The following is a 57,671-nucleotide window of genomic DNA, read 5'->3' as shown; positions in this document are numbered from 1 at the left end:
GGTATGGGCCGGGTCCTTTGCTGATAAGGGACAGCTTTGCGTTATCTTGCGCTACGCTGTCGACGTCCCACTCGCTCGAAAATCCATTGCCGTGAACGGGAAATGGCTCGCCTGCAACATTGGCAGGCAGTTCGTGGAATTTGGAGTCGAATGTGAATCCGCCGCCCGAGATGCGATTCGACCACGGCAAAAGCAGGTTGCAGGCAAGGTCGAATGGGTTGCTGCTCCCGCCGTTTGGCCAAGGCCTGAAGATCGGCACGCGCCCATGGTCCAGTCTCGCAAGACCTGCCCCAAGCGACGGGACGATTTCAGCGGACAGGTCTCCGCTTCCGATTTTGATCGTTCGGACCATCAGTTTCAGACGGTATCGGCCTTGGCAGCGGCGATCGGCTGTGGATGGCGGCCTTTGCGAGCCACTGCAAGGAGGTCGTTCGACGCGATCCCGATGAGCGCCTTCATCTGATCGTGAGCGTCGTCGGCCCTGCGCATCCGGATTGCCTCCAGCACGTCGCCATGCGCGCTCAGCGTCTGCTGGTAATTAGCGGTGGCCGATGTGGTCAATCGGAAGGAGAAGCTGAGGGCGGCAGCAAGCATATTGCCGAGATTGGCGAACACCGGGTTGCGGCTGGCACGAAGGATGGCGGTATGAAACCTGACGTCGGCATCGAGACACGCAGCAAGGTCGTCCTGCGGAGCAATGCGCATGGCCTCATAGGCGGCTTCGATGACTGCGAGATCGCCTGACGTCGCCATCTTGGCCGCAAGGTGGGCGGCCGCGGGTTCAATGATCAGCCGCGCCTCTATCAATCCGCGGACGAAATCGAGATCGGGCTCGATATCGCGCATCCATTCCAGAACCTGTGCATCCAGCCTGTTCCATTCGCTCGACACGCGCACACGCGTCCCGGCCCGCTTGCGTGCCTCGATCAATCCTTTCGCCGAAAGCGTCAGAAGAGCATCGCGAAGCGCCGTGCGGCTCGCCCCGTAGATAACGCAAAGTTCAGCTTCCGTCGGCAAGACGGAGTGCTGCGCGTAGGAGCCGGCGAGGATTCGCTGTCCGAGATCGCGTGCGATGCGATCCTTGAGCGATGACGTGGCGCCATCTGCGGCAGGAATGTCCTGCTTGCCTTGGCCAGTCGAAGCGATCGCCGTGTCCATCGTCATGTCCTGTTCAAGTGGTACTCGGCAATTACCACAGCAAGTATCAGCAGCGAGCCCTTGGCAAGCAACTGATAGAAGGTTGGCACGGACGTCAGTATCATTCCGTTGTTGAGGACACCAATGATGGCGACGCCCAGTAGTGCGCCGACGATCGTGCCCTTACCGCCCTGCAAGGCGCAGCCACCCAGAACGGCCGCTGTGATGGCCTCGAGTTCCAGGCCTTGGGATCCGGATACGGGCTGCCCCGAGCCGGTACGGGCAGCCAACAGAATCCCGGCCAATCCGGCCGCCACTCCACTCATGATGTAGATGCCGACACGGTAGCGGTTGATGTTGATGCCGGAGAAGCGTGCAACAACGGGATTGCCGCCCAGGGCATAGATGTTGCGGCCAACGATCGAGCGGGCAAGGAAGAGATGGAACACGATCGCGGTCAGCAAAAGAATCCAGATCAGCAGAGGCAGGCCGAGGATTCGTCCGATCCCAATGAAGCGGAAAGTGTCGCTGAAAATCGCGATCGATTGCCCATCGGATATGATGAACGCGATGCCGCGGAAGATCGCCATCGTACCGAGAGTCGCGATGACAGCGTTGACCCGCCCGTAGGTGATGATGATGCCGTTCACGAGGCCGGCAAGACCACCCAGGACCAGGCCGGCAAGAATGCCCGCTGCCGGCGATCCGGTCGCCTGAATGGCCATTGCCGTCGATACTGTGGTCAGACCGACGATTGCGCCGACGGCAATATCAAGCCCGCCGGCGACGATGACCACGGTCTGGCTCATCGCCAGGACGCCCAGGATGGTAATGCCCAGACCGATGTTCAGCAGGTTTCGGCTCGAGAAGAACACGTCGCCTCTCAGAGTGCCGAAAATGAGCACGAGAATGGCGAGAGCAACCAGGAGGCTTATGTTGTGAATGCCGATGCGCTCTGCCATGCGCAAGGAAGGGCGTCTTTTGCCGGTTTGTGTTGTTGCTGTCCTGAGCTCAAGGCTGTTCACTGAATTTGTCCTCCGAGCGATGCTACAGATTGCGGCATGGCGTGCTTCAGGATCGTGGCCTCATCGATGTCTGGGCGGGAAAGTTCGGCCGTGATCCGGCCTCCAGCCATGACAAGCACCCTGTCGGCGAGCCCGATCAGTTCGGGCATTTCCGAGGAAATCAGGATTATGCCGATACCGCTTGCGGCGAGTTCATCGATCAGGCGATAGATTTCCGCCTTGGCGCCGATGTCGATGCCGCGGGTCGGCTCGTCGAGGATGAGAAGCATCGGCTGCCGGGCAAGCCAGCGCGCGAGAACGACCTTCTGTTGATTGCCACCCGACAATTTCGAAACCTGTTCGTCGAGGTTGGGCGCCTTGATCGACATCTTTGCTGCAAGCGGTGAGACGATCTCCAGTGCCTTGCGCCGGTTGAAGAAGCCGAAGGTCGACGTCTTGTCGGGCACGCAAAGCGAGGCGTTGTCAAGAATGCTTCGGAACAGCAGCAGGGCCTCGTGCTTGCGGTCTTCGGGGGCGAAGCCGATGCCTGCCACGATCGCTGCATGCGGACTGTTGGGGCCAACGGGCACGCCGCTCATCGTTATGGTTCCGTCGAGGCGCCGATCATAGCCGACAATCGCCTTTGCCAGCTCGGATCGACCCGCACCCATAAGGCCGGCAATGCCGAGCACCTCGCCGCGGCGGACCTTGAGGCTCACATCGGTGACGTGGTCGGTGGTCAAGCCCGCCACCTCCAGCAACGGTAGCCCCGATTGCCACGTCTCGCGCGTAAACAGATCGGCGATGTCACGGCCGACCATGAGTTTGGCTATGGTCTGCTCGCTGGCACCGTCCGCGCGGGAATCGTCGACCAGCCGGCCGTCCCGCAAAACGACAATGCGATCCGCAAGGTCGATGACCTCGTTCAGCCTATGAGAGATGTAGACGATCGAAGTGCCCTCTTCGCGCAGCCGCCGAATTACTGAAAACAGACGGCGCGCTTCGTCGTCGGTCAGCGACGAGGTCGGCTCATCGAATGCGATCAGCTGGCCGCCAGCACGTATGGCGCGCATGATTTCGATCATCTGGCGCTGTGCCGGGCCGAGCGTGCTGCAGAGTTGACGCGCCCGCATATCCTGCTGCATGCCGAAGGTCGCAAGCACCTTGTCGGTCTGCTCCTCGAGCCTATGCCAGTCGAGCAGGACGCCTGCCAGCCGTGGCAGTTCGCCGACGAAAATGTTCTCGGCCACGGTCAGGTTCGGAACGATCTCCGGCTCCTGATGGATGACGCGTATTCCGGCTCTGTGGCTGTCGCGCGGTTCGCTGAAAACGATCGGCGTGGAGCCATACAGCACGGTGCCGGTGTCCGGTGCGAACACGCCCTCGAGAATTCGCATCATTGTCGATTTGCCGGCGCCATTCTCGCCAACCAGAGCGAGCACCTCTCCTGGCCGAAAGGCAATCGAGACATTGTCGAGCGCCTGCACGACGCCGAAGCGCTTCGATATCCTGTCGAGCGAGAAGAAATCCGATTGCATCAAAGCTCACTCCCGAGGATCGATCCCGTGTGCCTGCCGACGAACTGCCGGCCCAAAGAGCGTCATGCGCCCTGCGGCATGACGCATATCTGGTTCAGTGGCAGAGCTTGGCTTTGTAGTCCGACGCAAAATTTTCGGCGGTGATGTATTCCGGGTCCGTGAAGGACTGAACGGGAAGCTTCGTTCCGTCCTTGATGGAGGCCAAGAGAATCTTCACCGCCAGCGCGCCATGATTTTCCGAATTGAGCCACATCGTACCACGGAACGCCGAGGGCTTTCCGGATCCGAAAGCGTCACAAGCGCGGCTCCCGTCGATGCCGATCCCCATGCCCTGGTCTGCGGTATAGCCGGCGTTTTCCAGGGCTCGCGCACCACCCAGCACGCCATCATCGTTGCATGAATAGAATATCCAGTTCGTGACGCTGGGATTGGCCGTCAATGTGGTGGTCATCACGTCGATGGCGTTGACCATCGTATTGTCGTAGGGGACGCGAACGATATTGCCCGGCTTGAAATCGGACACCGCCTTCAGGAATGCTTCTTCCGCGCCCTTGTTGCGCTGCATGCAGGTATCCGCTTTGCGGTCCTCGATCGACGCGATGCGCACCTCTTTACCCGCCCAGCCGTCGGCCTTGTAGAGCTTGGCAAGCTCTTCGCCCACCCGCGCACCGATGTTGTAGGCATTCATGCCGACATAGGGGACCTGAGTGCCGTCCTCGTAGTAGATGTCGTCGTCGACCGCCACCAAGGGAATTTTTGCGGCCTTTGCTTTCTCGGCGATGACCGGTCCCAGCGCCTTGTCGGGGACGACAATGGCGATGCCTTTTACGCCATCGCCGACCATCGTATCGAAGGTCGTGATCGTCAAATTGGCGTCGAACTGAACGTCCTGCGACACGAACGCAGCCCCTGCCGCCTCGGCCGCTTTCTTGGCGCCGCCGACTTCGGCGACAAACCATGGATGGTCTCCCATCTTGTTGATGTAGCCGATCTTGATGTCGTCTGCGCTTGCTGCGCCACTCATCAGTCCGGCAGCCAGTACCGCAAATGTCGCCAAAGCCTTTGTTGTGGTTTTCATGAAGATCCTCCCTGAGAGCTCGATGGTCGTTGCTAGTCGTGGTAGAGAACCGAGCGCCCACCATCGATGGTGATCGTCTCGGCATTTATGAACGGCGCTTCGTCCGAAGCGAGGAAAACCGCCGTCATTGCAACCTCGTCCGGCCGGCCAATGCGCTTGGGCGGATGAAGGTCGTAGGCTCGCCGCTTCTCCTCGGCGGGGTTCGGGAATGTGTTCCAGTAGGCTTCCGCGATCGGCGTCTCGATATAGCCGGGGGCGATCGCGTTCACCCGGATACCGCGCGCGGCATATTCGATGGCCAGCGAACGGGTCAGGCCCAAAAGTGCATGCTTGGCGACCGGATACGGGAATGTACGGGGAATGATCTGGAACGCGTGACAGCTCGCTATGTTGACGATAGACCCCGAGCCCTTCGCCAGCATCGTCGGCAAGACTGCCTTGGCGCAGAACCATGCGGCCTGGAGGTCTAGCTTGAGACAGCGGTCCCATTCCTCATCCGGCATCGCCAGTGGTTCGTAGAAGACGTTGGCACCGGCATTGTTGACGAGAACGTCGACGCCGCCATAGCTCGTGATCGTGCGGGCGACCATGTCCGCGACCGCGGATGCGTCCGTGACATCCGTCTCGACGAACGATACGTCGGCGCCTCCGACACGCAGTTCGTCGGCGATCGCTTTGCCGCTTGCCGCATTCAGTTCGGCAATGACGGTCTTTGCCCCATGCATCGCAAAAGCCCGGGCGGTGGCGGCACCGATGCCTTGGCCGGCGCCTGTGACGATTGCGATCTTTCCTTGCAGCCGGCCTGCCATTGCATTCACCAGTCGACCACGGTGCCGTCCGGCATGACGGCGTTGCGGGCATGCAGCACTTCCTGCTTGAAGGGGTGGCGCGCGATAACGTCCTCCTTGACGGTGACGCCAAGGCCCGGCAGTTCGGGCAGATCCCAGCGGCCTGGCTTGCGCCGAATTGGCCAGGTAACGACATCGTCGTACCAGGCGACGGCACCGGACATCTCCTCCTGAATGACAACGTTTGGGGTCGATATGCCGAAATGAAGAGCAGCCACACCGGCGATCGGACCGAGCGGGTTGTGCGGCGCAAGGCCGATGCCTGCGGTTTCCGCCATGGCCGCGATCTTCTTTGTCTCGAGCAGACCGCCAGTGTGGCAAATATCCGGCTGGGCAATGTTGAAGGCGCGGGCTGCGATCGAGTGCGTGAATTCGCGGCGCCCGATCAGCCGTTCGCCGGACGCGATCGGCACGGCCGATCGCGCCGTGATATGCGCCAGTCCGGCAACATCTTCGGGCGGCACGGGCTCTTCCGCGAACATGATGCGGGCCGGCTCGATTGCCTTGAGGTAATCCATCGCCGCGTTAACCGATGCAGGGCGTCCGTGGAAATCAACCATGATGTCGATATCCGGGCCTACCGCCTCGCGAAGTGAGCCAACCATGTTGGCAACAGAATCGACTGCCTTCGCAGGAGACACGTAGTGGGTGTAGGGAATGCAGACGACCTTGACCGCATCGTAGCCTGCTTGCGTCACGATGCGTCCGCGTTCCACGATGGCATCCGCGGATCCGGTCTCATAGACCGCCTTCATGTCCCCGAGGCCGAGATGCGTATAGGTGCGCAGATAGTCGCGGACCCGACCGCCCAAAAGGCGCCAGACGGGGACGCCCAACGACTTGCCCAATATGTCCCAGAGCGCGATCTCGATGCCGCTGACGGCGGACATTCCCTCGACGCCAAGACGCCAAAAGCCGTGCCGCGTAAGTATCTGGTAGCACTGCTCCACATTGCGCGGATCTTGCCCGATGAGCAGGGCCTCAAGGTCCTGAAGCGCCCCAACGACGGCTCGGGTCTTCCATTCCAGCGTTGCCTCACCCCAGCCAAACAGCCCGGGCTCGTCGGTTTCGACGCGAACGAAGACCCAGTTGCGCATTTCCGCATTGCAGACGCGCGCCTTGATGGCCGTGATTTTCATTGGTCCTCCCAGACCTGCCGTCTTTTTTCGAGGCAATATGTATGATTTATTACGGATAATATGAACGAGTCAAGCGCAACATCGATGTGGACCAGCGCCTCGCCTCGACGTTCAGCGCAAATGCGCAACCATCATGTCCTCGCCACCCATCCAGCGCAGGCATCAGCAGCTCACTCAGCTTGCCTGATCAGTATTCGCTGACGTCGATGACAGCCTGGGCAAAGGCTTGCGGGGCTTCTTGAGGCAAGTTGTGGCCGATACCGCCGATGATGATCCGGTGCGTGTATCTGCCCGAGAATTTCTTGGCGTAGGAACTGCTGTCGGGATGGGGTGCACCATTGGCATCACCCTCAAGGGTAATGGTCGGCACTGTGATCACGGGAGCTTCGGCCAGCCGGTTTTCCAGAACGTCATATTCCGGCTCGCCATGTGCCAGGCCGAGCCTCCAGCGGTAATTGTGAATGACGATGCTGACGTGATCCGGGTTGTCCAGGGCTGCGGCGCTGCGCTGGAAGGTGTCATCGTCGAAATTCCACTGCGGCGAAGCGAGTTTCCAGATGAGTTTGGCGAAATCGCGCGTGTATTTCTCGTAGCCGGCGCGGCCGCGATCCGTGGCGAAGTAATACTGATACCACCATTGAAGCTCCACCTCCGGTGGCAGCGGCACCACGCCGACCTGCTGATTTCCGATTAGATAGCCGCTCACCGAGACGATCGCCTTGCAACGCTCCGGCCAGAGCGCGGCAACGACATTGGCCGTTCGGGCGCCCCAGTCGCAGCCGGCGATCGTGGCCTTTTCGATCCCCAGCGCATCCATCAGCGCGATCGCATCCGCGGCGAGCGCCGACTGCTGGCCATTGCGCATCGTCTCGTCCGACAAAAATCGCGTAGTGCCGTAGCCGCGCAGGTAGGGCACAATCACGCGGTACCCCTTTGCGGCAAGCAGGCGAGCGACGTCGGTGTAAGTGTGAATGTCATAAGGCCAGCCATGAAGCAGGATCACTGGGGCACCTTCGGCGGGCCCTAGCTCCGCATATCCGACGCTCAGCTTTCCGGCATTGACCTGGCTGAGCGAGCCGAATGATTTCTGCCTGGGTTGCATCGCGGATGCCTTCGCCTCGACCGTCCAAGTGGCTGCCGGTGCGTTCAAGCCGAGTTCGGTGGCGGCGAACGTCATTGCCGTTGCACCAACAATGCGTCGGCGGCGATGATCGACCGTCTCGGGAGCTTTATTCGCATTCATGATGAAGCCTCTATGATGACCAACAAGCGGGAGCGACCAGAACCCGCCGCCGTATCGGCCGACAGGAAATATTGCGCCTATTCCGACGGTGACTGCGACGAATCCAGGATTGTAACCGCTCGGCCAGGAGGCAGTGCGGCGAATTCTGACCGGATGCCGGTAAGGTCCAGCGTTTCCTCGATTTCCCTCCTGAGAAATTCGAGACGTAGGCCGTCCCCGCGCTTGGAAGCGGCTGGATGTAGCATCCGCAGAAACGGCAGCATGAGAATGACTCCTGATCTTTGTTGGGGTGAGAGGATATATTGCGTCTGATCTTATGCTCGGAGCCACCCTCGGCTTTTAGACGAGGCCCTCACGATCCATTGCGATGCGCACGGCCGGTCGCGCAGCCATTCGGGCGCGAAGCGCTTGCAAAGGCGCGGGAACAGGGACGTGGAAGCGGGCCGCCCAAAGCAGCATCACGAAAAGATAAAAATCCGCCACGCTGGGTTTGTCGCCGAACAGATAGTCGGTCTCGAGCCCGTCAGCGACGAACTCGAGTTGGCTCGTAATCGCCGCGCTCGCCTTGGCCTTTTCGGCATCGCTGCTTTGGTGCCACATCGGCTTGAAGCTTCGGTGTATTTCAGTTGAGACGTAGGCCAGCGCTTCGAGAACGCGGGTACGGCCCAACGGCCCCGCCACTCCCAGTGCCGGGTATTGTGACGCAATCCAGTCGAGGACTGCGATATTTTCCGTCAGCGCTTCGCCGCTATCCAGCACGAGGGCTGGAACATAGCCCTTGCGCGTGACGGTGGTGAAATCATCCCCGGAGCTCGTTCGTTTGGTTTTGAGGTTCACGCTTTCGCGCTCGAAGGAAACACCGGCCTCTTCCAATGCGATGTGATCCGCCAGGCTACAGGCGAGAGGGCTGTAGTAGAGTTTCACCGTTTTCCCTTTCTGACCCCGATTGAGTTCCGCAATTGGTCGTCGCCGGGCGAAAACCTGCCCAGCGCCACGCGAGACAACTGCTCCAAAAACTCGCACTTGGCGGGGACGACGACTACGACACCGACAGCTAGGCATGCCTGTGCCGAGGTATGATCGGGCTGAAGTTCGGGATCGCCGTGCGCAATGCCGGACGGTATCTCAGCTCAGTGGCCAACGGTTACCTGGAGGAATTCAGAACCTTCCATGACGGCGTCATCGCCAGCCCGGCCAGTCCTTCGCTCAGGAAATCATAAACGAAAGTATTGGACGCACGCGCCGTTGGCACGATGGCTCACACCCGGCCACGGCCGGCATATTCCGCGCGGCATGAGCAGACTGGAAGGCGAAAGCTGTGGCCTGCTTTTGCTCGATTGCCACCAACGCGATGACGCAGCTTCCAACATAGGAGTCGCCATCATGGCCGACCTTTCCGAAACCTCCACAGCCGAGCACACATTGCACGTCGAAGCGCCCGACGCGATCGAGGTCGACGTCTCCTCGCTGAGGCCAGGAACGTCGCTGATCGTCGACTGGCACGGCAATCCGGTGGTCGTGCGCAACCGCACTGAGCAAGAGATGAAGGACGGCCAGTCAGTCAGTCTCGCCGAGCTCAAGGATCCAATCGCCCGCAACGCCAACCTGCCGGTCGACGCGCCGGCAACCGACGCTAACCGAACTATGCCGGGCAAGGAAGCCTGGGTGGTGATGGTCCAGGTCTGCACCCATCTCGGCTGCATCCCGCATGGTCAGGAAGGCGACTTCGATGGCTGGTTCTGTCCGTGCCACGGTTCACAATACGACACCGCCGGCCGCATCCGCAAAGGTCCGGCACCCGAGAACATGGCGGTACCGGTGTTCCAGTTCGTTTCCGACACCAAGATCCGCATTGGTTGAGGCAGGGGGCATTTCGATGAGCGGCGACAAACACTCGACCTATACGCCCAAAACCAGAATCGCACGTTGGTTCGATGCCCGCCTGCCGCTGCCGCGGCTGGTGCACGACAGCTTCATCGTCTATCCGGTGCCGCGCAACCTGAACTATGCCTATACGTTCGGCGGCATTCTCACGATCATGCTGGTTTCACAGATCCTGACCGGCATCGTGCTGGCCATGCATTACGCTCCTGATACGGGACTGGCCTTCAATTCAGTCGAGGAGATCATGCGCGACGTGAATTCGGGCTGGTTGCTGCGCTATCTCCATTCCAACGGCGCGTCGTTCTTCTTCATTGCCGTCTACATCCACATCTGCCGCGGGCTCTACTATGGTTCCTACAAGGCGCCGCGTGAGCTGCTGTGGGTGCTCGGTTGCACCAATCTCCTGCTGATGATGGCGACGGCCTTCATGGGCTACGTGCTGCCTTGGGGACAGATGTCGTTCTGGGGCGCTACTGTCATCACCAACTTCTTCACGGCCGTCCCACTGATCGGCGACTGGCTCCAGCAGCTTTTGCTCGGCGGGTTCGCGGTCGACAATCCGACGCTGAACCGCTTCTTTGCGCTGCATTACCTGCTGCCATTTGTGCTTGCGGGCGTGGTGACCTTGCATATCTGGGCGCTTCACGTCGTCGGCCAGAACAATCCGACCGGCATCGAGGTCAAATCGAAAACCGATGTCGTGGACTTCACGCCCTATGCCACCGTCAAAGATGCCTTCGGCATCCTCGTGTTCCTGTTCTTCTTCGCCTATTTCGTCTTCTACCTGCCGAACTATCTCGGCCATCCCGACAACAACACGATCGCCAATCCGCTGAAGACGCCGGCCCACATCGTGCCGGAATGGTATTTCTTGCCGTTTTACGCGATCCTGCGGGCCATCACCTTCAATATCGGGCCGATCGATTCCAAGCTCGGCGGCGTGCTCGCGATGTTCGGCTCGATCGCGGTGCTGTTCCTGGTGCCGTGGCTCGACACCTCGAAGGTGCGCTCGGCGGTCTACCGCCCCTGGTATAGGGTGCTCTTCTGGCTGTTCGTTGCCAATGCCCTCTTTCTCGGCTGGCTCGGCTCCCGACCGGCGGAAGGCGCCTACGTCGTCATGTCCCAACTGGCGACGCTTTACTATTTTGCGTTCTTCGTCATCGCCATGCCGGTGCTCGGGCTGATCGAAAAGCCGCGACGGCTGCCGAATTCGATCACCGAAGCAGTTCTCGAAAAAGACAAGGCCAGCGGCCGAGGCCCGATCGCCGGGCCGGAGGCCAAACATTGAACTGTGAATGGCGGTGATCGTTCATGAACTGGTGGAACTCTCCTCTGGTCTACATCGTGTTGCTCGGCCTCGCCGGGATCGTCGTTTGGACCCTCATCCCCAGACGCTTCGCCAATGCGAAGCTGGTCGTCCAACTCAGCTTTTTCCTCGCGATGTCGGCCATGGTTCTCGACCTGCGCGTCGTGCCATACGAGGCCGCAGGGGACAACGAGACAACCGGAGGAGCGATCCTCATGGGCTCGGTCAAGCTGCTCTGGTGGGTTCACCTTGCCTGGGCGCTAATCGGATTTGTCCGTATCTATCTCGTTTTTGAGCGAAAGCCGCGCGAGGCACGTCTCCTGCAGGACGTCGTGGTCGGTATCGTCTATGCTGGAATGTTCCTGTCGATCCTGGCGTTCGTCTTTGCGGTGCCGGTCGGAACGCTCATTGCCACGTCCGGCGTGTTTGCCGTCATCCTGGGACTGGCGCTCCAGAATACGCTCGGTGACGTATTTTCGGGGATCGCGCTTAACCTCGGCCGCCCTTACGTACTTGGAAACTGGATCATTCTGAGCGACGGAACCGAAGGCCGCGTTGTCGAGACCAACTGGCGGTCGACCCAACTCCTGACCCCGACCCACAATGTCGTCGCGCTTCCGAACAGCCTTCTCGCCAAGATCGGGGTAACAAATCTAAGCGGTCCGGACGAGAGCCATGGACTTGCCGTAACCGTCAAGATGGCGCCAACGAAGACGCCGGCGATCATCGTAGACCTCATGCGCACCGTCTTGCTGAGCTGCAATTCAATCCTCCAGGACCCTTCGCCTTTGGTCACAATCAGAAGCCTGGATGCGGCAGCTATCGAGATCGAGTTGTTTTTTCGCGTCGCAAATCTTGACCAGCGAAGTGCCGCTCGGAACGAAATCTTCGATCTCATTTATCGCCATTCAAAGTCGACCGGCATGCTGCTGGCGGAGCCACTTTCGGCTTCGATTGCCATGACCAACCGGCTGAGCGACGAGAAGGCAGCCTCCCAAAGCTTCACCCCGATCGAACTCATCAGGTCCATACCGGTATTCTCGGCGCTAACGGATACCGAGCAGGAGTCGCTCGCCGCAGCGGCCTCGGTTCGCACCTACCATAAGGGCGAGATCATCGCACGACGGGGAGAGATGCTGCCGTCGCTCATGATCGTACGGACGGGAGTTATCGTCCGGCAAATTGGCGAGGACGATGCTCACCTGCAGGAGATCGGCCGGCTTGCACCCGGCGATTTCTTCGGCGAGACCGGCTTGCTCGCCGGCATTGGCGAGATGTCGAGTTTGCGGGCAATGACCCCCGTCGAGGTTTACGAGATAGACCAGGAAAGCTTTGCGCCGCTGCTGCACGAAAGGCCCGAAATGGCTGAAGATCTTGCGGCGATCCTGTCGAAGAGGGTGTCGGCTCTTAATGAAAGCGGCATCGCCGGACAGAACCACGCGAGCTCCAAATTCGCGCTCCTCAAAGCCATTCAGACAGTCTTTCGCGCCGCTCCGTTCAAGCGCGTTCGAGCACCTGGCTGACAAGGCATGCAGAAGGACAGAGATCCATGACCATCCGCCAAAGCGATATCACAGGCATCGATACAATCATCCAGCCGGCTATCCGTGATTTTGCCGACGGACTGAAGATAAGGCGCGTATTGCCCTCCTCGAATCGCCTGATGATCGGGCCCTTCATCCTGTTCGACCATTTCGGCCCCGCTATATTCGACGCAGGTCACGGTTTCGATATGGGACCGCATCCGCATATCGGCGTTGCGGCCGTGACCTACCTGATCGACGGCGAGATCGTCCACCGCGACAATTTCGGTAAAGTGCAGACCATCCGTCCTGGCGAGGTCAACTGGATGACGGCCGGGTCGGGCATCGTCCATTCCGAGCGCACGCCACCGGAAGTCCGGGCGTCGGGAAGCAATCTCTTCGGCGCTCAGGCTTGGATCGCCCTCCCCTCCCGCTATGAAGAAATTGCCGCCGACGTCGCACATTTTGGCGCTCCCGAAATACCCAGGATCTGTGCCGACGGCGTCGAGCTTACGTTGATCGCCGGCGCGTCCGACGGGTTGGTCTCGCCGGTAAGGACGTTCTCCGACATGGTCTATGCCGAAATTGTGCTCACGAGCGGTGCGCGATACCAGGTGAAACCCGAACACCGTGAGCGTGCAATCTACATCGTCGCCGGTGAGGTTGGAATTGTCGGCCAGTTCGGGACGTTTCATGAGGCCGAATTGATAGCTCTGGCGCCCGGCGCTGAGATTGTGCTCCAGGCGCCTGCCTTCCATGCGGCGAGGCTGATGCTGATAGGAGGCGAGCCCTTTTCCGAGCCACGTCATATCTATTGGAACTTCGTCTCCTCTTCAGCCGAACGGATCGAGCAGGCAAAGGCGGATTGGCGCGAACGCCGCTTCTCCGGCGTGCCGGGAGACCACGAGTTCATGCCTCTGCCAGATCGCAGCGTGTGAGGGATAAGGCAGCGGATGGTGACCTCAGCGCCGCGACAGCTTTACGCCGGTGGCGTAGGCAGACCACTACGATATCAAGTAGAGATCGTTCATCGTTTCCTCGTCGAGCAAACCGTCGAACCAGACGTCGAAGATTGTCTCGAGCAGGAACTCGTCGTTGCTTGCTTCGGAAAACAGCGTGAGGGACGCGTGCAACTTCTTCGCATCAACCTCACCGAAGACAGCGCGAGCGCTTAGGCCGGAGAGCCGCTGCAGTGTGCCAACACATTCCCGATAACGGCCTCCTAGGATCGGAAATGAGAGATAAGCGCTGGCTTCGTCGAGCGATGTGATTGAATATGGCTCAGGCGCAGTACCGCTTCGCCTGGTGGCCAACCTTGGGAAGATGAACTCCATATAGGGAGTGCACATCATTCCTTGACGGAGAATAGCCAGCGCGTCGTCGTAGACCGGATCCTGTGCGCTGACGAACCTCTGCAAATCATACTCGTCGTGCATTAGGATAGATCCCTGGGAAACCCTCAACATTCGTGCCCTGACTAGCCGTCGACGACATCTGCATAGTCCGGGTGCTTGGCGAAAAAGCGGCTCATGAAGGGACATTTCAAGATCGCTTTACGGCCGGTTTTGCGGAGCAGCTCGAAGGTGCCCTGCGCCAATCGCGACGCGATCCCTTGTCCGGAAAATTCCGACGGGACTTCGGTGTGTATCAGCGCGACCTTCCCGCCCTCGAGCCGATAGTAGGCCGCCGCAAACATATCGCCGGCGATCGGCAGCTCGAAACGGTCCTGTTCGACGTTTTCAACGACTTGTGCATCCATCTTTATCTCTCGATTGTATGTCACGTTTGTCACCGGAGGGAGATTGGCCGGCCGCTATCGCACCGCAGGCAACCGCAGAGTGACGGTCGTGCCTGCCCCAAGTGTGCTCTGAATATCGATGCTTCCGCCTGACTGCTCGGCAAAGCGCTTCACCATCGGCAAACCGACGCCGCCGAGGCCTTCGCTTTTGGTGGTGAAGAACGGATCGAAGGCGCAGACCATCGTCTCGCTGGTCATCCCGATACCGCTGTCCGCGACACGGATATCTACCTGACCGGCGGTAGAGCTTTCAGAGGCCAAGCCGGCATCGATCGAGATGAAGCCGCCGTCAGGCATTGCATCGCGCGCGTTGAACAGAAGATTCAGAACCGCATTTTGCAATCCAAGGCGATCGCATCTCACCAAAGGCAGGTCCGATCCAACCCGAAGCTCAAGACCGAAATTGGCATCCAAGGCGCTCCGCACGAGGGTTTCGATCTCAGCCAGGCAAGCACCTACGTTTGTGTATTCGATTTCCGCGGGGCTCTCTCGGGCCAGGCTGATGGTTTGCCGGACAAGGCCACCAGCCCGTTCCAAAGCCGTTTTGGCGCCGGCAACTACAGGCCCAAGCGCCGGAGCCGCTTGGATGCTCGGATCGCGGGCCAGGTGGTTCAACGCCGACGAGGCGACCTGAATGAGATTGCCCAGGTCATGGACGATGCCGGCCGTCGACATTTGCACGGACATACCACTTCCAGGACCATCGGATGGGCTGTCGAAGACATCTTCTTTTATGTCCGGACGAAACATTTCATTACCCCGTTGGCTCAGCCGACACCTATTTGCTTCAATACACTATAATTTATGGTATTTATTATCCATTATGTCTAAGAAGACTCCGATACATACTTCTGTATATCCAAACGCGAGACCATGATCTATTGATAGCCGATCCCGCTGATGTAGTTGGCAAGCAGCCGTTCCTGCAGTTCCTCTTGTTTGAAGAGCGCCTTCATCGCATCACGGATATCGAGGACGCCTAGCGGTTTCGAGTCAGCCCCGAGCACCGGCACATTCTGCAGGCCTTGCGCGGCCATGGTCTGCCAGACTGAATGAAGATCATCATCGGGACCACAAGACACGATGGACCGGCTCATCAATGCCGCAATCGGCGCTTCTGTTGGCCCTGAATTCGCTAGATGGCGGACAAGGTCGGACTTGCTCAGCACGCCTGCCGCCTCCCCACTGCCGTGGCACACCACGACCAGGCCTATTGCGGGCCTGGAAAGTGAGAGTGCTGCACTGCGGAGTGGAGCGTCGACGTCGATCACCATGAGACGGGCCGATATTACTGGATGCAGACTGTCAATGCGCATGACGCCCCCTCCTGAGAGCGCCTCGCGGCCGCGGCCGGGAGGCTGGGATCGGTTCCAGGGTTTGGTCGCCGAGGTCGGCGCCTTTGCCTGGCCGGTCAGAATGGCGCGAAAACAAGCGCCATTCTGACCCATTCCAAAGATTAGCTTAGCGCTGCTTTGCTCAGGCCAAACTTCGCATCCCCCGAGCCCGGGACCGGTTTGAAGCCGATGTTCAGACGGTTCCAAGAATTGACCGCCATGACGACGAAGGTCAGATCGGAGATTTCCTTCTCGGAAAGCTGCGACCTGACCCGATCGTAGACCTCGTCCGGGACACCCTGCTCGGGCAGCTTGGTCAAGACTTCCGTCCATGCCAAGGCTGCACGCTCGCGAGGAACGAACAGGGTCGAATCCCGCCAGGCTGCCAGGTGGTAAAGGCGCAGTTCGCGCTCGCCATGAATCTTCGCCTGTTTGACGTGCATATCAAGGCAGAAGGTGCACCCGTTCAGTTGCGCGGCTCGGACGGCAACAAGGTCGCGGATCGGTTCTTCGATCGACCCCTCTCGCGTCGCACCAAGAAATTCAATAAATTTCTTCAGAAGTTCCGGCGACTGCTCCGCATAACTCGCGCGTTGGGCGACGGCTTTTCCTTTCGGAGCGACCGGTGACGCTGCAATATTCATTACTTATCTCCTTGAGGTGTTTGCAATCCATTGCAGCGTAAGGATGACCGGTGAGCCAAACTGTTGCTATCGTGCCGATGATATGTATTGCCATTCGATCGGTTTGGGGCGCCTAAACCGAAGTATAGGAAGCGGTGGAAATTGGCACCCTGAACGCTGCCCTCGGCAATTCGCTTTGCCGCAGGCATGCGACAGGTGCGCGGCGTTTGGGTCACTTGAAGGGCGAGGCTGAACCGACCGGTGTCGATAGAACCTGGATCGAAACTGCGCTCACTCTTCGAAGGGAGCGTTCATCACAAGATCAACTGCCGAAGTCGCCTTGTAGCCGGAAACAAAGCGCTCGCCGAAGTCCCGGGCAAAGTTGTCGTAGGTGGTTTCCGGCCTGACCTCGGCGATATGGCAAAAGCATCGGGCCATCCGTCGCTTCATTTGGAGGCGTGGAAACTCACCGATGATCTTTGCAATCTCGGCTGACGAAACGAGGCTGTATTGCAAGCCGACGACATCGAGGCAGATGCCGGCTGTGCAAAGCGCCACCTCAGCCTCCTTGTAGAGGCCGATCGACGGCGTCGAGTTGAGGGCGATGCTGTCCCAGATCAATTGGGCGCGCCGCTCGTCGAAGCCGCCTTCCCGAACGAAGGTGCGGGCGAGATCGGCGCCTTCCACTTCGAAACGGCGCGGCCCGGCGAAGTCCTCATTGAGCGTGACGTCATGCAACAGAGTTGCAACGGCAACAACCTCCGCGTCGTGCTGGATATTCTGAATCTGTCCGATCCGGGCCGCGAAAAGCCAGGATCGGACCACGTGGTTGAACAAGTAAGGTTCACATCGCTCGCGAGCATGTTCGATCGCTCGGCCGACAAGCGGTGTATCGGGGACCGAAATCCCCGCAAGTGTGCGGCTGGCGATCGAATTCATGTCACTGACCGTCCCTTCGCATATGCCCCGATGGTCCGGAGGGCCACGATTTCATTTCGCGTTCGTCGTCAGTTCCGTCTCGCTGGTGTCGACGACGAAAATAGCAAGCAGACGAGCGCCTTCCGTCTTGCTGGCGTTTTCGCTGACGGCATGACGGTCGCCCGGGAATTCCGAGAAACTCTCGCCGGCGCTATAAGTCTTCACCGGCCCATCGTTGACCTGGCTTCGGATCGCTCCCTCCAGGACCGTGGCATAGATGAACGCGGATTTGGGATGGGTATGGGCCGGCGACGTACCCCCCGGCGCGTACTCGACGAGCACGGCTTTCATGCTCTTGCCGGGCACGTTTGGAAGGGCCTGGTCGTAGACAAGCTTCACACTGGCGGCGTCATTGGCCATTGCTGCGGTGACGGAAGCGGCGGTGAGCGCGGCGCAGAGAAGTGTTTTGATCATGTCTGGTCTCCTTGTTGTGCGAATGGTGGACTATCCGATGATTACTTATTTCGGTGGTGTGTATCGGCTGAGCCAATCATCGAAACGCACGGCGCCGATGCGCGCGTTCTCGCCGGGCACCAGCGTTCGATCGTCGATTGCCACCTGGCCGTAGTAGAGCGCGCCGGGATCCGGGACGACTTTGCGCGGGTCGTTGGTGGCCTTCAGGAAGCGCTCGACAAGTTCGCTCATGCGAACGCGCTCCGGGCCGGCAATTTCGATCATGCCGTTCAACGGCGCGGCAAGCGCGACGTCCGCCATCGCATCGGCAACATTATCAGCCGCCATGGGTTGGAAGTAGGCCGGTGACATATGAATGGTATCTCCGACAGCGCCCGTGTTTGCGATGGCGGCGGTGAATTCGAAGAACTGCGTGGCGTGAACGATCGTGTAGGGAATTCCGGACTCCCTGATCAGCTTTTCCTGAAGCAACTTGCCGCGGAAATAGCCCATGCCCTGCAGCCGGTCGGTACCGACGACCGACAGCGCCACGTGATGACGGACACCGGCAGCCGTTTCGGCGGCAAAAAGATTACGCCCGGATGCCTCGAAGAACTCCAGGGCAGCCTTTTCCTCGAACGACGGCGAGTTCGCGAGGTCGACGACGACCTGCGCACCGGAAAGCGCGGCGGCCAGACCCTCTCCCGTAACGGTGTTGACGCCCGAATTCGGCGACGCCGCAAGCACGTCGTGTCCTTTGTTTCGCAGTCTCTCCACGGTCTTTGAACCGATCAGCCCGGTTCCGCCTATGACGACGATCTTCATGTCTAGTCTCCTGGTGTTGCGTGTCTATTTTCGTTGCTCGATCGGATGCTGGGCGTTTCCGGCCTGCTACTGACTGACCGATGCAGCAGCATCCTCGATGAGTGACGTGACCTCGTCGGGATGCGAGACCATGAGCGCGTGGGACGCGCCCTCGATGACGACGGTCTTTACCGCGTGCGCACGCTTGGCCATGAAACTCATGACGGCTGCCGGGATGTTCCGGTCATCTGAGCCGTAGATCATGTAGGACGGCAGCGTCTTCCATGAGGCGACGCCCGAGGCTTCAGCCAGAGCTGCCTGCGCAACAGGGCGTTGAGTGGCAGCCATCAGCAAGGTCTGCTCTTCCGGAACGTCGGCGGCGAACTGGGCGCGGAACTTGGCCGGCTGGATGAAGAGGTCTTGTCCGCCGTCCGGCAACGCGACTGGAGCAAGCGCGCTACCCAAGGTGCTGCCGGGAAACATGCTGGACAATGTAAGGCTCGATTCGCCGGTATCCGGCGCGAATCCCGCCACGTAGACCAAGGCCTTCACATTGGGATTGCCATTGGCGGCCTCGGTGATGACAGGCCCGCCGTAGGAATGCCCCACCAGCACGACCGGCCCGGAAACCGACCGGACGATGGCTGAGACTGCTTTCGCATCGCTGGCAACGCTGCGGAGCGGATTGGCTGCGGCTATCGCTACATAACCGTCTTTGCTGAGTTTCGTGATGACTGCGTCCCAACTCGACGATTCCGCGAAGGCGCCGTGCACCAGTACGATCGTCGGCTTGGGCTGAGAATTCGCGGCCTGCGCCATCCCGCCGCCCGACGCGGCAAGCGCCGCAGTGAGCGCCAGGACTCGAGTTATGTTTCGCATTTGCTTTCTCCCGTGTGGCCTGTGGTGACCAATGCTCAGGAGAATGCGCCGATGCGGCCCGCCAACCTATTGTGCGGAAGGGTCTGTCATACAATGCCAAGGTGCAGGGTAGGTCACCAGGGAGATCAGGTGCCTTGCAGCATGATTGAGGTATCTATGCCGAGTGTGCACTGTCGGCAGCCGTCTGAGCAGACACTGAGGGCGCGCGCGGCCGGAGAGTGTTTGCAAGACGCCGCTGCCGCCGTGGCGAGAACCTGGCGCGGTCGATCCGTTGAGCGCTGGTGAGCCGGCCGGATCGAACACGGCGGCAAAGCCTCCTCTCGTCAACGACATAGTTCCTGGCCTTCGGCCCGCATCGCCCAATGCCTTGGTATGGGTCAAACCGCCGGACCGTCTGATCGTGTCGCTGGGTCACGACATTTATATTTGTATGGGTGAATACCATCCAAGCTATTAATGGAGTTACTGAAATGAAAATGACAGTCCTTGCTGCCGTCGCGCTTGTTATTACAGCAGGAAGCGCCATTGCCGGAAGCGACCACTATGGATCAAACGGAGCCCAGCAGCCTGCGACTGCGTCTGACAACATGTATACATCCTCGATCAGAAAAATGAACAGCGATACCGGGGTGCCGAAAACCGTACGCAAGCCGACTGTTCCCAACGATGAATATGGCCAGGGCATCTGGGGTCACTGATCCCGACCTACAGAAAATTGAAGGACCGGGGCGAGACCTCGGTCCTTCAGCCCTATCGGCGAGCCGACTTCTCTCTTGCGCGTCGATCCCTGCAATGCGACTTGCCGCTTACAATTTGCACCACGTCGGCGAAACGTCTCGCCTCCGACCTATTTGGAGGGATTCGTGCGGCAGCTTCCCGGAAAATCGTCGTGAGGAAGACCGATTGCTCAGGCATTATTCGGCCGTCTATTGGCGCGACGACTTCGCAGTCGTGGCTCAGAGCACTGCCATCCCGCCGTCGACCCGCAGATTGATGCCCGTGACGAAACTGCTCGCGTCCGAGGCAAGGAACAGGGCGGCTTTTGCCAGCTCTTCCGGCTGCCCCATCCGGCCCAAGGGTATTGCCTCAGCCATCGCCTTTTCAAACAGCCCGCGCTGCTCAAACGGTATGCCTAGCTTATCGAGAATAGCCGTATCCACCGGACCTGGGCTAAGCACGTTGACCCGGATACCGCGAGACTTCAGTTCGATCGCCCAAGCGCGCGCAAAGGCATTTATGGCCGCCTTGGAGCCCGCGTAAACAGCATGACCGTCCAGAACCTTCTCGCTGGCCAGCGAGCCTGTGAGGATGATTGCGCCGCCGTTCCGCATGATCGGAATCAGCTTCTGGACGCCGAAGAAGACGCCTCGCGTGTTGACGGCAAATTGCGCATCATATTCTGCCTCGGAGACGTCGGCCGAGTGGGTGATGGTGTTTACGCCGGCGTTCGCCATATAGATGTCGAGCGCCCCGAACCTCTGGAGGATCTGCTGCGCCACCTCATCATGGTGCGCCACGTCGGCCACATTTCCCTGAATGCCCAGCGCGCCTGCCCCGATCTGCGCGACCGCTTCCTCGACCGCCTGCCGCCGGCGGCCGGTAATGACGACTTGCGCGCCCTCGGCGGCAAAGATTTTTGCAGCCGATAGTCCGATCCCGCTGTTTCCGCCGGTGACCACCGCGATCTTGCCTGAGAGTGCGCCCATGTCGTTCCTGCCTTCGAAAAATTGTGCCGGTGCTGCTGCGATAGTCGCAACCGCTGGCCAAGAAAATTTCACGCCGAATTGAGACCGCCAAAATGAGCGGCAATCGCAAACGGCTACCGATTGATAAACTCGCGGCGCTTAGCCAGTTTGACGTCTTGGAGAGCGCAGTGGCCTTCAAGGCAGAACAAGCGCGCGGCGGCGACCCCCGACAGCGCGACGTAGTGTCGAACACCGGCGATCGCCTCCGCGCTGCACAGGCGCGGTTGCCCGAATGGCAGCCGTGTCGCAGCACATGTTTCGCGCCTTTGCCAGCGCTCCAGCTCGATGGCGCAGTGGTTCGGTTCCACAATCCGGGACATGAGCCGGCAGAACCAGCATTCAGGCCACCGCTCGGCTATGCGAGCGCACAAGGTTTGACCTGGCGCGCCACCCGAAATGCGGTTCAGGGCGCGCGAAATATTGCCAAAGGTGGTCATCGGCGGCTCCAAGGAATTGCGGAAAACATGCGGTCGTGACTGAGGCTTGCTATCCTTTGATGAAGGCGAGCAGGTCAGCATTGACCTGATCCTGGTGCGTGGCCGTAATCCCGTGGGGTGCGCCGGGGTAATAGATATCCTTTGCGCCTTTGATCAGTCGGGCCGACTTGACTGCCGAGTCCTTGACGGGGACGATCTGGTCGTCCTTGCCATGCAGGACCAAGGTTGGCACATCGAACTTCTTGAGATCCTCGGTGAAGTCGGTCTCGGAGAACGCCTTGACGCTTTCGTACGCGTTCACGAGACCCGCCTGCATGCTCCAGAGCCAGAACTGATCCAGAATCCCCTGGGAAACCTTGGCGCCTGGCCTGTTCGCGCCGTAAAACAACGGTGCGAGGTCCCGGTAGTACTGCGAACGATCCTTGACGAGGCCAGCCCTTATGCCGTCGAATACCTCGATCGGCAGGCCTTCCGGATTGGCCGGCGTCTTCACCATGATCGGCGGAACAGCGGCGATAAGAACAGCCTTGGCCACCCGCTTCGTCCCGTGCCGTCCGATATAGCGAGCAACCTCGCCTCCTCCGGTGGAATGTCCGACCAGCGTGGCGTCCCGGAGATCCAGCGCCTCGATCACGGCTGCAAGATCGTCCGCATAGCCATTCATGTCGTTGCCGGACGTGGCCTGGCTCGATCGCCCATGGCCGCGCCGGTCATGCGCAACCACGCGGAAGCCGTTATGGGCAAGAAAGAGCATCTGGCTGTCCCAGGCGTCGGAATTCAGCGGCCATCCGTGCGAAAATGTGACGACAGGACCCTTACCCCAGTCCTTGTAGTAGATTTCGGTGCCGTCCTTGGTCGTGATGGTGCTCATCGTCTTGGTTCCTTTGGTTGAGGGGGAAGAGGGAAGGTTTTGTTTTCGGCTCGCGGCCGAAGCAGCGCGGGGCAGTCCGGCGGCAACGGTGGCGATCAGGCCGGCCAACAAGACATCGCGGCGAGATCTGCCGACGGAGAAAAGTCCGTCGTTGTTCATCATGTCCATCCATGTGCTTTGAACATCCTGCTCACCATCACGACCGTCGAATCGGCCCGTGCGGTCGCGGTCGGGGAGGAACGAGCGAGGAGCGGTAGAAACGCGACGGTCGTGATGGCTTGCGAGGAACAGGATGCACCGATCCGGGCCGCGAACCTATTCTACGGAAGCATCTGTCATACGATGCCAAGGTGCAGGGCAGGCACGCCGAGGATTGGGGACGGGCCGAGGCAAGCTCTTATAGACATACGTCAATTTAGGCTTGGGTAGCGGCGCGGGACCGACGCGGCATGGCCGGCGTCAGTTGCTGTGCATGAAATGTTGCGAGTTTGTCGGTCAGACCGGCGCCGCAAAAGAGCGCCGCTCAGAGGTAGCGATGTTGGCGCGGGCCTGGCCGCAAAACACCCAATAGGACCACCGATGTACATCAGGACCACCCGCAGCAGCAGGAGCGTGCCGACGGGCAGGAAGGCCTTCGCGCGCTGAAGAAGCAAATTTCCCACAGCCTGAAATGGCCGGGCGCGCTGGGCAATCCTATTGGATGGGGCATGGATCGGCTTGTGCCAATTCTAGACCTCGCGCATCGGCGCGGGCAGCGTTTCCCACGCCCGGATCAGTTCACCGATGGAAGCGGCTTCCATCTTGCGCATGACATTGCCGCGGTGAAGCTTGACGGTCACTTCACTGATGCCGAGGTCGAAGGCGACCTGCTTGTTGAGGCGCCCGCGCGCCACTTCACGCAGGACCTCGCGCTCGCGCGGCGTCAGCGTCTCGACGCGCTCGATGTTGCGCTTGACGATCACGGCATCCGCCCGCCGTTTGGCGTCCACCGCAATGCCCGCGATCACGGCGTCAAGCAGCGTCTGATCCCGCACCGGTTTCGTCAGAAAGTCCACGGCGCCGGCCTTCATCGCCTGGACAGTCATCGGGATGTCGCCATGCCCGGTCAGGAAGATGATTGGTTTGGGGTTGCCGTTTTTCGCAAGATGGTGCTGCAGATCGAGACCGCTCGTCCCTGGCATGCGCACGTCGAGGATCAAACAGCCGGGGCTCTCCAACACGTCGGCGTCAAGCAATTCACGGGTCGAGGTAAAGCACACCGGCAGAAAACCCGCCGACAGGATCAATTCAGACAGCGCCTCCCGAACAGAGGCATCATCATCGACAATAATGACCAGCGGCTGCTCGGCTTCAGCCCTCCGCTGCTGTGATGACGGCGTCGATCTCCGTAAGGGCAATTGGTCAACTCTCATGTTTAGCCTCCGTTTCTGGGTTGCGTAAGGCGTCGCCGATCGCCGCAAGCAGTGCCTGGCCATCGAACGGCTTGCGGAAAAGCCTGCCAATGCCCTTGGCGCGGTGCTGATCCACTATCTCGTGGCGGCCGGTGATCAGGAACACGGGCAGATCCGGACGCGCCTTCTTGACCAAGTCGCGAAGTTCAAAGCCGTCCATGCCGGGCATCCCGATGTCGGTGATAAGCATGTCCAATCCAGACAGGCCGCTGACCAGCAACGACCTCGCCGACGAGAAGCTGCGGGCCACATAGCCGGCGGACTCCAAGAGGTCCTCCAGCGACTCGAGCAGTCTTGGGTCATCGTCGACGATCGCCACGACAGGCCTCCGCTTGCTCACCCTCAGCTCCCCCCTGCCCGGCGCGAGTGCGTGATCGGTATTCCCAATCGCTCGGCGATGCGCACGAGGTCGGCGAGCGACGCCGCGACCATCTTCTGCATGACGTTCCTTCTATGAATTTCCAGCGTAACTTCGCTGATCCCCAGCTCAGCGGCCGCCTGCTTGTTGAGCAGGCCGCTGACCACCAGCGGCAGCACCTCACGTTCGCGCGGCGTCAGTTCGAGATAACGTTGCTTCAACACGCCCAGCTCGGCGCGCTCCGATCGCTGTGCCCGATCCTGGGCAATCGCTGCATGGATTGCGGCCATGAGGTCTGCATCGCTGAAGGGCTTAGTCAGGAAATCCACGGCGCCGTGCTTGATCGCACGCACGGAGGACGGGATATCGCCATGTCCTGTCAGGAAAACGATCGGCGGATGATCGCCCTCGGCAATCTGCCGCTGCAGATCGAGGCCGTTGATATCCGGCAACTCGATATCGAGGATGAGGCAGGCAGGGACGTCCGGCTTGTCAGCGCGGATATAATCGCCCGCCGATCCGAACGCTACGGCACGCATGCCGTGCGCAGCCAGCAGCTCACTGAGCGCCTCCCGGATGCGTTCATCGTCATCTACGATGAAGACAATTTGGCCGTCCGTCGTCATGACGCCGCTTTCGCTTCAATCGGCAACGTGAAGATAAACGTCGCTCCACGTGGTTCGTTCTTCTCGACCCATAAACGCCCGCTGTGCGACTCGATGATCGAACGGCAGATCGCCAGTCCCATGCCCATCCCTTGCTCTTTCGTGGTAAAGAACGGTTCGAATATCCGGTCGGGAAACTCGACGCCCCGGCCGTGATCGCTGACTTCGGTCTGGACAACATCCCCGATATGGCGCACGCGGATTTTGATAACTCCGTCGTCCGCACCAGAGTCCATCGCCTCCATGCCGTTGCGGATGAGATTGACCAGAACCTGCTGGATTTGGACGCGATCGAACGCGACTAGCGGAATGTCGCTTCCGATATCAACGCTGATGCGAACGCCCCGCCGCATCGCTTCCTCGGTCACGAGGTCGCGTGCCTCTGCGATGACACTGCTGAGCGTCGCATTGGTTCTCGTCTCGGTGGATTGCTTGAACAGCGCGCGAATGCGGCCGACGACGTCCGCCGCCGAATTCGCGTCCCGGATAATGCGCTCGGCCGTAATCTTCGCGCGTTCGACGTTCGGCGGTGCTGCGGACAGCCAACGGTGGCATGCATGGGAGTTGGCGACGATCGCAGCCAGCGGCTGATTCACCTCGTGGGCGATCGAAGCCGAAAGCTCGGCGAGACTTGCAGCCTGAGCCGCTTGCGCGAGTTTGTCGGACGCTTGTCGCAGCGCTTCCTGGGCGCGCACCTCTTCGTCGATGTCGAGGGAAACCCCGTACCATTGCACAACCGCCCCGTCCTCATCACGCCGCGGCTCCACCCTGCACTCCGCCCAGCGATAGCCATCTGTTTCGCGCCAGCGAAACCGCATCGCGGAACCGCCGCCTGTTTCGAAACAATTCAGCAACGTGCTCAGCACCTCGGGAGCATCTTCGGGATGAACCAGTTCTTGCAGCAATTCCTCGATGCGCGGCTCTCCGAGTGCTTCGAAATCAGCGATCACGGAGCGGAAATGGTCCTGGTACCGCTTGTTGAAGTAGACCGGCCCGCCGGTCGGCACCGCGCTCCAGATGCGGACCGGCACAGCGTCGATCATCTGCTGAAGCTGCAATTCGCTCCGCCGCAGGGCCTCTTCAGCTTGCATTTGATCGTCTATGTCGTGACAGAGGCCGTACCACTGGACGATGCGGCCAGTGTGATCGCGCATCGGCTCCGCCCGGCTCGACATCCAATGATAGACGCCATCGGCGCGGCGCAAGCGATACCTCATGGAGAAGCGCTCGCCGGTGGCGAGGCAGTGACTGAGCGTATCGCCGAATGCTGCTGCGTCGTCCGGATGGACGCCGGCCTTTATCATCGCCGCCAGCCGGCTGATGCCCGGTTTGTCCAAATCCGTTACGTCCAGGCCGAGAAAGTCGACCATGCGCTTGTTGAAAAAGGTCGGATCGCCATCGGGCCTCAGGCGCCAAACGTGGCTCGGAACCATGTCGACAAGCTGCGAGAGCTCCCGCTCCCGGTCGCCCAATGCCTCAAGGCTTTCACGCAAAGTGAGCACCGCCGCCTGATGCTGCCGGGATATGGCGGCCACGACGAGCGCCGAAAATGCCGAGATGGCCAGAAAAAGCTGCAGCATGATCTGGTTGTGCTTCTGGGACTCGGGATCGCCGGCAAATTGGCTGGCGCCGGATATCGTGAATACCGCCGTGATCAGAGCGAGAACGGTCAATGCTACGGCGGCGCCTCTGAACTCAAAGCGCACTGCGGCCCAAAGAAGAGGCGGCATGATGATGTAGGCGAAGGGCAGATAGCCGCTCAAGGAAAGGGCGGCGATACCAAGAAAGATCAGCCCCAGGACGCAAGCTTCCATCCACCGCGCTGCTGAGAGCTGCGCCTTGCCGCGCCAGTTCTGGAACACGACCAGCGCCAGTGGCGCTACGATCAGGACTCCCGTCGCGTCTCCGATCCACCACAGCGGCCAAGCCGTCGCAAAGGTTTGCGATTGTATGCCAAACCACGCAAGCGCCGCACTTCCCACCGTCGCGCTTGCAACTGGCGCAATTCCAGCGGCCAGTACGACGAATGCGAGAACGTCGCGCAAGGTTTCCAGCCGAACTGGGCGCTTGCAGGTCTGGTTCACGAGCCATGCGCCGGCCACCGCTTCAAGAGCGTTGCCGGCAAAGATCAGGAAGGCCGCGGGCAGCGGAGTGTGAAACCACAAGAAGTTGCTGAACAGTTCGGCCAGACAGGCCCCCAGCACCCACCACGGCCAGCTATACCTGGAGGCGAAGACAAGCGTAGCGATGAACAGTCCGCTCGGAGGCCAAATGGAAATCCCTGTTCCAGGTATGATTGCGAGCGACTGGGCGAAGCCGCAGCCCAGGACATAGACCGTAATAAAAAGCCCCAGATGCAAGAATTGGGGACGGTGCGACCAGACGCGCGATAACCTGCCTCTTTCAAGATCGCTGATCATGTTGCCGCGAATCAGGCCTGGTTCACTCGTCGCCAAAGATCGGCCACTTCCTTGCAATCCCGGTCCGGATCGGTCGAAGTCATGCTTTAACGCGCCCGTTGCGTTGGAATCGGTCTCGCCAAGTGAGTTGGGCGCTGTCGTCATCGGGTGCCCCTGACGGACAAACAAACTCTGGAGATTGTCGGCGCTTCGTATAGCACTTGCTCTTGGTAGCTGGATCTGGGCTGACGGACTCACACCGTCACCCTAATCCCGCCACGCCCCAACCGCACCTCATGGAAATCCATGCATTGCGCGGGGGCAGCGACGCCCTTCACCGAAAGGAGAATAAACCAAGCGTTTGCTGAGCGCCGCCGGATACGTTCAGCATCGTCCAAGATGAGGACGATTGTCGTCGTCCGGCATCATTGCACAGCTTTCGCTTCAACCGGGAGAGTGAAGATGAATGTCGCTCCATGCGGCACACTGTTCTCCGCCCATAGGCGTCCGCCGTGAGACTCGACGATCGAACGGGAGATCGCCAGCCCCATGCCCATCCCATTCCCTTTCGTCGTAAAGAACGGCTCGAATATCTTGTTAGGACGTTCGATACCCGGGCCGCGGTCGCTGACCTCGGTCTGGATCGTGTCCTCTATCCGGCGCACACGCAGCCCGAGAACCCTGTCCGTGGTGGAGTCCATCGCCTCCATGCCGTTGCGAATGAGGTTGACCAGGACCTGCTGGATCTGGACGCGATCGAAGGCGACGAGCGGAAGATTGCTTTCGACATCGATGTCCATGCGAACGCGACGCCGTATGGCTTCCTCGGCCATGAGGTCACGCGCTTCGGCAATAACGCTGGGGATCGGCGTGCTGGTTCTCATTTCAAGCGAAGGTCTGAACAAGGCACGGATGCGGCTGACGACATCCGCCGCCGAGTTGGCATCGCGGATGATGCGCTCGGCCGTGATTTTCGCGCGCTCGACGTTCGGGGGCACGGCGGACAGCCAACGGTGGCATGCGTTGGAGTTGGCGACGATGGCGGCCAACGGCTGGTTCACCTCATGAGCGATGGATGCGGAGAGTTCGGCAAGGCTCGCTGCCTGGCTCGCACGCGCAAGTCTCTCTTGTGCCAGTCGAAGCTCCTCTTGTGTTCGCACCTCATTTTCGATGTCGAGGCAGATAACGTTCCACTGCACGATGGCACCTTCAGCGTTGCGCATCGGCGCGGCGCGCGTCTCGACCCAGCGATATTCACCATCGAAGCGCCGCAGACGGTGCCGTCGCGCATACGGCTCGCCGGTGGACAAACAATGGGCATATCTCTCTTTGACACCTGTCAGGTCGTCGGGATGAACACCGGCGTCGAGTGTGCCAGCCAGCCGGGACTTTCCCGCTTCGTCCAATTCCTCAAGATTGTATCCGAGGAATTCGCGGAGCTGCTGGCTGCGATATATCGGTTCGCCATCCGGAGCGGCGCAATCGATCATTGCCGGCAGCGTTTCAACGAGCTGCCAGAGCGCACGTTCTCTCTCGCGCAGCGCCTCTTCGACGCGCAGCTGGTCGTCGATGTCGTGCGTAAGGCCGTACCATTGGACGATGCGTCCACCTTGGTCCCGCAGCGGCTCCGCGCGGCCCTCCATCCAGCGATAAACGCCGTCGGCACGCCGCAGGCGATACTTCATGAAGAAGCGCTCGCCGGTGGCGAAGCAGCTGTTGAGTGCTTCCCTCAGGCTGGCGGCATCGTCGGGATGGACGACGTTGGCAATGAAGGCCGCCAGCCGGCTCGTGTCCGGCTTTTCCGCGTCCGCTATGTCCAGGCCGAGAAAATCTATCAGGCGCCTGTTGAAAAAGGTCGGCTCGCCGTTCGAAGACAGCCGCCAGAGGTAGCTCGGAACCATGTTGACGAGCTGCGAGAGCTCTCGTTCGCGGTCGTGCAATGCGGCCTGCGTGGTCACCAGATCATGGATGTCGACGCTCACGCCGTACCACTGGAGGATGCTGCCATCTTCGTCGCGCAGCGGCTCGGCGCGAGTCTCGGTCCAGCGATAGCCGCCGTCGGCCCTCCGTTGGCGATATCTCTGAACGTAAGGCACGCCCGTTGCGAATGAATGGCGGATCGCCTGCCGTGCGGTGTCGATATCGTCTGGATGGATCACGCTCAGGGACGGCGAGCCGTCCGGGGCGGTGATGTCACCGAGCGTGGCCCCGGTTACGTCGGTGAACCGCTTGTTGACGTAGGATGGCCTTCCCTCCCGTGTCGTACTCCAGATCAAAGCGGGCACGGTGTCGATAAGCTGCTGAAGGCGCCGCTCACTTTTGCGCAACGCCGCCTGCGCGCGCACCTCATCGTCGATGTCGAGAGAAACCCCGTACCATTGCACGACCGTTCCGTTGTCATCGCGCCGCGGCTCCACCCTGCACTCAGCCCAGCGATAGGTGCCGTCTTTTTCGCGCCAGCGAAACCGCATCGCGGAGCCGCCGCCAGTTTCGAAACAATTCGATAACGTGCGCTGCACCTCGGGAGCATCTTCGGAATGAATAACCTCGTGCAGCAGCGTTTCGATGCCCGGCTCGCCGAGAGCATCAAAGTTCGCGATAACGGAGCGGAAATGGTCCTGGTATCGCTTGTTGAAGTAGACCGGCCCGCCGGTCGGCATCACGCTCCAGATGCGGACCGGCACGGCGTCGATCATGTGCTGCAATTGTCGCTCGCTTCGCCGCAACGCCTCTTCGGCGTGCATCTGATCGTCTATGTCGTGACAGAGGCCGTACCACTGGACGATGCGGCCGGCGTCATCGCGCATCGGCTCCGCCCGGCTCGACATCCAGCGATAGACGCCATCGACACGGCGCAGGCGATAGCGCATGGCGAAGCTCGCACCGGTAGCGAAGCAACCACGGAGTGCATCGCCGAATGCTGCTGCATCGTCCGGATGGACGCCGGCCTGTATCATCGCCGCCAGCCGGCTCATGCCCGGTCTGTCCATATCCGTTACGTCCAGGCCGAGAAAATCGACCATGCGCTTATTGAAGAAAATCGGCTCGCCGTCCGGATCGAGCCGCCAGATGTGACTCGGTACCATGTCCACGAGCTGCGAGAGCTCCCGCTCGCGGTCGCGCAATGCTGACTCCGCCCGCTTCTGGTCCTCAATGTCTATTGTCGTGCCGTACCATTGAATGATGCGGCCCTGACTATCGCGAAAAGGTCGTCCTGAGCTTCGAAACCAGCGATAGACGCCATCGGCGCGCCGCAGACGATGCTCGGTGTCATAGTGATCGCCGGTTTCGAGGCAATGCCGCCATCTGGCGGCGACACGATCATAATCGTCGGGATGGACGGCTCGACGCCAGCCGAACTCATCGTCGTCTTCGGAGGTGTTAAGATCCTCATGCGTGTTGCCGAGGAACGCCACGGTGTTTGAGCTCACAAAGGTGAATCGTCCGGCGGCATCGGCTGCCCACGCGTGGCCGGGCATACTCTCGATGATTTGCAGCGCGAGCGTTGCTTCGGGGTCGATTTCGCCAAGTGAGTCGGACGCTGCTGTCATTGGCTTCTCCTGTCGGACAAAGAAAGCCTGGGGACGGTCAGCGCTTTATATAGCACTTGTTTTCAATATCTGGACAGGCGAACTCACCGCCTAAATCTAGTCCCGCGATGCCCCGGCTGCATCTCATGGAAATCCATGCATTGCGCGGAGATATCGCCGCTGCGGCGGCCCGGCCGCTACGGCGCGCCTAACGATCGCCTCGGGCAAGAAGCGACGCGGATCGACGCGTCAACACCCACCACTGGGAAATACGAGCCGGACAGGTAAGACGCTCGGCTGCCTCTTCGTCGGCTGCAGAGTGAAACCGGAAAAACCTCTGCATTCGTCATCCCTGTCTCGTCCGGTTAACACGGCTCATGAGATAATCTGGAAGCCTCGCCCGACCAAAACATCTGTTCCAAAGTATAGGGCCTGGACGCGGTTTTAGTTCTGCGGAGCGGCTTGGCGGGCGAGCAATTGTTTGGCGACAATGAGACAGGGCGCAGCGACCGCGAACAGCAGGACGAGCGCGAAGAAAGCTTCGTCGAACGAGATAGTGGCGACCTGCTTCTCAAGCGCGCGCTGCAGCAGCGGCAGCGCGGCCTTGGTCGCCGCGGCGCTGTCGATACTATTCGCCAGAACGTTCGCAGTGGCTCTCAAGCGCTGGTCCACGGCTGGATCGCCATTGACGAGGTGGGACGTCAGTATCGTCCGGTTGTGGACATTCTGGTGATCAATATACGTTTGCAAGAGGGCTGTGCCGGTCAGACCGCCCGCCTGCTTGCCGAAGTTGAACAGCCCGATGCCGAACGGCAGCGCATCAGGGGCAAGGCCCTGCAGTGTAATCAGCGTCAGTGCCACGAACAGAAGGCCGAGGCCGAATCCCCGCAGCAGCAGAGCAAGGGTCAGGTCCGGTGATCCGCTACCGCTCGTCGAAGCGGACAGCAGCCACATGGCGCCTGCGAAGAGCAGAATGCCAAACGGAGCAAGCGTGATCGGGCGCATCCCGGTCTTTTGGATGAGGAAGCCGGACAACAAAAGTCCAAGCGCGAGCATGGCTCCGCTTGGCAGCAGAAGCACTCCCGCGCCCGTGGCGGTAAAATCGAGCACGTTGAGGGCAAAAGCCGGAATGAGATAGGCGCTGCCCGAAAGGGCAGAGCCGGCGACGATGCTGACGAGAAGGCCAAAGCGAAAGTCCGGATTGCCAAGGGGCGAGATGGCCAGCAGTGAGCCTTCTGAACGAAGGCGGGTCTTCCAGACGGCCAGGAGGCCGGCAGCCGTCACACCGGTTGCGGCAAGGAAGGTGATGTCGGTGTCGTCGAACCAGTTGAACCTGCTGCCTTGCAGCAGGACGTAGGTCAAAAGCGCGGCGCTGATGCCGAGCAACGATATCCCGACGGCAGGAAACCTGGTTTTCCGCCAAAAGGTCCGATCGCCGTCCGCCGCCAACAGGACAAGGGAGACGATGCCGAGCGGAATGATGCTCAGGAATATCCACTCCCAAGTCAGATGGTCGACAAGCCAGCCCTGCAGGGCCGGCGTGACGGTTGTCGGAGCCATGACGGCGCCTACGGCAAAAACCGCCTGAACGACCGGCTGATGCCGATGAGGGAAGCGAAAGAACAGCAGCGTCTGGCCGGCGACGAGAATTGTGCCGCCAGCCAGCCCCTGGACAATGCGGCAGATGCAAATCCAGGTGAGGTCCACCGACAACGTCAAGGCCGCGGATGCCAGCAGAAGGGCGACAACCCCCGCGCGCAGGCAGACGGTCGGCCTGGCTGCCGTTACAAGAAGCGGAGCGACAAGGAACGCCGTCAGCTTCGCCGCGATGAAAACCACGTCGACCATCGCCAGCTCGTCCGACGTTGCGTAGGTGTCGCCAAGCATGTCGATCCGGCCGATGGACAGTGCGGTGGATGCGACCGCGTCCATGAAGGCGGCCAGCACGACGCCGGTTGCTATCAAGGAAGCGCGCAGGGTACCGGGATGGCGCTGCACAGCCGCCGTTTCGGCGAGGTGCATCATTGCGCTGAGCGCCCGTTCGCGGTCCCGCCTGTCTGCATTTCCTGCGCTACTGCCGGAGCATCCCTGGTGCCGACGGTGATGACAACACGAGCCGAGAGTCCCGGAACCAGGCGGCCGGGCAACGGATTGCGCGTCATCCTGATCTTGACCGGCACGCGTTGGACGACGCGGATGAAGTTGCCGGTGGCATTGTCCGGCGGCAGCAGGCTGAAGGCTGCGCCGCTGCCAGGAGCGAAGCTGTCGACAAGGCCGTCGATTTGCAGATCTGGATATTCATCAACCATGACGCGGACCCGTTGGCCGATCTCAACCTGCTTCAGCTGCGTTTCCTTGAAGTTTGCGACGATCCAGACATCGTTAACCGGAACGATGTCCAGGGCTGCCGTCCCTGGGGTGACATAGCGGCCGACCCGGATCTGGCGATTGCCGACGATGCCGTCGACCGGGGCCCTCACGACGGTGTTGGCCAGGTCTAGCATTGCCAGGTCGAGCGCTGCCTGTGCCTGCGACAGGGCTGCCTGCGCGCCGGACAATTGTGCATCCAGGACGCCGAGCTTCAACTTCTGAGCCAACAGATTGGCCTCTGCGCCGTCCAGCGATGCCCTTGCCTTGTCATGGCCGGCCTGCGCATCCTGCAGCTTCTGATCGCTTGCGGTTCCGTTCTTCTGCAGCGTGACGTAGCGGCTTAAGTTGGCGCGGGCGAATTGCAGGTCGGCTGCGGCAGATTGCTTCTGCGCCTCGGCCTGCGCGATCAATGCGTCCTGCAGTTCACGGGTCGCCTTGATGTTGGCGATTTCCGCCTGCCGGGCGGCGACGTTGGCTTTCGCCTGCTCCGCCTTGGCCTTGTAGTCGCTGTCGTCGATGCGAAACAGGACAGCACCTTTTGACACATTGGCATTGTCGTCTATGTCGACTTCGACGACGTAACCGGCGAGCTTCGGAGCGATGCTGGTAATGTCTCCGCGGAGATAGGCGTTATCGGTCGTTTCCTCGAACCGGCCCCTTGTAAACCACTGCCAGCTCCAAATAGCTGCCATTGGCAGCACCATAAGGGCAACGAGGGCGATCGCGATCTTGCGGGGTTGGCTCATGATTGCCTCGACCCCAAGTCGACGCGCTCACTATCGAAGGAGATCTCCGCCTGCCGAAGAGCGAGCCGTTCGGCAAGGCTGCAAACCCACGGTGCGCAATAGAGTCTCACGAGAACGTCTCCGTCGAGCTGCGGCTCTGCAACAAGGCAGAACTGAAGAACGATCGCGGATTTCACGGCCTCGCCGCTATCATGCGGACGAACATCCCATTTGCCCTGATCGGTAGTTCGTACTGAACCTCAGCACAGGTCGTATTGTCAGTCGGCCGGATTCAGGCGCGCGAACGTGGCGGCGCGGATCTCCGTATTGCCGAAGACCGTCCACGAGAAAATCCACTTTGAAGTAAATTCCGGACATCCCGTGGCAGCAATGATCGCAGAGAGCGCCCTCTTGAAGAGTTTGGTTGTCTTAACGTTCACCTATTTTGTGTTTTGACAAGCGCGCAACACGCGTTCGCTGTGCAGCAGTTGCGACAGTTCATGAAACAACCCGCTATCTTGCCTCCGGCTAACGCGGTGCGACACGCAGCCCGGCGGCATCGAAGAGATGCATGCGCTCCGGCGGCAGAGCGAGGTGGATCGGCGGCCCTTGCGATTCAACGCCCTGCTGCTTGAGAACGGCGATAAGTTTGCTGTCGCCGGCAATGGTGGCGTGGACAACGGTTTCCGGTCCCAGCGCCTCGGCCAGCGTTATCCGCGCTTCCACCGATCCCTTGCTGCCATCCGAAAGTTGGATGTCGTGTGGTCGGATGCCAAGCGTCGCGTCGTCTCCCGGTTTCAGCGCGACCCCGTCGGCGGCGACCGAGGCCGACAGCCCGCCCGGACCTTCGACACGCACCTCGGCGCCGCTTGCCGAACGCACCTTCACCGGCAGCAGGTTCATCCGCGGCGCGCCGATGAAGCCGGCGACGAACAGGTTGGCCGGCGCGTTGTAGAGATCGAGCGGCCGGCCGACCTGTTCGATCCGCCCCGAGCGCATGACCACGATGCGGTCCGCCAGCGTCATCGCCTCGATCTGGTCATGGGTGACGTAGATCATCGTGGTTGCCAGCCGCCGGTGCAGGCCCGCCAGTTCAGCGCGCATGGTGATGCGCAGTTCGGCATCGAGGTTGGACAGCGGTTCGTCGAGTAGAAAGGCGGTCGGATTGCGCACCACCGCACGGCCGATCGCCACGCGCTGCTTCTGGCCGCCCGACAATTGACCGGGCCGGCGGTCTAGATAGGAAGCAATTTCCAGCATGCGCGTCGCTTCCGTGATCCGCGCGTCGATCTCGGCTTTCGGCATACGGATGTTTTCGAGCCCGAAGGCGAGGTTCTGGCGCACGCTCATGTGCGGGTAGAGCGCGTAAGACTGGAACACCATCGCCAGACCGCGCTGCGCGGCCGAAACGTTGGTGACGTCGACCCCGTCGATCTCAATCTTGCCGTCGGTCGGCCGATCGAGCCCGGCAATCAGCCGCAGCAGCGTGGACTTGCCGCAACCCGACGGGCCGACGAGGACTAGCATCTCGCCGTCCCCGACGTCGAGGTTGATGCCGTGCAAGATCTTCATCTTGCCGTAAGCGCGATCGATGTTGGTCAGCGTTATCCGTCCCATGACATCCTCACTTCAGTCCGGTGCCGGCAATGCCGGAAGTGATGTAACGCTGCAGGAAGACGAAGACGAGGACGACGGGGATCATCGTCACCACGGTCATCGCCAGGATGTAGTGCCACTGCACGTTTAGCTGGCCGGCATAGGTGTTGAGGCCGACCTGGAGTGTGTAGAGTTCCTTGCGCGACAGCACCACCAGCGGCCACAGAAAGTCGTTCCAGCGCCAGACGACCGAGAAGATCGCCAGCACGGCGAGCGCCGGTGCTGCAAGCGGCAATACGATGCGCCAGTAGATCTGCCATTCGGAAGCGTTGTCCATGCGCGCCGCATCGAGCAGCTCGTCCGGGATGGTCAGCATATATTGGCGCAGCAGGAAGACGCCGGTCGGCGTCGCCACGGTCGGCAAGATCACGCCCCACAGCGAATCGAGCAGTCCGACGGCGCCCACCACCGAATAGAGCGGCACCAGGATGACCGACAGCGGCACCATCAGCGTACCGACGATCACAAGCATCGTCAGATCGCGGCCGCGGAACTTGTATTTCGACAAGGCGAAGGCGGCCATCGAATTGGTGAGCAGCGTGATCAGCGTCGCCATTGCCGTCACAAAGACCGAATTGCGCAGATAGCGCAGGAAGTCGAAATGGACGAAGGGCTCGGTGTAGTTCTCCGTTGCGAAGCCGATTTCGCGCACCGGCTGCCGGTCGGCGATGTTGACCTTGACGATATCGTTCGGCGCCTGCGGGTCCACCATTTGCGCCATGATGCCGATGCGCCGCACCTCGGCCAGCACCTTGGTCGAACCATCCGGAAGCTTCACCCTGTAGAGGGCCAGCGGCTTATCGTAGCCTTCGACCCTCGCCTGTTGGCTGACATAAGGCATTATGGTCGGCGGGAACTCGGCGAGCTGTGCCGGTGTCTTGAATGACGAACCCACCAGCCAAACGGCCGGACCGAACATGATGACAACGCCGCCGAGCAGCCACAGCCAGCTCACGATATCCGTCCAGTGCCAGCCGCGACCGCCGCGCCGGCGGGTCAGGAATGTCATGACGCTGCTCATTCGCGGGCTCCTTTCCGCTCACCCCGGCGTCCGACCTGCAGCTGAACTAAGGTGAGCACGACCAGCACCAACCCCATCAAGATCGAAGCCGCCGAAGCCAGCCCCGGATTGCGCAGCAGGGAGGCGAAGCCGATCTCATAGATGTACTGCGTGATATAGAGGGTCGAGGTTCCCGGCCCTCCACCCGTCAGCACATAGACTTCGTCGAAGATCTGCACGGCGCGGATCAGCGTCAGCACGATGACGACAAGCAGGTTAGGCATCAGCAGCGGCAGCGTGATGCGCCAGAACACCCGCGCCGGCTTCGTGCCGTCCATCTCGGCCGCTTCGTAAAGGTCGCGCGGGATCGCCTGCAATCCGGCAAGCAGGATAAGCGTATAAAAGCCCATATGGGCCCAGACCGAAACGCTGACGGCGGCGGTGAAAGCCCAGAAGCGGTCGGTCAGCCAGTTGTGCGGCTCGCCGCCCAGATCATGGACGATCAGGTTCAGCAAGCCCTGGCGTTGCAGGATCCAGCGCCAGATCAGACCGGTGACGACGGGCGACAGCAGCACCGGAAAGAAGAACACCGCGCGCCAGAAGCTGCGCCCGACGATCTCACGGTTGAGGATCAGCGCTGTCGCCATCGACACGACCGTCATCAGCGCCACCTGCACGACGACGAACAGGCCGGTATTGTGCACGGCCTTCCAGAAGAGATCCTCGTGGCAAGTGGCAGTGTCCAGGTAGTTGCCGCAATCGAGCAGGCGCTGGTATTGCTCGAGCCCGACATAGGTTCGGTCCTGCAGGAAGTAGGCCGTTCCTGACGTGGCCGAATAGAAGAAGTTGATGATCATCGGCACCAGGACGAAAATGCCGAAGATCGCCATGTTTGGGGCCAGGAAGAACGCGGCCATGCCGCCGGTGCCCGTCGCGCGCTGCCAGAACTTCAGCGGCACGTTGACGATCGATGCCAGCCACACGACCGGCGCCGCGAGGGCGGCGCCAATCCATGCCTTCAGTGTCGCGGCGGCGGTCACTTCGCCTCGGCAACCTTGTCGGCGATATCCTGGTCGATCCTGCCCCAGGCATCGTCGAGGCTGAGCTCGCCGGCCATCACCTGGCTGACGCGCGTCACCAGCGCGGCGAAGTAAGCATTGGCCCACTTCCACGGCGGCAGCGCATCGGCCGCCGGCAGGGTTTCACCCGCCGCCTTGACGAATTTGTCGAGCGCCGGACCGACATTCTTGTCGGCCGAGACCCATTTCAGCCCGCCCTTGTCTACGACGCCCTTGTGCGCGGGCAGAAACAGCGTGCGCTCGCTGAACTCTTCCACCACGTCTTCACGGGCCAGATAATCCATGACCTTGGCGACATCCTTGGGATTCTTCGTGTATTTGATGGCGACCAGCGCCGCGCCGCCTTTCACGCCCGAACAGCCTGTAGTACCGCAGGGCGAGCCGGTTGCCACCCAGTCGAAACTGTCGCCGATCTTGGTCGACAGATTGGCGACCTGCCAGCTGCCCGAATAGTAGAACGGGATCTGGGCGTTGATGAAGTCGTCGGCGGCCGCGCGGTAGGTCGAGCCTGCCGCCGACACCCAGGTATCCTTCAGCATCAGGCCCTTGGCGGTCCAGTCGACGAGCTTGCCGACGAACGCCTTGGTGCCGTCGTCCACTTTGGCCGGCATGCCATTGGGGCCGATATAGTTCGCTCCGAAGGAGACATTCGGACCCGAAATGCGGTGGCCGGAACGGTCGATGGCGAAGGCAGCCGGAAGCTGTTGGCTCTTCGCCACCTCGGCGGCGGCGTTGATCCAGTCGTCCCAGGTCGCCTTGTCGCCGGGCAGCGGCACGCCGGCCTGTTCGAACAACGTCTTGTTGGCGAAGCCGCCGGTGAGCGTGAGCTGGGTCATGAAACCCGGGATGGCGTTGGAGCCGTCGGGGCGCATCCAGTCCAGCGTGTCAGCGAAATTGTCCTCCCAATATTTCGGATCGGCCACCAGTGGCCTGAGATCGAGCCAGTGCTGGGCAAGCTCCTTGATGTTCGTGACGCGGGCGATGTCCGGGCCCTGGCCGGCTTCGAGCTGGATGGGCAGCTGCTCCTGGATCACCTTGTAGGCGACGTTGTCGAGCGTGACGTGGATGTCGGGATTGTCCTTCATGAAGCGGTTCAGAATGTCCTGAATGACATCGCCTTCGACACCGTCCGAATACCACATGATGCGCACGTCGCCGGCAAACGCGCTGGTCGATGCGAGCAGACTGACCGATAGCGCGGCCAGCAAAGTGCGGGACTTATTCATGCTTTCGTCTCCTCCTTTAGCGGGGCGGCGCCCCGATAGTTCAAGCCGCTACGCCCTCTCCTCTTGAGCGTCGCAGCCGATTCCTCCCTACTCTCTGTGCTTCATGCGCATCGCCTCACCGCGCACGGTCCAGTTGGCCGGATCGAGTGTACGTCCCTCGGCCACGATCCTTGCGTCGGCGAGGAAATGCACCGTGCCGTACTCCGGATCCTCGACGATCAACTCGCCGTCGGGACCCGACCGCACCGACAGGCCGGCAAAGGCGCCCGCCCAGGCGTCGAGCGCCGGCAGATTGGCATCCCTGTCACCGAGGCGAACGATCCATGTCGTCCTGCGTCCCGCCGCCCGCAACTCGTTGCCGGCCGTCGGGCCGGCCTCTACCTGCGTGAGCGGAACATCCGTCTTCAGCATGACGAAGGCGTCGCCGGATTGCGCGAACGCCCGATCGCCACCCACTCGCACGGCATCGAAGGCACGTGCGGGGAACCAGGCGTGCGTGAAGTCGGGCTGTTCATCCGAGCAGGAGAAGCTGACGATGGCGAGGTCGCGGTATTGGTGAAGCCGGGGCAACGTGCCTGAGCCACCCCAATATGATGGTCTGCCATATCCCGACTGCAGCACTTCGCCGGGGTGGTTGATCCAGATCTGCGCATCCGGATTCTTGCCCAGCCGGGCGTGAATGACGGTCTCCTGATAACCCCATTGATTCCAGCGATAGCCAGCGGCGCTGCCCATCGCATGGCCGCGCGTCTTGTAGTGGTAGAGCCGCGCGAAGCGGTCTTGTCCCTGCGCGAAAGTCCATTCCCACGCCGTATCGTCGGTGAGGGAAGCAATTGCTGCCAACCCGTCCGGAACGCTCAAATCGTGATCCCGCAGGCACAATGCCAGCTGCGGCAGCGCGTGAAAGCGCATGCCGTAATTGCCCTTGCCCCAAAGCATGCGGCAGATGCCGGACAATTCCAGGGAACGCGCGGCGCGCAGCGTGTGCTCGTAGGAGCGGCCCTGCGCCCCGGTGAGGATGCCGCGATGCGCCGAGCGGGCGACGATTTCAAGCAGGCGTATGACTGCGTTGCCGGCACGTTCGGCGATGTCCTTGTCCGGGGCCAGCGCGTAGAGCGCGCACAGGCCCTTGAGGTCGATCGGAAAATAGGGCGCCGAGTTGAACTCGGCCATCTCCCATGCCTCGAAATGATCGAGCCAGGCGCGTACCCGCGCGGCTCCCACCGCGGACTGTTCGCGGCCAAGGCGGCCCGACCGCACGAACCGCACATCAGGCAACAGGCTCCCAGCAATATAGGCGGCGGTGTGGAAGAGCAGCGCGTGGTTCTCGGAGAAGTACCACTGCACATCATTGCCGGGCTCGTCCATCCAGTAGCGATAGCCGAGGATGGCGTTGTCGATGCGCGCGCGCAGGCTCACTTCCAGCCGATCGCCATAGGCCTTGCGGCACCACAGCAGCGGCACCAGGATGAAGTCGGCGCAATCGTGACAATCCTCGATCGCCGGCAGCGTGCCGGAGATCATGGCGTCGGTCTCGGCGCCCTGCTGCCCGATCGCCAGGCGCGCCAGCGCGCGCACCGTATCGGCCTCGGCGTGATCGGCGACCTCGCGCAAAGCCTCATCTATACGCGCGGTAAGCGTTTCCGGCGCATCGCCCTGACGGTGCGCGTGGCATATCTCGACGCCGAAGACACGCGATACGGCATGGTCTGCGACCCTCAGCGACACCTTGAAATGGCGAAAGTCGGCCGGCAGCTGCTCGGTATCGGCGATCGGCAGCCGCGTCTGGCCCGTTGGCAGATCGAAGGCGAAGCGCACCGGCGTCTCGATCGACATGAAATCGCCTTCGATCTCGATCTCGACTTGCGCGTCGCGCGGCAGGGCCACGCCGGTGACGAGCGCCACCTCGCCGCCGTCATAGGCGGGACGGTCGAAATGCATGTCGTCGAGGGCTGCTTCCATCGCATCGGCAACGCCGCTCTCGACTTCGATCGGCAGTGCGACCGAAGCAGCCGGACCGGATAGATAATCGAGCTGGAAATAGTAGCGGGCGTCGCGCTCGGCGAGATCGTCGAACCATATGCGAATGTCGTTGCGGCCGACCCTCAGCACGATCTTGAAGTGCTCGGCACTTTCCAGATTGCGGCCGTAGGGCGCCATCCAGCCGGCTTCCTCGCCATTGGCGAAGAGTATGGCGCCGCCGCATGTACGCAGCCGTACCATCACCTCGCCACTCGAGGCCGCCTCGATGGTGGTCTCGGCCCAGGTCCCAAGCACCGTCGGCCGGAACCAGAAGCCCGACAGGTCGATGCGTGGCGAGGCGAAGGGCAACCAGATGCGCTCAGCGCCGAATTCGGCGCTGACCTGTGGTCGCTTGCCGCGTCGTTCCGCTGCGAACTGCGTGCGGCACGGATATTCATGGGGAATGAAATTCTTGTGCTTGGTAAGGAAGAAGAAGGGATCCATCTCGCCTTGCATGGGCTGGTCGGCCACGTCGTAGCGTTGCTCGGCGATAGACCCGAGCCGCCAATAGACGATTGGCTGCCCCGCCACGAGCGGCCGGCGCAGCGTAAAGTCCGTCCGAACGCTTTGCGCGGCCTCGCTCATCGCAAATCCTTCACGGGTACTGGATCGACATCGGTGTAGGCCTGGTTCTCGCCGGTCATGCCCCAGACGAAAGCATAGGGGCCGGTGCCGGCACCCATATGGATAGACCAGGCGGGCGACAGGACAACGTCACCGTCCGCAACCATCAGGTGGCGCGTCTTGTCAGGCCGGCCCATCAGATGGACCACACGGTCGGCCTCGGCGAGGTCGAAGTAGCAATAAGCTTCCATGCGCCGCTCATGCAGATGCGGCGGCATGGTATTCCACACACTGCCCGGCGCGAGGTCGGTGATCCCCATCAGCAAGAGGCAGGACGGGGCCACTTCGGGATGGATGTACATGCGCAGCGTGCGCCTGTTCGCGCGAGCCTCCTCGCCGAGCACAAGCGGCTTGGCTTCGCTGTTGACGATGAGACGGTGCGCAATAGCGGCGCCGGCCGGCACCGAGTTCATATAGAAGCGTGCCGGCCTCTCCGGATCGTCGCTCTCCAGCGTCACCTCGCGCGCTCCGCGTCCGATATAGACGATGTCGCGGTTAGCCACGGGAAAGCGCCTGCCGTCCACCGCGACGGCGCCATTGCCGCCGAGATTGGCGATGCCCATCTCGCGCGCGTCAAAGAAGAGCGGCGTGCCGACTTCGGCCCCGTTGCCGAATGTCAGCGGGTTGGCCAGCGGCACCGCGCCACCGACGATCATGCGGTCGACATGGGTGTAGACGAATTCGATCGCGCCGGGCCGGAACAAGCCGTCGACCAGGAACTCGGCCCTCAGCCGGTCCGTGTCCATGCCGGCAATATCGCCCGGCGACACGCCATAGAGCGTCCGCATCATGCCGCCTCCACCTTCGACTGCAGATGCCGGGTCCCTTCGGTCAAGCACAAAATGGCCAGCGCCTGTCCGTAGCCCGTCGGATGGATGGGTATATCGCGATAGAACTGCAGGTCGGCGCCCATGCGTGTGCCATAAGACACGTTCGCCACCACACCTTTGTCATCGATGTTGGCCACCACGGCTTCCAAGGCGCGGAGGCCGGCGGCACGGCACTCTGTCGAGCCGATTCCGAGCCGCGCGGCCTTCATCAACCCGTAGCCGAAGCCGGCCGTGGCGGAAATCTCCTCGTAAGACGTCGGGTCGTCGAGCAGAGTGTGCCATGCGCCCGAACCTGCCTGCACCTCGAGCAGGGCGTTGATCTGCGTCTCCAGCACGCCGAGCAGATAGGCCCGGACCGAGGGTGCAATTTCGGCGAACTCCACCAGTTCGAGGATACCGACGGTAATCCAGGCATTGCCTCTCGCCCAACGCGCACGGGCGAAATTGTGCCGTCCCGCGAACGTCCAGCCGTGAAACCACAGCCCTGATGCCGGGTCGGCGAGATAACGGGCGTGGACCAGGAATTGCCTTTCTGCTTCCTCGACGAAGCGACGCTGACCGGCAGCCTGGCCGTAGGATGCGAGGAACAGCGCCACCATGAACAGCGTGTCGTCCCACAATTCGTCGTCGTTGACCCGGTCCGAAACATCATGCTGGAAACCGCCTTCGGGCGTCCGTGGCAAGGCGGTGACTACCTGCTCGGCCCATTCGCGCAGGACCGGCTCGAAGCGCGGCTGGCGCCGGCGCCGCCACAATTCGCTTAGCGCCAGCAGAGGCGCCGTGGTGTTGACGTTCATCGCAGGGAGACCGGCAGCGATGCGTCGGTCGTACCAGGCCTCGATCGTCTGCAGCAGCCGATCGTCGCCGGTCTGCGCCCACAGCCGAACCAGCCCGTAGAGCCCGACGCCCTGCGGCCATTCCCAGCTGTCGAAGCTGACATAGTCGCCCGGCGTGCCGTCGAGATTCGGCTCATGGAACCGCCCGTCATGACGCAAGCCGGTCATGCCGGCCACGAGGCTGGCAAGCACGGAATTCAGGCGTTCGGCCGACAGCGGCATCACTCCTCCCGTTTCTCCCGCTTCATCGGAACTGTTTCACAGCCATTTTTCTTGCGCAATCTGAAAATTTTTTGCATTAATCGGGTGACTTGGCGGAGATGACGGAGCGGATGAATATCCAGGGCAAGCGCGGGCGCCCCAGCCGCCGCATTCGACTTGAGGAGATCGCGGCGCGTTGCGGCGTGTCGGTCAGCACCGCCTCCCGTGCGCTGAGCGGTGTCGGCGGCGTGAGGGACGAGCTTCGCACCAGGATCATCGAAACGGCGAAGTCGATGAACTATGCCATTCCCGCCTCGGTTGCCGGCCGCAAGGTCATCCTGGCCGCAAGCAGCGTGGCAATGGTGGACAGTGCCCGCAATCAGTTCACCTACCATGTCCTTGATGGGCTCAACGAGCGCGCCCGGTTGCTGGGCGTCGAACTGGTGACCCGGCCGGTTTCGGCGCCCGAGGACGAAATCGCGCTGCTGCGTGAATCCGAGCGCGACGACACCGTCGCCGGCTGCCTGTTTCTGACACTGGACGATGACGATGTGCTGACGCTGACAGCCGGATTCGCCAAGCCGATCGTGCTCGTCAACGGCGACGATCCCTCGATGCGCCATTCGAGCGTGACGCCCTGCAATCGCTCTGCCGCCATGCTTGCCGCGCAGCATCTGATCGGCCTCGGCCACCGCCGCATCCTGTTCCTGATGCGGCGTGGGCGGCGCACGATCGAGCGGCGCTACGAAGGTTGGCGCGACGCGCTGATCACGGCCGGCATTGTCGGCTTCGACGACTTCGTGGTCGAGGTGCAGGACTGGCTGCCGGAACTTGCGAGCAGGGCCGTGACCGAGCGCATCGCGGCCCGCGGCCTCGATTTCACCGCCGTGCTGACGGCCGGCGACAGCCTGGCGTTTGGTGCCATCGCCGGCGTCCAGGAGGCCGGATATTCGGTGCCTGGCGATGTGTCCGTGGTCGGTATGGACGACTTGCCGCTCGCTGCCTTCTGCAATCCGCCGCTGACGGCGATGCACATTCCCATGCGCGAGATCGGATCGGCGGCGCTTAGCCTGCTGCTCGACGACATGGCGCATTCGGGGTCGCCGCCGCGTCGCGTCGAACTTGCCTGCAATCTTGTGGTGCGCCAGTCGACGGCACCAGCCCGGAGCGGCGCCGGCGGTCATCAACTGGCCTCTTGAGGGCGCGACTTGCCGCCAGCAAAGAGCAGCGGCAAACCCTCTTGCGTCTCCAGTTCAAGGACACGTCCAAGCAGGATCATATGGTCGCCAGCCGGAAAGCGTTCGGCGACGCTGCATTCGAACCGCGCCAGTGCGCGCGGCAGCAATGGCACGCCGTGCTCGCTCCATGACAGATCAAGATCGGCAAAGTCCGTCCCCGACTTCGAAAAACGCCAGCACAGATCGATTTGATCTTCCGCCAGCACGTGAATGGCGTAGTGCGCGGAATTAGCGAAGGCTTCGAACCGGCGCGAGTGGCGGCCGATCGACCAGAGCACCAGCGGCGGGTCGAGCGACACGGATGAGAAGCTGTTGGCGGTGATTGCGACCGGGCCGTCGGCCGTGCCGGTGGTGACGACCGTGACGCCGGTGGCGAAACGCCCGAAGGCATTGCGCAAAAGGCCTGGATCGCACACGACATGCTCCATCAGCGGCGCTCCCCCGTTCCCAGTGGTGTCGCCGGGATCCGTTCCGGCACCCGGCCATAGGCGTGCGGGAGCGAGCATGTCTTGAGCTGGGGCAGGACCTTGGTGCCGAAATGACGCGCCTCGTCGAGATGGGGGTAGCCGGAAAAGATGAAGGCGCGGATCCCCATCTTCATATACGCCTCGATTTCCGACAGAACCTGATCGGTCGAGCCCACCAGCGCCGCGCCGCAGCCAGAGCGCGCCCGCCCGACCCCCGTCCACAGATGCGGCTCGACATAGCCTTCGGCATCGGCGATCTGGCGGTTCCTGGCCTGGTGCGATACGCCGAGCGATCGGGCGTCGAGCGCGCGCTCGCGGATCGCCCTGCCCTGCTCGTCGTCCAGCCTCGAAACCAGCTCCCGGGCATATTCCTTTGCCTCTGCCTCGGTATCGCGCACGATCATGTGGACGCGCAGGCCGTAGTCGAGCGTCCGCCCATGACGCTCGGCGCGCTCGTGGACTGCTCTCATGCGGCCGGCAAGCTCCTCCTTGGTTTCCGGCCACATCAGGTAGACGTCGCACTGTTCGGCGCAAAGCTCGAGCGCGTCGGGCGAATAACCGCCGAAATAGAGCAGCGGGCCGCCATTCTGCTGATAGGGCTTCGCCGGCGCCGTCGAGAGCCCTTTGTAGCGATAGACCTCGCCCTCGAAATCGATGCTGTCCCTGGTCCAGGCCTGGCGCAGGATCTGCACCACCTCGCGGGAACGCTGATAGCGGTAGGCGCTGTCGGCTGTCTCGCCCGGAAAGTCCGACGAAATGACGTTCACCGTCAGCCGGCCTTCCAGCATGTGGTCCAGCGTCGCAATCGTGCGCGCCAGCATGATCGGCTGCATCTCGCCGCAGCGCACAGCGGCAAGCAGATTGATCTTCGACGTGATCGGCGCGCAGCCGGCAACGAAGCTCAGCGTGTCCTGGCCGACCTGATAGGACGACGGACACAAGATGTTGCGGAAACCGAGTGCCTCGGACGTCTTCACGATCTCGGAGCAATGCGCCCAGCCCGAGCGCAGTGCGCCGTCCGGCACGCCGAGATATCGATAGTCGTCCGAGCAGAGTGCGGCGAACCACGAGACTTCGGCAGCATCGAGATCCGGCGAGGTGATTGGGACGATGCTCATTGCCACTCTTCAGAAAAGACGTCCGGGCCACTCAATGACGTCCGGAGCTGCGAATAGGGCTTGCGTAGCATTCGTTTCTGTGTAGATCAATACTGTATCAATTTTGGAGCCAAACCCGAAACCGAGATGCGATTGGAACACCGATGCATTTGACAAGGGCGGACCCAGGCCACCGATCCAGCCAGATGCGCGGGCCCTTGCCTGTGCACTTGCAGACCAGCGAAATGCTGATCCGCGAAATCGCGGCCGGACGGCTGCCCGACGGGGCGCGGCTGCCGCCCGAGCGCGAGATGGCCGCGAGCCTCGGGATTGCCGTCGGCACGCTCAGGCGCGCGCTGGCAGATTTGACCGAAAAGGGCCTTCTCGATCGCATCCAGGGCTCGGGTAACTATGTGCGAGCGCGCGGCGACTTGCTCGGGATCTATGCCTTCTTTCGCCTGGAGCGCATCGGCGGTGGCGGCCTGCCGAGCGCCGACGTGCTGTCCGTCGAGCGGCTGCCCAAGCCCGCCGACCTGCCGCAATTCGGCAGCGCCGGCGAAGCCCACCGTATACGCCGGCTGCGGCGGCTCGACGGCGAGCCGGCCGCGGTCGAGGAGATCTGGCTCGACGTCAGCCGCGCCGAGCGGCTCAAGCGCGAGGACCTGTCGGAATCCCTCTATCTCCACTACCGGCTCGCGCTCGGCTTTACGATCGTTCGGGCCGAAGACCATGTTGCCGTCGCACCCGCGCCGGACTGGGTCCCGCTCGAGTTCAGGCCACCGCCGGGGACGGTCGTGGGTTTCATTGAACGTATCGCCTGGGCTGGCGACGGCGCCAGCGCGGAATATTCCCGCAGCTGGTTCGATCCGGGCGCGGCGCGCTACGTCACGCGTTTCAGATAGGCCGGAGGAAGTCGCAGCGTGACCAGATCATCGATCGGCTACGGCATCATCGGCTGCGGCATGATGGGCCGCGAGCACATCCGCAACATCGCTCTGTTGCCCGACGCGCATGTGGCCGCGATCTTCGAGCCGGACCCCGGCATGTTGGCGGCGTCGCTGGCGACGGCGTCGGGCGCGCGATCGGCGGCATCGATCGCCGAACTGCTGGCCATGGACGAGGTAGACTGCGTCTTGATTGCCAGCCCCAACCACCAGCACCTCGGTCAGATGGAGCAGATCGCCGCACTTCGACCACTGCCGGTGCTGGTGGAAAAGCCGCTCTTCACCGACGCCGGTGGCGAGGGGCGGATCGCGGCGCTGAAAGCTCGGCTTCCGCTCGTCTGGGTGGCCATGGAATACCGCTATATGCCGCCCGTCGCCGCATTCGTCGAGCAGGCCCGCCACGCCACCGGCGGCATCCGCATGCTGACGGTCCGCGAGCACCGCTTCCCATTTCTGGCCAAGGTCGGCGACTGGAACCGCTTCAACCGCAACACCGGCGGCACATTCGTCGAGAAGTGCTGCCACTTCTTCGACCTGATGCGGCTGATCCTCGGATCCGACCCCGTCCGCGTGATGGCGAGCGCTGGACAGGCCGTAAACCATCTCGACGAACGCTACGGCGGTGAGAGGCCGGATATCCTTGACCATGGCTATGTGCTGGTTGATTTCGCGAGCGGTGCGCGCGCCATGCTGGAACTCTGCATGTTCGCCGAGGGCAGCCGCTACCAGGAGGAACTCTGCGCTGTCGGCGGCGACGGAAAGATCGAATGTCTGGTGCCGGGTCCCGGTCGCTTCTGGCCGACCCACCTTGGCCCTGCGCCAGTGCCCCAGTTGATCGTCAGCCCGCGCAATCCGCCTGGACCACGCCTGCTGGAGATTCCCGTCGACCCCCGGCTGCTCGAGGCAGGCGACCATAACGGTTCGACCTATTTCGAGCATGTCCGCTTCACCGCTGCGGTGCGCGGACAAGGCAAAGTGGAAGTGACCTTGCAAGACGGCTGGTGGGCCGTCGTCATGGGTCTCGCCGCCCAGAGATCGGCCCGCGAAGGCCGCGCCATCGAACTTGCCGTTGAATTCGCGTTGCCGACCTGAGGCCGACCACGCATTCACCAGACCATAGGGTCAGATGCGCCGACCGGTTGCTGCGTCGAACAGATGCGCACATGCGCGGTCGATCTCGATCCGCACCCCTTCGCCTTGCTTGAGCGCAAGCCGCTCTCGGAAGAGGCAGGAGATTTCTTCACCGGAGCAGTCGACCCTGGCGAAGATTTCGGAGCCAGTCGCCTCGAGAAGAGTGACCGTGCCCGGCATGCCCTGCCCGGTTGCCCGGATATGTTCCGGGCGAATGCCGTAGACGAGTTCACGTCCTGCGGCATCCGCCGGCTGGGTGCCTTCCGGCAACGGCAGGATCAACCCGCCGGCGCTGCGGAACACGCCCTCCTCGATGCGGCCGGCGATGAAGTTCATCGCGGGCGAGCCGATGAAACCGGCAACGAAGAGATTGGCGGGATGGTCGTAGAGGTCAAGCGGCGCGCCGATCTGCTCGACCAGGCCGTCATGCAGCACGACGATCTTGTCGGCCATGGTCATGGCCTCGATCTGGTCGTGCGTGACATAGATCGTCGTGGTACCCAGCCGCTGGTGCAGGGCCTTGATCTCGCCGCGCATCTGGACGCGCAACTTGGCGTCGAGGTTGGAGAGCGGCTCGTCGAACAGAAAAACCTGCGGGTCGCGTACGATCGCGCGGCCCATGGCGACGCGCTGGCGTTGGCCGCCGGAAAGCTGGCGCGGATAGCGGTCAAGCAGCTTTTCCAGGCCAAGAATGCCGGCTGCCTTCCGGACCCGGCCAGCGGTGTCGGCCGGGTCGGCTTTCTTGATCTTCAGGGCAAAGCCCATATTGTCGGCCACAGTCATATGCGGATAGAGCGCATAGTTCTGGAACACCATCGCGATGTTCCGGTCTCGCGCCCGCAGATTGTTGACCATGCGCTCGCCGATTGCGATCCTCCCGCCCGAGATCGTTTCAAGTCCGGCAATCATGCGCAGCAGCGTCGACTTTCCGCATCCCGACGGGCCGACCAGGATGACGAACTCGCCGTCGGCGATATCGACACTGACGTCGTGAATAATCTTGGTGGCCCCGAAGGCCTTCTGCACGTTGTTGATCGTTACCGATGCCATTGGATCTTTCCTGGAAAAAAAGTGATGTCCGGACGCGTCTCAGCCGCCCTTGACGGCGCCGGCGGTCAACCCCGCGACGATCTGCCTTTGCGCGAACATGGTCAGGATCAGCACCGGCAGCGTCACCACCAGCGCCGCCGCGGCGAGCGGCCCCCAGCTGACCTGCTCGTAGGACAGCATGTTGTAGACGGCGACCGGCAATGTGCGCGTCTCCCGGCTGGCGAGCACCACGCCGAAGACGAAATTGTTCCACGAGAAGATCACGGACAGGATGAAGGCGACGACGATGCCCGGCTTGGCGATGGGCAGGGCAACCAGCCGGAAAACCTGCCAGGAGCTGGCGCCGTCGATATTGGCTGCCTCTTCCAGTTCCATCGGCGTGGTCTCGAAATAGCCGATCATCACCCAGACCACGATCGGCACCGTCACCACCAGGTGGATGATGATCTGCGGCCAGAGCGTGCCGAGAATCCCGATCCATTGGAACAGCAGAAACAGCGGGATGAGATAGGATAGCCCAGGCGTCATGCGGGCGATCATGATGACGACGGCGGATCGCTCGGCCTTGAGCCGCGCGATGCCATAGCCGGCCGGTACGCCGATCAGCAGCGCCAGCAAGGTCGCCGTGCCGGTCACCAGAACCGAATTCCAGAGATAGAGCAGGAAATTGTTCTCCTCGAACACCTTTACATAGTTCGACCAGGCGAAACGTTCGGGGATCAGGATCGGCGGATAGGCACCGTTGTCGATTTCGAACTTCAGCGACAGCGAGATCATCCAGAGGAAGAACAGGATCGCCGGCGAGACGAAAACCAGGGCAGCGAAAAACAGACCGATCTGGTTGAGCAGCCGTGAACTCATCTATTTGCCCTCCGTATCGATCCACTGCGAGCGTTGGCGCAGCATCAGCAGGACAAAAGACAGGGCCACGATGACAATGAAGAACACCACGGCCATGGCCGAACCGTAACCGATATCGTAGTAGGAGAAGGCGGTGTTGTAGAGATAGATGTTGATGGTTTCCGAGGCCGTGCCCGGCCCGCCCTGGGTCATCGCGTAGATGATGTCGAAGCTCTTCAGCGCATCGATGGTGCGGATGATGACCGCGATCATCAGGAACGGTGCGATCATCGGCAAAGTGAGATAGCGGAATTGCTGCCAGGCATTGGCGCCGTCGATCTCGGCGCTTTCGAAGGGCTCGCGCGGCACCGAAGCCAGCCCACCCAGCACAATCAGCATGACCAGCGGCGTCCACTGCCAGGTCTCGACCGCAACCAGCGACGGGATGACCGTGTTGGCATTGAATATCCATTCCTGAGCCGGGATGCCGACCAGCGACAGCAAGTAGTTGAGTACGCCGAGCTGAGGATGGAACATCATGGTCCAAACCAGTGCCACAGCAACGGGCGTCGCCATCATCGGCATGACGAAGACGCCGCGCAGCAGACCGCGCAGCGGAAACCTGGCGTCGAAGATCAGGGCGGCCAGGGTGCCCAGGAGCATCGGCGCTGCAACCGAGAGGAAGGTGTAGGTCAACGTATGAACAAGGGATTCCCAGAAACGTGGGTCGCTTGCCAGGCGGAGGTAGTTTTCCATCCCGGCAAAGCTCCGCGACTGGCCGAGCGTCCAGCGGTTGACGCTCATCCACAGCGTGAAAGCCCAAGGAAAAACGATGACGGCGCCAACGACGACGAGTGCGGGGACAACGAAAGGCCAGTAGTTGGGAGCCAGCCGGATCGTCTGGCTCCCGTCGATAACCGGCATCGTCACCCCGGTCTGTTCTGGGGTGGTGGCCGACATCAGCCCTGCTCGCTCCTGTCGAGAACCGGCTGGAACTGCTCGGTGGCCTTCTTCAGCTCGGCGGCGGGATCGGCGCCGGCAATCATGTTGGTCAGCGCCACGCCATAGATGTCGCGGAATTCGGTGACGGGAATGATGACCGGCAGCGCCAGCCGGCTGATATTGCCTGAGCCGATCACGGCATCAAGCCAGCTTGCCGGCATAGTGACGCCTTCGCGCACCTTGGGATCCTCCAGCACGGATTTGCGGAACGGAACGCCGGCGCCGGCCTGCAACAGCCTCGCGCCCATGGCTGGCGATACCGCCCACTGGCAGAACAGATAGGCGGCCTCCTTCTTCTCGCTGGCGGCGGTAACGCCAATCCCGTCGCCAAAGGTGCCCGAGGCATGCGCCTTGGGACCCTTGGGCATGACGCCGTAGCCGACCTTGCCGACCACCCTCGATTTTTCCGGGTTTTCCATCGGCGGGGCAAAACCCACGCCGTCGAGCCACATGCCGATCTTGCCTTGCAGGAAGGCAGACTGTGCTTCGGCCCAATTGAACCCGGTGACGCCCGGAGGGGCGGACTTGGTCATCAATCTTTGATAGAGCGCGGCAGCCTCGATCGCCTCGGGAGCCTCGGTGCGCAGCTTGCCCTTGTCGTCGAGCGGCGTCATGTCGTAGCCGAGCATCAGCGATGTCCACACCGGCGTATTTGCGTTCTTGAGCCCGCGGGCGACGAAGCCGTATGTATTGGTCGACGGGTCGGTCAGCGCTTCGGCGGCGGCCACCAGTTGCTCGAAGGTCTCGGGGTATTTGAGGCCCTTGGCCTCGAACAGCTCCTTGTTCCAATAGAGTATCCAGTAGTCCACCGAGAAGGGTAGCGAGCGCAGCACGCCCTGGCCGTCCTTGGCAAACAGCATGCCGGCCTCGGCGAAGTCGCTTTCGACCAACCCCGGGTCGGTGAGCGACGGGTCGGCGAGGTAGCCGGCGATGTCAGCCAGCCAGCCACCTTTCTCGAACTGGCGCTTTTGCACGTGGTAGCTCAGATGCACGACGTCGAAGCTGGGCTTGCCCGAGCTCAATTCGATCACCGTCTTCTGGCGCTGCTGCTGCTCGGGCGTGGCCTCGGCATTGACCTTGATGCCGGTCAGTTCCTCGAACTCGGCGAGATATTTCAGGATGGTGTCGCTGCGCGGGCTTTTCACCAGATTGACGTCAAGCGTCGTCCCGGCAAAGCGTTTCCAGTCGACGCCTGCGGCAAAGCTAGGGCGGAGCCCCACAAGGCCGGCGGCGGTGAGCGCCGCGGTTCCGGCAAGGAGTTGCCTCCTGGTTGGGTTGAACAGATTGGACGACATTTCTTCCTCCCGGTTGCTGTCGTTGTGGATGCGCCGCGAACCGCGGCGCGGCTATATTTCCTCAGATCTGGAGCGCCAGCCGGCGCGCATTGTCGATATGCAGACTGATCGCTTCAACCGCCTTTTGCGAATTGCGGCTCTCCATGGCTTCGATGACCGCCAAATGTTCGCGCATCACCGGCACCACGCGACCGTCGATGCGGAAACGCACCTGGTGGATCAGCCGGATTTTCACCGAGTTGACCAGATAGGCCTTGGCGATGATCTCGTTGCCCAGCGCATTGATAAAGGTATCGTGCATGGCCCAGTCGATGGTCTGGGCCTTGGCTTCCATTTCCGGCGTCGGCGCCTGCCCCAGAGCTTGAGCCAGCATCTCCTCGTGTTCGCGCCGCATGCGGGCAAGTTCGGCATCTGAAGCGCTGGCCGTGAATAGCGCCACCGCCTCGCGTTCCATGAATAGCCGAAACTGAAAGGCCTCGCGGATCAGATTGATGTCGATGTGCGCGATTTGCATGCCGCGCTGCGGGATGGTGGTCAGCAATCCCTCGGCCTCGAGACGCGGGACGATCTCGCGAATAGCGCCCAGCGGCAGCCCGGTGAAAGCGACCAGTTCGCGCTGTGACACGAACTGCCCCGGCCGCAGATCACGGGCCAGCAAATGCCGCGTGAAGCTGGCATAGGCTTTCTCCCGGAGAGTGATCGGTTCGCTGCCGTCTTCCACTTCAGCTCGCTTCCTTGTCGGCCAGCCCGGCCTTGTCGGTCAGGCCGCCTCTGTCGCAAACAGCCTGTCGTAGGCCGCGGCAAGCTGCCGCCGTCCTTGTGGGCCGATCGCCTCCAGGGGCGGGCGGACCGCCAGCCAGCGCTCGTCGCCGGTCGTGCGCGCGACCATGACCTTCACCGCCGGTGTGACCGGGTATTTGAGCAATTCGAGCACGAAGTCCTCGACGCGTGGGTCGTCGCGGCCGTCTTCGACCATTGCGAGGATTTCGCCGGTAACAAAATTAGCCATGCCGGAAATCGCACCCTGTCCGCCGCGGCGCACGCTTCTCGCCAGATGCCGTTCGTCGCCGATCAGGATCACCAGATCGCCATGCGCTTCAAGCAGCGCCTCACTGTAGCTCCAGTCCCCGCCGGAATCCTTCACCCCGGCCACCACAGCGGGAAAGGCGGCGCGCAACCGGCCGATCAGCCCAAGCGGGAGCGGCACCATGGTGACAGAGGGGATGTTATAGAGGAGCACATCACGCGCCAGCGGGCCGAGTGCGGCGAAGACGGCGGAAAACCATCCGAACAGCCCGTTCTCGCCGACATTCTTGAAGTAGCTCGGCGGAGCGAGCAGAATGTTGCGAACGCCGCGCTGCAAAGCGTGCCGAGCCTGATCGGCGGCATCTTCGATTGCATCGACCAGCACGCCGGCGACGAGCTGATGTGCCGGTATACCGGCCGCCAACATGGCTTCGGTGACGATCCGCCGCTCGTCGGTGCCCACCGAGGCTCCTTCCCCGGTGGTGCCGAACAGCGTCGCGCTGCTGCAGCCGGCGCCAAGGCAGGCTCGGGCGTGCGCGATCATCGGCGCGAGCGCTATCTGCCCCGACGGGTCGAAGGGTGTGGCTAAGGCAACCGAAAGACCAAAGCGGGAAGCCAATGCGATCTCCGTTGAAATCAATGTGCACGTAGGCGTTAGCACGCTAACATGTCAGATGTAAACTGGCGATCTTGCCAACTCGGCATCGCCGATTGGCGCTGCCGCGGCAGCGCCATCACCGATCACATCCTGCCGCCCGAGCATCACATATGCTGCTGTCCCCGAGCGTCTGCGGATTGGCTGGACGAGGCGGCCTAAGCTGATCAAGTGGCGACGAGGTGGCCGTCGCCAACATCTTCAAGCTTGAGTTTCCGGGGCTCGTCACCGATGCGCCGCACAGCGCTTGGAATTTCGCTGTCCAAACGGGCGAACCTGGCGCGGCGCCGGCCTGGATCGGGAACCGGAACGGCTTCGATCAGCCGCTTTGTGTAAGGATGGCGCGGGTTGGAGAAAATCTGGTCGCGGGTGCCCATCTCGACGATCTGCCCCAGATACATTACCGCCACGCGATCGGAGATGTTCTCTACCACCGCCATGTCGTGCGAGATGAAGAGATATGCGACGCCGAATTCGCGCTGCAGTTCCTTCAGCAATCTTAACACGCGCGCCTGCACCGACACATCGAGAGCAGAGACGCTCTCGTCGGCAATGATCAGCTTTGGTCGCAGCGCCAGCGCCCGTGCAACGCAGATTCGCTGGCGCTGCCCGCCGGAGAATTCGTGGGGATAGCGCTCCATCTGGTCAGCGGAGAGGCCGACGCGTTCGAACAGTGCGGCGATCTGGGCGTGCCGTTGCTCTTTGTCGCCGAGGCCGTGGATCAGCAGAGGCTCGGCGACGAGATCGCCTACTCGCATGCGCGGGTCGAGGGACGCGAAGGGATCCTGAAAGATCATCTGCACATTGCGGCGTACAGCCTTGCGCTCCTTACGGCTGAGCGCCGACAAGTCGTGGCTGCCGATTGAAATGCTGCCGGTGTAGGGCACCAGCCCGGCGATCGCCTTGGCCGTCGTCGACTTGCCGCAGCCCGATTCGCCGACCAGCGACAGCGTTTCGTGCGGCGCGATCGAGAAACTGACGCCCTCGACCGCGTGCACCCTGCGGTCAACGCGACCGAAGAAGCCGCCGCGCAGGTCGAAGCGGACGTGAAGATCGCTGACGGATACAAGCTCGGCCGGCATGTGGGCGGCGTCTTGTCGGTCTTCGGCCGGCCGTCCGCCGCCGATGCGTGGCACGGCGGCCAGAAGCTCGCGCGTATAATCTGCCTGCGGGCGGGTGAAGATGTCGGTCGCGCTGCCCTGCTCGACCATCCGGCCATCGCGCATGATGATAACGCGGTCCGCCATCTCGGCGACGACACCCATGTCGTGCGTGATCAGGATAACACTGGTGCCGTGCTCGCGCTGCAGGTCACGCAGCAACTCCAGCACCTCGCCCTGAACGGTGACGTCGAGGGCGGTCGTCGGTTCATCGGCGATCAGCACATCCGGATTCAGGGCCAGAGCCATGGCAATCATCACGCGCTGGCGCATGCCGCCTGAGAGTTCGTGCGGATAGTGCTCGAGCCGCCGTTCGGCATCCGGAATTCGGACTGCCTTCAGCGCCTCGAGCGCCCTCAGCCGCGAGTTGGAGCGCGACCGCGAGGTGTGTGCCGCGATCGCCTCCGTGAGCTGCCGGCCGATGGAAAGAACCGGATTGAGCGATGTCATCGGTTCCTGAAAGATCATGGCAATGCGGTCGCCGCGGATGCGGCGCATACCACTCTCGCTAAGAGCCGCGAGATCCTGATCGCCGAGCCGGATGGAGCCTGATCTGATGCGTGCCGCCGGCTGCGGCAGCAAGCCCATGATGGCCAGCGCCGTCATCGACTTGCCGGAACCGGACTCGCCGGCGATGCAAAGCGTTTCGCCGCGCATCAGGTCGAATGTCAGGTCGGAAACGACGTCGCGGTCGCCCTCTTCGCCGCGCACGGCGACGCTCAGACCTGAGACGCTGAGTACCGGCCTGACAGAGCCACTCTCCGCGGCGGCCTGCCCGGATCGTTTGATGTCCTCCACCTTCATTCAAAGACGCAGCGCGGGAAGTAGAAAGAAACCACCCAGTTGGGCATGTCAACGATCTCGCTGATGCGCAGGTCGCCGCAAACCGACACAAGCATATAGGCGTCTACCGGATCCATACCGTAGCGGCCGGAGAGCAGGTCTATCATCTGCGAGACGGCGCTCCTGGCGCCGTCCATCAGATCCGGCCCGATACCGGTTGTCACCTCATAGCCCTTGGCGTCGAGATGTCGCGACACCGGACCGGGCGTCGTGAAACGCGGCGTCCGCAGCCGGGCATCCTTGACCAGATCGAGCGTCAGCACGGCGTTCATGGGGCTCTCGATGGCCGTGCCGCAGACCTCGCCGTCGCCTTGCGCGGCGTGCGTGTCACCGACCGAGAACAACGCTCCCGCGACCTCTACGGGCAGGTAGAGCACCGTGCCGGCAGCGAGATCACGGATGTCCAGATTGCCGCCCACCCGCCGCGGCGGGACCACCGAATGCAGACCCGGCTCAGCCGGGGCATTGCCGATGGTGCCGGCGAAGGGCTTGAGCGGCACCCAGCCGCTCTTGCCGAACAGCGCCGGTTCGAGCGAGGCGGCGTCGTACTTCCAGATATTCAGTGCCGGTTGAGTGAAGTCATCCGCCAACAGACCGAATCCCGGGATATTCGCTGTCCAACCGAAGCCGGACGGCTTGAACGCCTCGATGGTGATTTTCAGGGCATCGCCCGGCTCTGCCCCGTCGACATAGATTGGCCCAGTGACCGGGTTCACCTTGGCAAAATCGAGCAAAGCAACGTCGTCAACGGTGCTCTCCATCGTCAGCTGCCCGCCGGACGAGTCCAGGCACTGGAACTCGATCGTCGACCCTGGCGCCACCCGTTCGGCCGGGACAAAGGAATTGTCCCAGCCGAAATGATGGTGGCGCCCGTGGATGGTGTAGTCGCAGTTATTGCACATCGGTCACATACACATTGTCGTAGTTGATCGGGATGTGGACCGGGTCGACATAGAGGTTGTCCGCGCCACCCATGCGGGTTGATTTCATGGTGAAACGCTGCTCGTTGAACACCGGTGCCCAGGGCGCGTCGTCCATGATCTTGCCGTAGATCTCGCTCCACATCTTGGCGCGTTCGCCAGCCTTGGCCGGGTCGACGATGGAGTCGGCTTCGGCCGCCTTGGCGTCGAGCTCCTTGTTGCAATACCACGACCAGTTCCAGCCGCCCGGGACGGCACCAGCGCAGCCGAGGATCGGGCCGTAGAAGTTCGACGGATCGGGGAAGTCGGCGATCCAGGCCATGCCGCCGGACCAGATCATCGGCGCACCGGCCTTGTCGCCGCCGGCGGCGATGACGTTGGCCTGCGCGAGCGACTGGATGCTGGCCTTAATGCCGACCGCCGCCAGATCCTGCTGGATGGCCTGCGCGATACGCGGGTTGGGATCGGT

54 protein-coding genes (2 of these 54 running past the window's edge) are annotated in these 57,671 nt (G+C 61.8%); 8 read left to right on the top strand and 46 right to left on the bottom strand.

Annotated elements, in window-relative coordinates:
* The 9 genes from NKI01_RS17360 to NKI01_RS17320 form a co-directional block, all read right to left on the bottom strand.
* Nucleotides 1-352: the 5' portion of an aldose 1-epimerase gene (locus NKI01_RS17360; RefSeq protein WP_023717013.1), read on the bottom strand. 524 nt of this gene lie to the left of the window's left edge; the window shows 352 of its 876 coding nt (coding positions 1-352); its start codon is at nt 350-352; its stop codon lies beyond the left edge, outside the window.
* Between the two features lie 5 nt (nt 353-357).
* The gene (locus NKI01_RS17355; protein ID WP_245278497.1) at nt 358-1,158 is read right to left on the bottom strand and encodes a FadR/GntR family transcriptional regulator; all 801 of its coding nucleotides are present in this window, start codon (nt 1,156-1,158) and stop codon (nt 358-360) included.
* 2 nt (nt 1,159-1,160) lie between these two features.
* Entirely contained in the window at nt 1,161-2,162 is a 1,002-nt protein-coding gene (locus tag NKI01_RS17350; RefSeq protein WP_023717011.1) for an ABC transporter permease, read from the bottom strand.
* On the bottom strand, nt 2,159-3,679 hold the full coding sequence (locus NKI01_RS17345; RefSeq protein WP_352483848.1) for a sugar ABC transporter ATP-binding protein: 1,521 nt from the start codon (nt 3,677-3,679) through the stop codon (nt 2,159-2,161). The genes NKI01_RS17350 and NKI01_RS17345 overlap by 4 nt, the downstream gene beginning before the upstream one ends.
* A gap of 94 nt (nt 3,680-3,773) precedes the next feature.
* Nucleotides 3,774-4,757, bottom strand: coding sequence for a substrate-binding domain-containing protein (locus tag NKI01_RS17340; protein ID WP_023717009.1), 984 nt, complete (start codon nt 4,755-4,757; stop codon nt 3,774-3,776).
* A gap of 32 nt (nt 4,758-4,789) precedes the next feature.
* On the bottom strand, nt 4,790-5,566 hold the full coding sequence (locus NKI01_RS17335; RefSeq protein WP_352589065.1) for an SDR family oxidoreductase: 777 nt from the start codon (nt 5,564-5,566) through the stop codon (nt 4,790-4,792).
* Nucleotides 5,567-5,571: 5 nt separating this feature from the next.
* The gene (dgoD, locus tag NKI01_RS17330) at nt 5,572-6,744 is read right to left on the bottom strand and encodes a galactonate dehydratase (protein WP_023717007.1); all 1,173 of its coding nucleotides are present in this window, start codon (nt 6,742-6,744) and stop codon (nt 5,572-5,574) included.
* Between the two features lie 187 nt (nt 6,745-6,931).
* Nucleotides 6,932-7,987 carry an alpha/beta fold hydrolase gene (locus NKI01_RS17325; RefSeq protein WP_352483847.1) on the bottom strand — a complete coding sequence of 352 codons (1,056 nt, stop codon included), beginning with the start codon at nt 7,985-7,987 and terminating at the stop codon, nt 6,932-6,934.
* Nucleotides 7,988-8,326: 339 nt separating this feature from the next.
* Nucleotides 8,327-8,911 carry a glutathione binding-like protein gene (locus NKI01_RS17320; protein WP_023717005.1) on the bottom strand — a complete coding sequence of 195 codons (585 nt, stop codon included), beginning with the start codon at nt 8,909-8,911 and terminating at the stop codon, nt 8,327-8,329.
* A 459-nt stretch (nt 8,912-9,370) separates the two neighbouring features.
* Between NKI01_RS17320 and petA the strand changes: the two genes are divergently transcribed.
* From petA to NKI01_RS17300, 4 genes are read left to right on the top strand one after another with little or no spacing between them, the layout of a single operon-like run.
* Entirely contained in the window at nt 9,371-9,847 is a 477-nt protein-coding gene (gene petA / locus NKI01_RS17315; RefSeq protein ID WP_031193388.1) for a ubiquinol-cytochrome c reductase iron-sulfur subunit, read from the top strand.
* Between the two features lie 16 nt (nt 9,848-9,863).
* Nucleotides 9,864-11,159, top strand: a complete 1,296-nt coding sequence (locus tag NKI01_RS17310; RefSeq protein ID WP_352483846.1) for a cytochrome b — start codon at nt 9,864-9,866, stop codon at nt 11,157-11,159.
* Between the two features lie 23 nt (nt 11,160-11,182).
* Nucleotides 11,183-12,700, top strand: a complete 1,518-nt coding sequence (locus NKI01_RS17305) for a mechanosensitive ion channel family protein (RefSeq protein WP_023717001.1) — start codon at nt 11,183-11,185, stop codon at nt 12,698-12,700.
* Between the two features lie 26 nt (nt 12,701-12,726).
* Nucleotides 12,727-13,638, top strand: coding sequence for a pirin family protein (locus NKI01_RS17300; protein ID WP_023717000.1), 912 nt, complete (start codon nt 12,727-12,729; stop codon nt 13,636-13,638).
* 66 nt (nt 13,639-13,704) lie between these two features.
* Here the strand turns inward: NKI01_RS17300 and NKI01_RS17295 are convergent, their stop codons facing one another.
* The 9 genes from NKI01_RS17295 to NKI01_RS17255 form a co-directional block, all read right to left on the bottom strand.
* Nucleotides 13,705-14,136 (bottom strand): DUF1810 domain-containing protein, encoded by a 432-nt coding sequence (locus NKI01_RS17295; RefSeq protein ID WP_023716999.1) that lies wholly within the window; start codon nt 14,134-14,136, stop codon nt 13,705-13,707.
* 41 nt (nt 14,137-14,177) lie between these two features.
* Nucleotides 14,178-14,459, bottom strand: a complete 282-nt coding sequence (locus tag NKI01_RS17290; protein WP_352483845.1) for a GNAT family N-acetyltransferase — start codon at nt 14,457-14,459, stop codon at nt 14,178-14,180.
* 54 nt (nt 14,460-14,513) lie between these two features.
* Nucleotides 14,514-15,248: a sensor histidine kinase gene (locus tag NKI01_RS17285; RefSeq protein ID WP_023716997.1), complete on the bottom strand. Its 735-nt coding sequence runs from the start codon at nt 15,246-15,248 to the stop codon at nt 14,514-14,516.
* A gap of 128 nt (nt 15,249-15,376) precedes the next feature.
* A complete protein-coding gene (locus tag NKI01_RS17280; RefSeq protein ID WP_352483844.1) occupies nt 15,377-15,814 on the bottom strand; it encodes a CBS domain-containing protein in 438 nt (145 codons plus the stop codon).
* 140 nt (nt 15,815-15,954) lie between these two features.
* Nucleotides 15,955-16,476: a carboxymuconolactone decarboxylase family protein gene (locus NKI01_RS17275; protein WP_352483843.1), complete on the bottom strand. Its 522-nt coding sequence runs from the start codon at nt 16,474-16,476 to the stop codon at nt 15,955-15,957.
* 270 nt (nt 16,477-16,746) lie between these two features.
* Complete coding sequence (locus NKI01_RS17270) at nt 16,747-17,193, bottom strand: hypothetical protein (RefSeq protein ID WP_352483842.1); 447 nt, start codon at nt 17,191-17,193, stop codon at nt 16,747-16,749.
* Nucleotides 17,194-17,445: 252 nt separating this feature from the next.
* Nucleotides 17,446-17,847, bottom strand: coding sequence for a cupin domain-containing protein (locus NKI01_RS17265; protein ID WP_352483841.1), 402 nt, complete (start codon nt 17,845-17,847; stop codon nt 17,446-17,448).
* 45 nt (nt 17,848-17,892) lie between these two features.
* Nucleotides 17,893-18,651: an SDR family oxidoreductase gene (locus tag NKI01_RS17260; protein ID WP_352483840.1), complete on the bottom strand. Its 759-nt coding sequence runs from the start codon at nt 18,649-18,651 to the stop codon at nt 17,893-17,895.
* Nucleotides 18,652-18,717: 66 nt separating this feature from the next.
* Nucleotides 18,718-19,509: an alpha/beta fold hydrolase gene (locus NKI01_RS17255; RefSeq protein ID WP_023716991.1), complete on the bottom strand. Its 792-nt coding sequence runs from the start codon at nt 19,507-19,509 to the stop codon at nt 18,718-18,720.
* Nucleotides 19,510-19,979: 470 nt separating this feature from the next.
* On the opposite strand from NKI01_RS17255, the gene NKI01_RS17250 reads away from it, so the two are divergent.
* Nucleotides 19,980-20,207 carry a DUF680 domain-containing protein gene (locus NKI01_RS17250; RefSeq protein WP_352483839.1) on the top strand — a complete coding sequence of 76 codons (228 nt, stop codon included), beginning with the start codon at nt 19,980-19,982 and terminating at the stop codon, nt 20,205-20,207.
* A 258-nt stretch (nt 20,208-20,465) separates the two neighbouring features.
* On the opposite strand, the gene NKI01_RS17245 is transcribed toward NKI01_RS17250, so the two are convergent.
* From NKI01_RS17245 to bglB, 17 genes are all read right to left on the bottom strand, one after another.
* Complete coding sequence (locus NKI01_RS17245) at nt 20,466-21,215, bottom strand: glucose 1-dehydrogenase (protein ID WP_352589056.1); 750 nt, start codon at nt 21,213-21,215, stop codon at nt 20,466-20,468.
* Between the two features lie 113 nt (nt 21,216-21,328).
* Entirely contained in the window at nt 21,329-21,691 is a 363-nt protein-coding gene (locus NKI01_RS17240) for a hypothetical protein (RefSeq protein WP_352483837.1), read from the bottom strand.
* Between the two features lie 49 nt (nt 21,692-21,740).
* Nucleotides 21,741-22,721: an alpha/beta fold hydrolase gene (locus tag NKI01_RS17235; protein ID WP_502899440.1), complete on the bottom strand. Its 981-nt coding sequence runs from the start codon at nt 22,719-22,721 to the stop codon at nt 21,741-21,743.
* Nucleotides 22,722-23,290: 569 nt separating this feature from the next.
* Nucleotides 23,291-23,974 (bottom strand): response regulator transcription factor, encoded by a 684-nt coding sequence (locus NKI01_RS17230; protein ID WP_352483882.1) that lies wholly within the window; start codon nt 23,972-23,974, stop codon nt 23,291-23,293.
* The gene (locus NKI01_RS17225; protein WP_352483835.1) at nt 23,964-24,353 is read right to left on the bottom strand and encodes a response regulator; all 390 of its coding nucleotides are present in this window, start codon (nt 24,351-24,353) and stop codon (nt 23,964-23,966) included. The genes NKI01_RS17230 and NKI01_RS17225 overlap by 11 nt, the downstream gene beginning before the upstream one ends.
* A gap of 2 nt (nt 24,354-24,355) precedes the next feature.
* Complete coding sequence (locus NKI01_RS17220) at nt 24,356-24,997, bottom strand: response regulator transcription factor (RefSeq protein WP_023716982.1); 642 nt, start codon at nt 24,995-24,997, stop codon at nt 24,356-24,358.
* On the bottom strand, nt 24,994-27,456 hold the full coding sequence (locus tag NKI01_RS17215; RefSeq protein WP_352483881.1) for a sensor histidine kinase: 2,463 nt from the start codon (nt 27,454-27,456) through the stop codon (nt 24,994-24,996). The genes NKI01_RS17220 and NKI01_RS17215 overlap by 4 nt, the downstream gene beginning before the upstream one ends.
* Before the next feature lie 404 nt (nt 27,457-27,860).
* Nucleotides 27,861-30,986 carry a PAS domain-containing protein gene (locus NKI01_RS17210; protein ID WP_352963986.1) on the bottom strand — a complete coding sequence of 1,042 codons (3,126 nt, stop codon included), beginning with the start codon at nt 30,984-30,986 and terminating at the stop codon, nt 27,861-27,863.
* 423 nt (nt 30,987-31,409) lie between these two features.
* Nucleotides 31,410-32,990: an MFS transporter gene (locus tag NKI01_RS17205; RefSeq protein WP_352483675.1), complete on the bottom strand. Its 1,581-nt coding sequence runs from the start codon at nt 32,988-32,990 to the stop codon at nt 31,410-31,412.
* On the bottom strand, nt 32,987-34,081 hold the full coding sequence (locus tag NKI01_RS17200; protein WP_352483676.1) for an HlyD family secretion protein: 1,095 nt from the start codon (nt 34,079-34,081) through the stop codon (nt 32,987-32,989). The genes NKI01_RS17205 and NKI01_RS17200 overlap by 4 nt, the downstream gene beginning before the upstream one ends.
* 507 nt (nt 34,082-34,588) lie before the next feature.
* Nucleotides 34,589-35,677: an ABC transporter ATP-binding protein gene (locus NKI01_RS17195; protein WP_352483677.1), complete on the bottom strand. Its 1,089-nt coding sequence runs from the start codon at nt 35,675-35,677 to the stop codon at nt 34,589-34,591.
* 7 nt (nt 35,678-35,684) lie between these two features.
* On the bottom strand, nt 35,685-36,737 hold the full coding sequence (locus tag NKI01_RS17190; RefSeq protein WP_023716976.1) for a carbohydrate ABC transporter permease: 1,053 nt from the start codon (nt 36,735-36,737) through the stop codon (nt 35,685-35,687).
* On the bottom strand, nt 36,734-37,756 hold the full coding sequence (locus NKI01_RS17185; protein ID WP_023716975.1) for a carbohydrate ABC transporter permease: 1,023 nt from the start codon (nt 37,754-37,756) through the stop codon (nt 36,734-36,736). The genes NKI01_RS17190 and NKI01_RS17185 overlap by 4 nt, the downstream gene beginning before the upstream one ends.
* Nucleotides 37,753-39,021, bottom strand: a complete 1,269-nt coding sequence (locus tag NKI01_RS17180; protein WP_352494366.1) for an ABC transporter substrate-binding protein — start codon at nt 39,019-39,021, stop codon at nt 37,753-37,755. Before NKI01_RS17180 ends, NKI01_RS17185 begins: the two co-directional genes overlap by 4 nt.
* Before the next feature lie 87 nt (nt 39,022-39,108).
* Nucleotides 39,109-41,628 (bottom strand): hypothetical protein, encoded by a 2,520-nt coding sequence (locus NKI01_RS17175; RefSeq protein ID WP_352788339.1) that lies wholly within the window; start codon nt 41,626-41,628, stop codon nt 39,109-39,111.
* Nucleotides 41,625-42,458: a 5-dehydro-4-deoxy-D-glucuronate isomerase gene (gene kduI / locus NKI01_RS17170; protein WP_051409560.1), complete on the bottom strand. Its 834-nt coding sequence runs from the start codon at nt 42,456-42,458 to the stop codon at nt 41,625-41,627. The genes NKI01_RS17175 and kduI overlap by 4 nt, the downstream gene beginning before the upstream one ends.
* Nucleotides 42,455-43,555 carry a beta-galactosidase BglB gene (gene bglB, locus NKI01_RS17165; RefSeq protein WP_352494368.1) on the bottom strand — a complete coding sequence of 367 codons (1,101 nt, stop codon included), beginning with the start codon at nt 43,553-43,555 and terminating at the stop codon, nt 42,455-42,457. The genes kduI and bglB overlap by 4 nt, the downstream gene beginning before the upstream one ends.
* 110 nt (nt 43,556-43,665) lie before the next feature.
* Between bglB and NKI01_RS17160 the strand changes: the two genes are divergently transcribed.
* Nucleotides 43,666-44,733, top strand: a complete 1,068-nt coding sequence (locus NKI01_RS17160) for a LacI family DNA-binding transcriptional regulator (protein WP_352494369.1) — start codon at nt 43,666-43,668, stop codon at nt 44,731-44,733.
* On the opposite strand, the gene NKI01_RS17155 is transcribed toward NKI01_RS17160, so the two are convergent.
* Together NKI01_RS17155 and NKI01_RS17150 are read right to left on the bottom strand one after the other, a co-directional pair.
* A complete protein-coding gene (locus tag NKI01_RS17155; RefSeq protein WP_352494370.1) occupies nt 44,718-45,200 on the bottom strand; it encodes a flavin reductase family protein in 483 nt (160 codons plus the stop codon). The genes NKI01_RS17160 and NKI01_RS17155 overlap by 16 nt on opposite strands.
* Nucleotides 45,200-46,357 carry an LLM class flavin-dependent oxidoreductase gene (locus NKI01_RS17150; protein WP_023716968.1) on the bottom strand — a complete coding sequence of 386 codons (1,158 nt, stop codon included), beginning with the start codon at nt 46,355-46,357 and terminating at the stop codon, nt 45,200-45,202. The genes NKI01_RS17155 and NKI01_RS17150 overlap by 1 nt, the downstream gene beginning before the upstream one ends.
* A 224-nt stretch (nt 46,358-46,581) precedes the next feature.
* On the opposite strand from NKI01_RS17150, the gene NKI01_RS17145 reads away from it, so the two are divergent.
* The gene (locus NKI01_RS17145) at nt 46,582-47,238 is read left to right on the top strand and encodes a GntR family transcriptional regulator (RefSeq protein WP_245278494.1); all 657 of its coding nucleotides are present in this window, start codon (nt 46,582-46,584) and stop codon (nt 47,236-47,238) included.
* A 60-nt stretch (nt 47,239-47,298) separates the two neighbouring features.
* Entirely contained in the window at nt 47,299-48,372 is a 1,074-nt protein-coding gene (locus tag NKI01_RS17140) for a Gfo/Idh/MocA family protein (RefSeq protein ID WP_502895933.1), read from the top strand.
* Between the two features lie 30 nt (nt 48,373-48,402).
* Here NKI01_RS17140 and NKI01_RS17135 read toward each other — a convergent pair whose 3' ends face one another.
* The 9 genes from NKI01_RS17135 to NKI01_RS17095 form a co-directional block, all read right to left on the bottom strand.
* Nucleotides 48,403-49,461, bottom strand: coding sequence for an ABC transporter ATP-binding protein (locus NKI01_RS17135; RefSeq protein ID WP_023716965.1), 1,059 nt, complete (start codon nt 49,459-49,461; stop codon nt 48,403-48,405).
* Between the two features lie 39 nt (nt 49,462-49,500).
* The gene (locus NKI01_RS17130) at nt 49,501-50,322 is read right to left on the bottom strand and encodes a carbohydrate ABC transporter permease (RefSeq protein WP_023674179.1); all 822 of its coding nucleotides are present in this window, start codon (nt 50,320-50,322) and stop codon (nt 49,501-49,503) included.
* Nucleotides 50,323-51,225: a carbohydrate ABC transporter permease gene (locus NKI01_RS17125; protein ID WP_245274609.1), complete on the bottom strand. Its 903-nt coding sequence runs from the start codon at nt 51,223-51,225 to the stop codon at nt 50,323-50,325.
* 35 nt (nt 51,226-51,260) lie between these two features.
* On the bottom strand, nt 51,261-52,598 hold the full coding sequence (locus tag NKI01_RS17120; RefSeq protein WP_023716964.1) for an extracellular solute-binding protein: 1,338 nt from the start codon (nt 52,596-52,598) through the stop codon (nt 51,261-51,263).
* Nucleotides 52,599-52,659: 61 nt separating this feature from the next.
* The gene (locus NKI01_RS17115; protein WP_352963983.1) at nt 52,660-53,319 is read right to left on the bottom strand and encodes a GntR family transcriptional regulator; all 660 of its coding nucleotides are present in this window, start codon (nt 53,317-53,319) and stop codon (nt 52,660-52,662) included.
* A 39-nt stretch (nt 53,320-53,358) separates the two neighbouring features.
* Nucleotides 53,359-54,243, bottom strand: a complete 885-nt coding sequence (locus NKI01_RS17110) for a dihydrodipicolinate synthase family protein (RefSeq protein WP_023716962.1) — start codon at nt 54,241-54,243, stop codon at nt 53,359-53,361.
* 203 nt (nt 54,244-54,446) lie between these two features.
* Nucleotides 54,447-56,243, bottom strand: a complete 1,797-nt coding sequence (locus NKI01_RS17105) for an ABC transporter ATP-binding protein (protein WP_352963980.1) — start codon at nt 56,241-56,243, stop codon at nt 54,447-54,449.
* A complete protein-coding gene (locus NKI01_RS17100) occupies nt 56,240-57,184 on the bottom strand; it encodes an acetamidase/formamidase family protein (RefSeq protein ID WP_352547584.1) in 945 nt (314 codons plus the stop codon). The genes NKI01_RS17105 and NKI01_RS17100 overlap by 4 nt, the downstream gene beginning before the upstream one ends.
* Nucleotides 57,174-57,671: the end of an ABC transporter substrate-binding protein gene (locus tag NKI01_RS17095; protein ID WP_352483692.1), read on the bottom strand. The gene runs 1,146 nt beyond the window's last position; the window shows 498 of its 1,644 coding nt (coding positions 1,147-1,644); the start codon falls outside the window, past its right edge; it ends in the stop codon at nt 57,174-57,176. Before NKI01_RS17095 ends, NKI01_RS17100 begins: the two co-directional genes overlap by 11 nt.

The sequence above is a fragment of the Mesorhizobium sp. M0815 genome (genome assembly GCF_040319995.1).
GTDB lineage: Bacteria > Pseudomonadota > Alphaproteobacteria > Rhizobiales > Rhizobiaceae > Mesorhizobium.
Note: the sequence above shows the minus strand (reverse complement) of the source record. Positions and strands in the feature narration are given on the sequence as shown.

Coding starts and splice junctions, on each gene's coding strand:
- NKI01_RS17355 (WP_245278497.1), bottom strand. CDS start 1,158: ATGGACACGGCGATCGCTTCGACTGGCCAAGGCAAGCAGGACATTCCT.
- NKI01_RS17345 (WP_352483848.1), bottom strand. CDS start 3,679: ATGCAATCGGATTTCTTCTCGCTCGACAGGATATCGAAGCGCTTCGGC.
- NKI01_RS17340 (WP_023717009.1), bottom strand. CDS start 4,757: ATGAAAACCACAACAAAGGCTTTGGCGACATTTGCGGTACTGGCTGCC.
- NKI01_RS17335 (WP_352589065.1), bottom strand. CDS start 5,566: ATGGCAGGCCGGCTGCAAGGAAAGATCGCAATCGTCACAGGCGCCGGC.
- dgoD (WP_023717007.1), bottom strand. CDS start 6,744: ATGAAAATCACGGCCATCAAGGCGCGCGTCTGCAATGCGGAAATGCGC.
- NKI01_RS17325 (WP_352483847.1), bottom strand. CDS start 7,987: ATGAATGCGAATAAAGCTCCCGAGACGGTCGATCATCGCCGCCGACGC.
- petA (WP_031193388.1), top strand. CDS start 9,371: ATGGCCGACCTTTCCGAAACCTCCACAGCCGAGCACACATTGCACGTC.
- NKI01_RS17310 (WP_352483846.1), top strand. CDS start 9,864: ATGAGCGGCGACAAACACTCGACCTATACGCCCAAAACCAGAATCGCA.
- NKI01_RS17305 (WP_023717001.1), top strand. CDS start 11,183: ATGAACTGGTGGAACTCTCCTCTGGTCTACATCGTGTTGCTCGGCCTC.
- NKI01_RS17300 (WP_023717000.1), top strand. CDS start 12,727: ATGACCATCCGCCAAAGCGATATCACAGGCATCGATACAATCATCCAG.
- NKI01_RS17295 (WP_023716999.1), bottom strand. CDS start 14,136: ATGCACGACGAGTATGATTTGCAGAGGTTCGTCAGCGCACAGGATCCG.
- NKI01_RS17290 (WP_352483845.1), bottom strand. CDS start 14,459: ATGGATGCACAAGTCGTTGAAAACGTCGAACAGGACCGTTTCGAGCTG.
- NKI01_RS17285 (WP_023716997.1), bottom strand. CDS start 15,248: ATGTTTCGTCCGGACATAAAAGAAGATGTCTTCGACAGCCCATCCGAT.
- NKI01_RS17280 (WP_352483844.1), bottom strand. CDS start 15,814: ATGCGCATTGACAGTCTGCATCCAGTAATATCGGCCCGTCTCATGGTG.
- NKI01_RS17275 (WP_352483843.1), bottom strand. CDS start 16,476: ATGAATATTGCAGCGTCACCGGTCGCTCCGAAAGGAAAAGCCGTCGCC.
- NKI01_RS17265 (WP_352483841.1), bottom strand. CDS start 17,847: ATGATCAAAACACTTCTCTGCGCCGCGCTCACCGCCGCTTCCGTCACC.
- NKI01_RS17260 (WP_352483840.1), bottom strand. CDS start 18,651: ATGAAGATCGTCGTCATAGGCGGAACCGGGCTGATCGGTTCAAAGACC.
- NKI01_RS17255 (WP_023716991.1), bottom strand. CDS start 19,509: ATGCGAAACATAACTCGAGTCCTGGCGCTCACTGCGGCGCTTGCCGCG.
- NKI01_RS17250 (WP_352483839.1), top strand. CDS start 19,980: ATGAAAATGACAGTCCTTGCTGCCGTCGCGCTTGTTATTACAGCAGGA.
- NKI01_RS17245 (WP_352589056.1), bottom strand. CDS start 21,215: ATGGGCGCACTCTCAGGCAAGATCGCGGTGGTCACCGGCGGAAACAGC.
- NKI01_RS17240 (WP_352483837.1), bottom strand. CDS start 21,691: ATGACCACCTTTGGCAATATTTCGCGCGCCCTGAACCGCATTTCGGGT.
- NKI01_RS17235 (WP_502899440.1), bottom strand. CDS start 22,721: ATGAACAACGACGGACTTTTCTCCGTCGGCAGATCTCGCCGCGATGTC.
- NKI01_RS17230 (WP_352483882.1), bottom strand. CDS start 23,974: ATGAGAGTTGACCAATTGCCCTTACGGAGATCGACGCCGTCATCACAG.
- NKI01_RS17220 (WP_023716982.1), bottom strand. CDS start 24,997: ATGACGACGGACGGCCAAATTGTCTTCATCGTAGATGACGATGAACGC.
- NKI01_RS17215 (WP_352483881.1), bottom strand. CDS start 27,456: ATGATCAGCGATCTTGAAAGAGGCAGGTTATCGCGCGTCTGGTCGCAC.
- NKI01_RS17210 (WP_352963986.1), bottom strand. CDS start 30,986: ATGACAGCAGCGTCCGACTCACTTGGCGAAATCGACCCCGAAGCAACG.
- NKI01_RS17205 (WP_352483675.1), bottom strand. CDS start 32,990: ATGATGCACCTCGCCGAAACGGCGGCTGTGCAGCGCCATCCCGGTACC.
- NKI01_RS17200 (WP_352483676.1), bottom strand. CDS start 34,081: ATGAGCCAACCCCGCAAGATCGCGATCGCCCTCGTTGCCCTTATGGTG.
- NKI01_RS17195 (WP_352483677.1), bottom strand. CDS start 35,677: ATGGGACGGATAACGCTGACCAACATCGATCGCGCTTACGGCAAGATG.
- NKI01_RS17190 (WP_023716976.1), bottom strand. CDS start 36,737: ATGAGCAGCGTCATGACATTCCTGACCCGCCGGCGCGGCGGTCGCGGC.
- NKI01_RS17180 (WP_352494366.1), bottom strand. CDS start 39,021: ATGAATAAGTCCCGCACTTTGCTGGCCGCGCTATCGGTCAGTCTGCTC.
- NKI01_RS17175 (WP_352788339.1), bottom strand. CDS start 41,628: ATGAGCGAGGCCGCGCAAAGCGTTCGGACGGACTTTACGCTGCGCCGG.
- kduI (WP_051409560.1), bottom strand. CDS start 42,458: ATGATGCGGACGCTCTATGGCGTGTCGCCGGGCGATATTGCCGGCATG.
- bglB (WP_352494368.1), bottom strand. CDS start 43,555: ATGCCGCTGTCGGCCGAACGCCTGAATTCCGTGCTTGCCAGCCTCGTG.
- NKI01_RS17160 (WP_352494369.1), top strand. CDS start 43,666: ATGAATATCCAGGGCAAGCGCGGGCGCCCCAGCCGCCGCATTCGACTT.
- NKI01_RS17155 (WP_352494370.1), bottom strand. CDS start 45,200: ATGGAGCATGTCGTGTGCGATCCAGGCCTTTTGCGCAATGCCTTCGGG.
- NKI01_RS17150 (WP_023716968.1), bottom strand. CDS start 46,357: ATGAGCATCGTCCCAATCACCTCGCCGGATCTCGATGCTGCCGAAGTC.
- NKI01_RS17145 (WP_245278494.1), top strand. CDS start 46,582: ATGCTGATCCGCGAAATCGCGGCCGGACGGCTGCCCGACGGGGCGCGG.
- NKI01_RS17140 (WP_502895933.1), top strand. CDS start 47,299: ATGATGGGCCGCGAGCACATCCGCAACATCGCTCTGTTGCCCGACGCG.
- NKI01_RS17135 (WP_023716965.1), bottom strand. CDS start 49,461: ATGGCATCGGTAACGATCAACAACGTGCAGAAGGCCTTCGGGGCCACC.
- NKI01_RS17130 (WP_023674179.1), bottom strand. CDS start 50,322: ATGAGTTCACGGCTGCTCAACCAGATCGGTCTGTTTTTCGCTGCCCTG.
- NKI01_RS17125 (WP_245274609.1), bottom strand. CDS start 51,225: ATGCCGGTTATCGACGGGAGCCAGACGATCCGGCTGGCTCCCAACTAC.
- NKI01_RS17120 (WP_023716964.1), bottom strand. CDS start 52,598: ATGTCGTCCAATCTGTTCAACCCAACCAGGAGGCAACTCCTTGCCGGA.
- NKI01_RS17105 (WP_352963980.1), bottom strand. CDS start 56,243: ATGAAGGTGGAGGACATCAAACGATCCGGGCAGGCCGCCGCGGAGAGT.
- NKI01_RS17100 (WP_352547584.1), bottom strand. CDS start 57,184: ATGTGCAATAACTGCGACTACACCATCCACGGGCGCCACCATCATTTC.